This window comes from Melissospora conviva (assembly GCF_049523535.1).
GTDB classification, from domain to species: domain Bacteria; phylum Actinomycetota; class Actinomycetes; order Mycobacteriales; family Micromonosporaceae; genus Melissospora; species Melissospora conviva.
In genome coordinates this window covers 56,618-112,405 of the sequence record NZ_JBLLDT010000002.1, presented here as the reverse complement: position 1 = coordinate 112,405, position 55,788 = coordinate 56,618, and the positions used below count along the sequence as shown (strand labels likewise).

The window sequence follows — 55,788 nt, the reverse complement described above, 5'->3', positions numbered from 1 at the left end:
GACGGTGACGCGGTGATCATCGCCCGGGCGGTGGCAGGGCTGGCGACGTACGGCCTGGAGCCGCGGCATCTGCGCGGTTTCCGTTCGGCCGCGGACCGCGAGGTCGGCCTCTTCGCCCAGCTCGTGGCCCCGCTGGCGCGGCAGAAGGACCCGGCCGCGCGGGCCCGTGCCGACGAGTTGGCACGGGAGCTGGCCTCGCTCTCCCAGCAGCTGCACGCGGCGCTGGTCCGGGTGGGGCTGCGGTCGGCTCTCGGCGGATGATCCACCCCGGCGTTCGCCGTCAGGCAGGCGCCGGGGTGCGTGCCGTAGGCTTGCGTGGGTATCCCCCTTTCCGGCGCGTACGGACGCGGTGAATCACACGGGACGGGCCTGTCCCGTTCCGTGTACGGTCGTGCCGGAAGGGTGCAGCACAATGACGACGACACGGAGGCGGCGGTGCGCGAGCTGAGCGTGGTCGGGGTTCGGGTGGAGCTGCCCAACAACCAGCCGATCGTCCTGCTCAGGGAGGTCGACGGGGACCGCTACCTGCCGGTGTGGATCGGCGCGGTGGAGGCCACCGCGATCGCCTACGAGCAGCAGGGCGTCAAACCGGCCCGGCCGCTGACCCACGATCTGCTGCGCGACATCCTGACGGCGCTCGACGCCCCGCTGCGCGCGGTGGAGATCGTCGAGCTCAAGGAGAACGTCTTCTACGCCGACCTTCTCATCGGTGACGACGTGCGCGTCTCCGCCCGGCCGAGCGATTCGATCGCCCTGGCGCTGCGGGTCGGTGCGCCGATCCGCTGTGCCGAGGAGGTTCTCGCCGAGGCGGGCATCGTCATTCCCGACGAGCAGGAGGACGAGGTCGAGAAGTTCCGCGAGTTTCTCGATCAGGTCAGCCCCGAGGATTTCGCCGGCTGACGGTTTACCGCTGCACCGGCGACAGTGGAGCATTTTCGTGATCGGCGTGTCGTGGCCGTTCCTTCCTGGTAACCGACTCGTTGCCCTATAGGCTTTTGCGCAGTCGGGGCGCGCCACGTAAACGGTGGGTCACCGCACTTGCGGGGAGGTCATCCGGATGCATGAGCCACGAGACCCTGATCCGGCCCTGGTGGCAGGCCAGGCCGACGACGTGTTCGCCGACGACGGCGATTCGGTCGGGTACCGAGGTGTGACGGCGTGTAGCGCGGTCGGGATCAGTTACCGGCAGCTCGACTACTGGGCGCGTACTGGCCTGGTGGTGCCGAGCATCCGGGACGCTTCCGGCTCCGGCACGCAACGGCTCTATTCCTTCCGTGACCTGGTGGTGCTCAAGGTCGTCAAGCGCTTGCTCGACGCGGGCGTGTCGCTGCAGAACATCCGTCGCGCGATCGAGGTGCTGCGTTCCCGCGGGGTGGGGGATCTGGCCGGCATCACGCTGATCTCCGACGGCACCACCGTCTACGAGTGCCGTTCGCCGGAGGAGGTCGTGGACCTGCTCCAGGGCGGGCAGGGCGTCTTCGGCATCGCGATCGGCGGGGCCTTCAAGGAGATCCAGGGATCTTTGTCGCTGCTGCCGGCCGAGCCGGCGGGTCCCGCCCCGGCCCCGGCCGTGCCGATGCCGTTGCCGGAGCAGGAGAGCGCCGGCGACGAACTGGCCGCCCGACGGGCGCGCCGCCGCGCCGGCTGAGCCGAACGAGGCCGGCATCGACCTCGTGTCGTCTCCGGGTCGCTGCCCTACCGCCCCCGTTTCCGGACGCCCGCGTTACCGCGCACGGGCGCTGTCATCGATGCCCGGACGGCGAATCCGAAACCGGTTCCGGAACATGGCAGGATGACGATTGCGCTGATCATGGGGCACGCTATCGTCCCCAGATGCGACCGGCGGGCCTGCCATCCGCGCAGGAGTGACGCCGGATGCCCATTCCCTCCGGAAGGAACGACTGTGACGGCTACCCAGGAGAACACCGCGGCCTCCCACTACGACCGCATCGGCGGCGCCCCGGCCGTCCGCGCCGCGGTCGAGCAGTTCTACGACCGGGTGCTCGCCGACCCGGAACTGGCCGGCTACTTCGCCTCCGTGGACATGGCGGGGCAGCGTCGCCACCTCGCACTGATGCTCGCCACCGTGCTGGGAGGACCGAACGAGTACGCCGGCCGCGGCCTGGCCGAGGCGCACCAGCCGCTGCGGATCCCGGCAGCGCACTTTGCCCTGGTCGGCGAGCACCTGGTCGCCGTGCTCATCGGGCTGGGCGTGCCGGCCGACATCATCGCCGACGTGCAGACCGTGCTGGGCCAGGTGCAGGACCAGGTGGTCTTCAACGGGAACACCGCGGGCGCCTGAGCGTGAACGTCGCCCGCCTCAAGCAGAGCTGGAACCTGGTCGCCTCGCACGGCGACCAGGTGCCGCTCTACTTCTATTCCTTGCTCTTCCTGGCCAATCCCGATATCCGGCAGATGTTCCCCACGAACATGGCCGGGCAGCGGGACCGGCTCTTCACCGCACTCGGACACATCGTCACCAATGTGGACCAGGTGGATCGTCTGGTGGGCTTCCTGCAGGATCTCGGGGCCGACCACCGCAAGTTCGCCGTGGCGCCCGAGCACTACCCCGCAGTAGGGGAGGCGCTGCTGGGCACCCTGGCGCACTTCAGCGGTGACGAGTGGAGCGAGGAGCTGGCGGAGGACTGGGCCGCGGCGTACGGCCTGGTGGCACAGGTGATGACCGAGGCCGCCGAGGCCGCCGAGAACATCTCCCCGCCCTGGTGGGTGGGGGAGATCGTCGGACACGAACGGCGTACCTTCGACGTCGCCGTGGTCACCCTGCGCCCCCAGTACCTGCTGCCCTTCACCCCGGGCCAGTCGATCGGGGTGTCCCATCCGGCCGTGCGCTCCTGGCGTTACTACTCGCCGGCGAACGCGCCGCGTCCCGACGGCACGATCGAGCTGCACGTGCGCGCCGCCCCCGGCGGCACCGTCAGCTCCCGCCTGGTCTACGGCAACCGCGTCGGCGACCAGCTCCACCTCGCCTCGCCGATCGGTGAACGGCTGACCCTGGCCCGGGCCGGCGACGCGGATCTGCTGCTGCTCGCCGCGGGCACCGGCTGGGCGCCGGTACGTTCGCTCGTCGAGCAGGTCGCCGCCGAGGGTGGGCGGCGCCGGGTCGCGCTCTACGTCGGCGCGCGCTCCCAGTCGGAGTTCTACGACGGCGAGACGATCGCGAAGTACGCGGCCGCCTACCCCTGGCTGACGGTGACCCACGTGATCGGGCTCGATCCCCGCCGTCCGCACGAGCCGGTACATCCGTACGAGCCGGCGCTGGCCGACGGCGACTGGCGCGACCGGCACGTCTACATCTGCGGCTCCGACGAGATGGTGCTCGCCTCCCGCGCCGCCCTGGTGCGGGCCGGGCACCACCCCGCGCAGCTGCACCACGAGGGTCTCGGCAAGCACTGGTACGGCCCGACGTGGCGCACGGCGGGTCACGACGCGTCCCACCTGACACCCGAAACAGCCGGAGGTGCCCTGTGAGCGCTACCCAGATCGGCAGCTACGACGGTGTTCCGGTCGAGCCCGAACCGCAGGTGCGGCTGACCGCCGACCGGGTGCGCCGCTGGGAGTTCGAGAGCGCCTCGTTCGCCCGGCGCGGCTATGACCACCAGGACGTCGACCGGTTCCGGATGCAGGTCGCCGACGAGCTGGACGTGCTCGCCGCGCAGGTGGGCTACCTGCGGGGAGAGAACGAGCGCCTCACCGACCAGCTCGAGCTGCACCGGCACGGCGTGCTGCCGAGCACGGGACGGTCCAAACTGCCGGCCGCGAAGGAGGTGAACCTGCTCTCCGCCGCGCAGCGTGAGGCGGAGCAGATCATCGCCCAGGCCCACGAGTACGCCCGGCGGGTCGCCGATTACGCCCGGGTGCAGTACGAGAGCTACATGCAGGCGGCGGTCGAGGAGGCCCGGCAGGAGGCCGAACGCGCGGTGCAGGACTACCGGCGCACCGCGGGGGACACCTTCGACGACGGGGTCGCCGCCCGAGAGGCGCTGCGTATCTACGGCGAGATGATGATCTCGCACATGCAGGCGGCCGCGCGGCATCTGGACGACGGCAGCGAGCACCTGGCGCGCACCATGGACCGGCTGGCCCGGGAACTGCCCGGTGGCACACAGCAGTCCGGTGGCCCACAGCGGTCCGGCGGCCAGACCGCCCTGCCCGGCCAGTACCAACGCTGAGGGGCCGCCCGCCCGGCCCGGTACGGGCGTACCGGGCCGGGCGCCCTTCAAATGGGGGCGAGAACCTGAGCCGTCGGCGGGTAGGGTCGCGTCGATGCCCATCGCCGGGTACGAGCCGGCGGACATGGCGCCGGTGACACCGGATCCGCCCGAGCGGCAGTGGCGATGACAAGGAGCAGCAGGTGGGCGCAGTGCGGACCGAGCCGGTGATCGCGCTGGTCACCTCCGATTTCGGGCTGACCGTCGACACCGAACTCTCGGCGCTGGCCGAGCGGATCGGTGAGCGGGCCCGGGTGAGCACGGTGCGCTGGGATGATCCGGCCGTGGACTGGGCCGCCTTCGACCTGGCGCTGATTCGCTCCACCTGGGACTACCCGGGGCGCGTCGCCGAGTTCCTGGACTGGGTCGACCGGGCCGCCGGGGCGACCCGGCTGGTCAACCCGGGGCCGCTGGTGCGCTGGAACGCCGTCAAGACGTACCTGGCGGATCTGGGCGAGCGGGGTGTGCCGGTGGTCCCGACCGCCTTCGTCGCGCCCGGGCAGCAGCCGGCGCTGCCGGCGGGGGAGTTCGTCGTCAAGCCGGTCGTCGGCGCCGGCGCCCTGCACGCGGCCCGGTACGGCCCGCAGGAGCACGAGCGGGCGGCCGCGCAGATCGGCTGCCTGCACGCCGACGGCGCCACGGTGATGATCCAGCCGTACCAGGCGGCGGTCGACACCGCGGGGGAGGCAGCCCTGGTCTTCGTCGGGGGCCGGTTCCGGCATGCCGTACGCAAGGGCGCGGTGCTCGCGCCCGGCGTCGCCTACGACAGCGACCGGGACGCGCACCCGGACCTGCGCCGCTACACGCCGACCGAGCGGGAGCTGGCGGTGGCGGGTACGGCGCTGGCCGCCCTCGATGGTGCGCCGCCGCTCTACGCCCGGGTGGACCTGGTGCCCGGCCCGGACGGCGCGCCGCTGCTGATGGAGCTCGAGCTGATCGAGCCGGACCTGTTCCTCTGGGCGGATCCGGCGACCCTGGACGCGCTCGTCACCGCGGTGATCGACGCGGCGCTGACCACGCCGTAGGGCAGGCCGCGCAGCCGGGTCGGTGAGTCCTCGCTGACCGCCACACCCGTGAGGCAGCATGGAAGCGTGATGCAGCGAATCGAGGCGCTGGCCGAGCGGGTAGCCGGCGGCGGCGTGGTGGTGCTCAGCGGTGCGGGCCTGTCGACCGAGTCCGGTATCCCGGACTACCGGGGACCCAGCGGCGCGGCCCGGCGCCGGCACACCCCGATGACCTATCAGGCCTTCGTCGCCGATGCGCAGGCGCGGCAGCGCTACTGGGCGCGCAGCCACCTCGGCTGGCGGGCGATCACCGGTGCCGCCCCGAACGACGGGCACCGGGCGGTGGCGCGGCTGCACCGCGACGGGCTGGTGACCGCGGTGGTGACGCAGAACGTCGACGGACTCCACACCGCGGCCGGCTGCCCCGACGTGATCGAACTGCACGGCAACCTGGCGCGGGTGCGCTGCCTCGGCTGCGGGCAGCGCAGCGACCGGGCCGAGCTGGACCGCCGGCTGCGGGCGGCGAATCCGCACCTGGCCGACCACGGCGCGCAACTCAACCCCGACGGCGACGTCGACCTGCCCGCCGAGGCGGTGGCGGCCTTCCGTACGGTCGACTGCGTGGACTGCGGCGGCATCCTCAAACCCGACGTGGTCTTCTTCGGTGAGAACGTCCCCGCCGACCGGGTGGCCCGCTGCTTCGACCTGGTGGAGCGGGCCCGGTTGCTGCTGGTGCTCGGCTCCTCCCTGACCGTCTTCTCCGGTCGCCGGTTCGTCACCCGGGCCGCCGCCCTCGGCATCGAGGTGGCCATCGTCAACCAGGGGCCGACCCGCGGCGACGGCTGCGCCACGCTCAGCCTCGACGCCCCGCTCGGGGTGGTCCTGCCCGAGCTCTGCCGGCACGTCGAGGGCACCCCGTCCCCGCCGACGGGGACCGGCCCCACCCCGCCGCCGTCGACCGTCCCGGTGAGCGCCTGAACTCTCCGCCGGCAGCCACGCGGCCGGCCCGTGCCGCGGCGTCGATCATGACGGTCCGGTCCGGGGGCGCGATGCGGTGACGGTCGCCGCTGGTAGCGTGGAACGTGCCGGCAACACCCGCGTGGGAGAGACCGTCACGTTCCGACGGCGCCGAAGGGGCAACCCCTCCCCGGAACCTCTCAGGCAAAAGGACCACGCAGGGCAGGCACTGTGAAGCGGGCCGGAATCTGTTCCGGGCGCGACAGAGGGGGAGGCCGACCCGTCGACCTCACCGCCTGGGAGCGCCGCCCATGACCGTCGAGCAGTTCGTCAACCGTCACCTCGGCCCTGATGCGGCAGCGCAGGCCCGGATGCTGGAGGCCGTCGGCTACGGCTCCGTCGAGGAGCTGATGGACGCCGCTATCCCTGAGGTGATCCGCTGGCACGGCACGCTCGACCTGCCGGAGCCTGCCACCGAGCAGGAGGCGCTGGCGCAGCTGCGGGCCCTCGCCGACCGCAACACCGTCGCCGTCTCCATGATCGGACTCGGGTACCACGGCACCCACACGCCGCCGGTGATCCGGCGCAACGTGCTGGAGAACCCGGCCTGGTACACCGCCTACACCCCGTACCAGCCGGAGATCAGCCAGGGCCGGCTGGAGGCGCTGCTGAACTTCCAGACCATGGTCGCCGACCTGACCGCGCTGCCGCTGGCGAACGCTTCCATGCTCGACGAGGCGACCGCCGCCGCCGAGGCGATGACCCTGGCCCGGCGGGCGAGCCGCAACGGCAGCGCCGTCTACGTCGTCGACGCCGACGCTCTGCCGCAGACCGTCGCCGTGCTCCGCGCCCGCGCCGAACCGCTCGGCATCGAGGTGCGGGTGCTGGACCTGGCCACCACCGACCTGCCCGCCGAGCTCTTCGGCCTGCACCTGCAGTACCCCGGGGCGTCGGGGGCCGTCCGTGACCACCGGGACCTGGTCGAGGCGGCGCACGAGCGCGGCGCGCTGGTGACCGTCGCCGCGGACCTGCTCGCCCTGACCCTGCTGCGCCCGCCGGGGGAGATCGGCGCCGACATCGCTGCCGGGACCACCCAGCGCTTCGGCGTGCCGATGGGCTACGGCGGCCCGCACGCCGGCTACCTCGCCGTCCGGGCGGGACTGGAGCGGATGCTGCCCGGCCGGCTGGTCGGGGTCTCCCGCGACGCGGCCGGCGAACGGGCGTACCGGCTGGCGTTGCAGACCCGCGAGCAGCACATCCGCCGGGAGAAGGCCACCAGCAACATCTGCACCGCGCAGGTGCTGCTGGCGGTGATGGCCGGCATGTACGCCGTCTACCACGGCCCGGACGGGCTGCGGCGCATCGCCGAACGGGTGCACGCGATGGCGGACCGGCTCGCCGGCGGGCTGCGGGCCGGCGGGGTGGAGACCGGCGCCGAGCCGTTCTTCGACACGGTCACGGCCGTGGTCCCGCAGCGCGCCGCCGCGGTGGTGGCCGCGGCCGCCGAGCGCGGTGTCAACCTGCGCCTGGTCGACGCCGACCGGGTCGGGATCGCCTGCGACGAGACGACAACCGAGGAGCACCTGCGGGCCGTCTGGGCCGCCTTCGGCGTCGACGCCCCCACCGGTGAGCCGCAGTCGCCGGCGCCCGCCGGGCCGGCGCGTTCCACCGCGTACCTGACGCACCCGGTCTTCCACGCCCACCGGTCGGAGACGGCGATGCTGCGTTACCTGCGCCGGCTGGCCGACTTCGACTATGCGCTGGACCGCGGCATGATCCCGCTCGGCTCCTGCACCATGAAGCTCAACGCCACCGCCGAGATGGAGCCGATCAGCTGGCCCGGCTTCGCCGACCTGCACCCCTTCGCTCCGGCCGCGCAGACCACCGGCTACCGGGAGCTGATCTCCTCACTGGAGGAGTGGCTGGCCGAGGTGACCGGCTATGACGCGGTCAGCGTGCAACCCAACGCCGGTTCGCAGGGGGAGCTGGCGGGGCTGCTGGCGATCCGGGCGTACCACCGGGACCGGGGCGAGACGCACCGCACGGTCTGCCTGATTCCGTCGTCGGCGCACGGCACGAACGCGGCGAGCGCGGTGATGGCGGGGATGCGGGTGGTCGTTGTCGCCTGCGACGCCGACGGCAACGTCGACCTGGTCGACCTGGACGCCAAGATTGCAAAGCACCGGGACGAGCTGGCGGCCATCATGGTCACCTACCCCTCGACCCACGGCGTGTACGAGAGCGGCATCGCCACCTGCTGCGCCAAGGTGCACGACGCGGGCGGGCAGGTCTACGTCGACGGCGCCAACCTCAACGCGCTGCTCGGCTTCGCCAAGCCCGGCCAGTTCGGCGCGGACGTGTCGCACCTGAACCTGCACAAGACCTTCTGCATCCCGCACGGCGGCGGCGGACCCGGCGTGGGACCGGTCGCGGTACGCGCGCACCTGGCGCCGTACCTGCCCGGGGATCCGCTGGATGCCGACGGGACGCCGGCGGTCTCGGCGGCGCGGTACGGCTCGGCCGGCATTCTGCCGATCGCGTGGGCGTACCTGCGGATGATGGGCGCCGAAGGGCTGACCCGGGCCACCGGCACGGCGGTCCTGGCGGCGAACTACGTGGCGGCCCGGCTGCGGGCGCACTACCCGGTGCTCTACTCCGGCAGCAAAGGGCTGGTGGCGCACGAGTGCATCCTGGACCTGCGGGCGCTGACGAAGGCGACCGGCGTCACCGTGGACGACGTCGCCAAGCGGCTGATCGACCACGGCTTCCACGCCCCGACGATGTCGTTCCCGGTGGCGGGGACGCTGATGGTGGAGCCGACCGAGAGCGAGGACCTGGCGGAGCTGGACCGCTTCTGCGACGCGATGATCGCCATCCGGCGGGAGATCGACGAGGTCGGCACGGGGACCTGGCCGGCCGGTGACAACCCGCTGCGCAACGCGCCGCACACCGCGGCGATGGTGAGCGCCGACGAGTGGCCGCACCCGTACCCGCGGTCGGTCGGGGCGTACCCGGCGGGGGTGGAGCGGGCCGGGAAGTACTGGCCGCCGGTGCGCCGGGTCGACGGGGCGTACGGGGACCGGAATCTGGTCTGTGCGTGTCCGTCCCCGGAGGCGTTCGAGGAGTGAGGACCGTGGCTGCCGGGACGGGGATGTGCGCCGTCCCGGCGCCGGCGTTGGCCGCGGCCGGTCGGGGGAGCAGGTGACCGGTGGCGGGTGATCAGCGACTACGTGTGGTTGTCGGCTCAGGCGGCGACGGTGCGCCGGGCCGGTCCACGCCGCGGGGCGACGGTGCTTCCGTCGGGGAGCAGCTCACCGGTGTCCTCGAAGAGGATCACACCGTTGCAGAGTAGGCTCCATCCCTGCTCCGGGAAGCGGGCGACGATCCGCGCCGCCTCCCGGTCGGTGGCTTCTGCGGAGGGGCAGGGCGGTTGGTGCTGGCACATCGGGGTCTCCGGACTGTGGGTTCGCTTGTGGCACGTTTCACAGATCTAAGGGACGCACAGTACCAAGTCCGTGCGTCTGCTATCGAAGGACCTCCGGTGCGCGTACCCGAAGCTGCGTCGCGTAGATGAGCATCGACGCGCTCGCCGGCCCTGGTTCGCTGCCGTCTGCGCTGCTCGGAGCCGCTGAGGCGCTGCCGCCTGCCGCGCCGCGCGACTGCGGTGCCGGCCATCACGCCGTCGGGCGTTTCGAGTGGCGCGTCGGCGAGCCCGGCGATCCGGCGGTCCTGGCCGAGGAGTTCCTCGCAGCGCACGGACTGCCGGTGACCGAGCTGAACCAGGCGGCGGACGGGACCTGGCCGGCGGGGATCTGCGGGGCAGCCCTCCACTTCTCCGCCGCGGCCGGTGCGGTGGCCGTGGGTGGACCTGTCGGGAAGCCGAGCCCCGCGCCCGTGCTGCCGGACGTGGCGGTGGTCCTCTACGCCCACACCCCGGCCCGGCCTGCCCCGCAGCCGGCCGCGGCCGCCCAGCCCTGGCAACTGGACGGGTGGGCGGCGAGCTGGACGCCGCAGGCGCACGCCGACGCCGTCTCGGCGGTCCGGCAGACGATCGCCGCCGGCGACGTCTACCAGGTCAACCTCGTCGGCCATGCCGCTGCCCGGTACCGCGGTGACCCACTGCCGGCGCTGCGCCGGCTGGCCGCGCTGCCGGGCGCGCGATACGGGGGAGTGCTCACCGGCCGGGGCTGGGCGATCGGCTGCGCTTCCCCGGAGACACTGGTGCAGGTCAGCGGCGGGCAGGTGGTGACCCGGCCGATCAAGGGCACCCGTCCGGCGACCGCGGCCGGGCGGGCCGAGCTGCTCGCCTCGGTGAAGGAACGGGCCGAACACGTCATGATCGTCGACCTGGAGCGCAACGACCTGGCCCGGGTGGCGCGAACCGGCTCCGTACGGGTCGACGAGCTCTACGCGGTGCGGCGCTGGTGCGACCTGTGGCAGGCGGAGTCGACAGTCTCGGCCCGCCTCGACGACGGGATCGGCCTGGCCGCGCTGCTGCGCGCGGTTTGTCCCGGGGGTTCGGTGACCGGGGCGCCGAAGCTCGCCGCGCTCGGGGAGGTCGCCCGGCTGGAGCCGGTCGGGCGCGGCGCCGCGATGGGGGCGCTCGGCTGGCTCGGTCCGGCCGGGCTCGACCTGGGGCTGACCATCCGGACGGTGGCCGCCGACGGTGACCGGCTGCACATGTGGGCCGGCGGCGGGATCACCTGGGGCAGTGAACCCTGGGCGGAGGTCGCCGAGGCGGCCGCGAAAGCGGCACCGCTACGGGCGGCCGTGGCCGCGTCGGGCGGCACAGCGGATAGCCTTGGATCATGACCATGCGACCGATCCGGATCATCGGTGACCCTGTCCTGCGTACCGAATGCGACCCGGTGACCAGCTTCGACGCCGAACTGCGTGCGCTGGTGGCCGACCTGATGGACACCATGCTCGGCGCGCCGGGCCGGGCCGGGGTCGCCGCCCCGCAGATCGGGGTCGGTCTGCGTGTCTTCGTCTACGACGCCGACGGCCACCGAGGACACCTGGTCAACCCGGAGATCGTGGAGCTCTCCGAAGAGTTGCAGGACGACGACGAGGGCTGCCTGTCGATTCCCGGGTTCTACTTCCCGACCCCGCGCGCCATGCACGTCACCGTCGCAGGCTTCGACCAGCACGGCGAGCCACTGACCGTCACCGGCAGCGGTTTCCTGGCCCGCGCGCTGCAGCACGAGACCGACCACCTGGCCGGCCGGCTGTACGTGGACACACTCCGGGGAGCGGCTCGCCGTCAGGCGCTGCGCGAGATCCGCACCGGTCGCTTCGACCGTCCTTCGGCCTGACCCGGACGGCCGCCCCGCAACTGCGGACCGCCGCCGACACCGGTGGCCCCTCGCCGCTGCGCCGAAGGCGAATCAGTGAACCTGACCAGCGGCCGCCGCGTCGGCGACTCCATGGGGAGTCGGCTCCGCAGCAGCCGGGGTGCGGTAGGCACGAAGAGGTGCGTTGGCCGCCGCCACGGCGGCGATCGCCAGGAGCGCGGAGAGCCCGCCGAAGACCAGCGAGAAGGAGGCGGAGGTGGCCGACGCCAACAGGCCACCACGAAAGTTGCCGAGTTCTGGCCCCGCGACCCCGATGACGTGCTCCACCGAGGAGACCCGCCCCCGGTACGCGTCCGGTGTCTCCAGCTGGACCAGGGCGCTGCGGGTGACGACGGAGACGGTGTCGGCGGCGCCCGCCACGGCCAGGCAGCCGAGCGCCGGCCACAACGGTCCGGCCAGACCGAAACCGGCCAGCGCCAAGCCCCAGACAGCGGCTGCGGCGAGCTGCACCAGGCCGGCACGGCGCCAGCGCGTCACCGTGCCGGAGAGCAGACCGGCCGTGATGCCCCCGAGCGCGACGGCCGAGAGGAACAGGCCGAGGGTCTGCGGGTTTCCGCCGAAACGGATCTCGTTGACCAGCGGGAAGAGCGCGACGGGCATGGCGAGCAGCGTCGCGGACAGGTCGGTCGCCATCGAGCCCCACAGCGTCGGGCGGCGCAGGACGATAGTCCAACCGCCACGCTCCGGCCGGCGTCGGCCGGCTGCCGGATCGGCGCCGTCGGGCGGCATGGCAGGCAGCCGGATCACCGTGAGCATTGCGACTGCCAGGGCCACGGCCTGGGCCGCGTATGCGGCAGGGAACCCCCATCCGGCGATGATCACCCCGGCCAGCGCGGGACCGGTCAGCATCGCTGCCTGGAAGGAGACGTTGGTCAGGGCAAGACCGGCCGCGACCTGGTCACCCGGCAGCAGCCGGACCGGGAAGGCCCGCCGGGCAGGGGCGCCGAGAGCGCTGCTGCTCGCCCCGATAGCCACCAGCGCGAGCAGCAGCGGCACGCTTGAGTTGCCCGCCAGGGCCTGGGCGCACAGTCCTGCGGCGGCCAGCACCTGGCCGGCGGTGGCGGCCCGCAGCACCGAACGGCGGTCAAAGCCGTCGGCCAACGTGCCGCCGAGCAGTCCGAACAGCACCATCGGCCCGCCGACGGCGAGCCCGATGGCGCCGGTGCTCACCGGGCTGCCGGTGAGCTCCCAGACCTGGGCCAGCACCGCCACGTTGGCTATCTGCGCACCGAGCTGCGCGGCGGAGGAACCGATCCACAGGTCGCGAAACGACTGACTGCCCCGCAGCGGGCGGGTGTCGAGGAACCGGACCCGCCTTCTCACGGCGGTGGCTCGACAAGGTGGTGGAGGATCCGCTGCCGCATCGGCCGGCGCGCAAGCGCCCGCCGCACCTGCTCCACAACGGCTGTCATCGCGTAAGGGATCTCCCGGTCCAGCTCGGCGACCGTCTCGTGGGTGGCACGCCACTCGGCCTCCAGGAACGGCACCAGTAATCTGCCCCGTTCGGTCAGGTCGATTCGCCGGGTGCGGGCGTCAGGCCCCGGCTCGGAGGTGACCAGATCCTCTTTGCGCATGGCGGCGATGGTCTGGCTGACCGCGGAGTGGGAGCGACCCAGGGACGTCGCAAGCTCGCGAATGGTCATTGGTCCGGTGTGGGCGAGCCGGATCAGGGGATAGGCGAACCGGGGCCGGACCCCGGTGATGCCACGCTCGACGTAGACCTGCTCGATCTCGGCTTCCATGGCCGCCAGCAGCTCGTGCAGACCGTGCCAGGGATCGCGTAGCGCGGTTGGGTCCGAAGATGTCACAGCGCTAATATAACAGCGCTGCGACATCGCCCCTGATGTAGCTCGCCAGCCCCCACGACCCCGCTTCCCCCCCATAACCTAGCGTCCTAGGATGGCCTAGAGGGCATAGCCCTCATCACAAAGAAGACGCCGGGCAAGCCCGGCGACAGCACCAACACAAGCCGGCGCGGTTTCGCGGTCGCACAGCTGGAAAGGGAGGGGAGAAGGACAACCGACAGAAAGGCCCAGGCCAAGAGATGACCGACCGCGAGCAGGCACCTCAGTCCGTCAAGGACGCACAGCTGGCGAGCTACCAGGTGGACAACCGGGGGCAGGGGATGACCACCGACCAGGGGATCCCCGTCCAGGACACCGACAACTCACTGAAGGCCGGTGATCGGGGCCCGACCCTGCTCGAGGACTTCCACTTCCGCGAGAAGATCATGCGGTTCGACCACGAGCGGATCCCGGAGCGCGTGGTGCACGCCCGCGGCTCGGGCGCACACGGCTACTTCCAGCTGTACGAGTCGCTCGCCGAGTACACCAGCGCCGATTTCCTCTGCGACCCGTCGCTGCGTACGCCGGTCTTCGTTCGTTTCTCGACTGTGCAGGGCTCGCGCGGCTCGGCCGACACCGTCCGGGATGTGCGCGGCTTCGCGACGAAGTTCTACACCCGGCAGGGCAACTTCGACCTGGTCGGCAACAACATGCCGGTCTTCTTCATCCAGGACGCCATCAAGTTCCCCGACGTCATCCATGCCGTCAAGCCCGAGCCGCACAACGAGATCCCGCAGGCCGCCTCGGCGCACGACACCTTCTGGGACTTCGTCTCGCTGCAGCCGGAGACGATGCATCACGTCATGTGGCTGATGTCGGACCGGGCGCTGCCGCGCAGCTACGCGATGATGCAGGGCTTCGGCGTGCACACCTTCCGGCTGATCAACGCCGAGGGGCGCTCGACCTTCGTGAAGTTCCACTGGATCCCGAAGCTCGGCACCCACTCGCTGGTCTGGGACGAGGCGCAGAAGATCGCCGGCAAGGACCCGGACTTCAACCGCCGGGATCTGTGGGAGGCGATCGAGTCGGGCAACCACCCGGAGTACGAGCTCGGTCTGCAACTCTTCACCGAGGAGGAGGCCGCCCGGCTCGACTTCGACGTCCTCGACCCCACCAAGCTCATCCCTGAGGAGATCATTCCGGTACGCCGGGTCGGCAAGCTCGTCCTCGACCGCAACCCCGACAACTTCTTCGCCGAGACCGAGCAGATCGCCTTCTGTGTGCAGAACGTGGTGCCCGGCATCGGCTTCACCGACGACCCGCTGCTGCAGGGCCGCCTCTTCTCCTACCTGGACACCCAGCTGACCCGGCTGGGCGGGCCGAACTTCGCGCAGATCCCGATCAACCGGCCGGTGGCGCCGGTGCACAACCACCAGCAGGACGGTTTCCACTTCGACGCCGTACCGGCGCGCGAGGCGAACTACCACCCCAACTCGATCAGCGGCAACACGCCGACGCCGCAGGGCGACCGCGGGTACGTGCACTACCCGTCGCAGGTGGCGGGCCCGAAGCTGCGGTTGCGGCCGGAGAGCTTCGCCGACCACTACAGCCAGGCGGCGATGTTCTGGAACAGCATGTCGCCGTGGGAGAAGAAGCACATCGTCGCGGCGTACCGCTTCGAGCTGGGCCGGGTGGTCCGCAAGGAGATCCGCCAGCGGATGGTGGAGCACCTCAACCGCATCGACAACGACCTGGCGGTGGCGGTCGCCCAGGGCCTCGGTGTCGCCGCCCCGGAGAAGGTCACGGACAACTTCGGTGGCAGGTCGCCGGCGTTGAGCCAGGCGATCGAACCGAAGGACAAGCCTCTCGGCCGGAAGGTCGCCATCCTGGTGGCCGACGGCGTGGACGCGGCGAGCGTCACCCCTCTGGTGGAGACGCTGAAGGCCCAGGGGGCGGTGCCGGAGCTGCTGGCACCGGTGGACGGTGCGGTGACGGCCGCCGACGGGACGCCGCTGCCGGTGGACCGGGCGATCGTCACTGTCGCGTCGGTGCTCTACGACGCGGTGGTGGTGCCCGACGGCACTGCGGCTGCGGAGCTGATCTGCGGTGACGGGTACGCGGTGCACTTCGTGGCCGAGGCGTACAAGCATGCCAAGCCGGTGGCGTTCATCGGGGCGGGTGCGATGGTGCGTACCGCGGCGAACCTGCCGGCCGGGGATGCGGCGGCGGAGGCCGGGGTGCTCACTTCCGGCGCGGGCGCGCCGGATGAGGATTTCCTGGGGCAGCTGGTGACGGCGGTGGCGGCGCACCGGTTCTTCGAGCGTCCGGTGGATGCCGTGTCGGCCTGATCGGGTGTGACCCGGCGGCGGGGGGGGGGGGCGGGGGGGGGGGGGGGGGGGGGGGGGGGGGGGGGGGGGGGGGGGGGGGGGCGGGTTTTTCGCGCGGCGGGGTGTGTGCGTTGTGGGCTTTGTGGGTGGGTCCGGGGGGGGGCCCGGGTCTCCCTTTGTCGCGGGGGGCCGCCGCCTTTTCGGGACAGGCGCACCCGTCATACGCCGGCGACCTGCCCTGCGGGCTCCGGTGAGCCGGGCGGTCAGGTGAACTGGTCGTAGCCGAGTTTGACGATCAGGGCGAGCACGACGACGAGCAGGACGGCGCGGACGAATCCGGCACCTCGTCGGATCGCCATGCGGGAGCCGATCAGGGCGCCGATGACGTTGCAGGCGGCCATGGCGAGGCCGAGCTGCCACATGACGTGCCCGGTGGAGGCGAAGACGATGAGCGCGCCGAGGTTGGTGCCGGCGTTGACGAGCTTGGCCATGGCGGAGGCGTGCAGGAAGTTGGCGCCGATGACGGTGGTGAAGGCGAGGATGAGGAAGGTGCCGGTGCCGGGGCCGATCATTCCGTCGTAGAGGGCGATGCCGCCGCCGGCGATGGCGATGGCCGCGGCGGCGCGGGCGGGGGTGCGCCGGCCGGGCGCGGCGTGCAGGCCGAGGCTGGGTCGCAGGGTGACGAAGAGAGCGACGGCGACGAGGACGGCGAGCACCGCGGGCCGGTACGCCTCGGCGGGGATGGTCCCGGCGAGCGCGGCGCCGACGCCGGCGACGAGGACGGCTATGGCGGCGGCGGGGCCGGCGACGCGCCAGTCGATGCGGGTGCGGCGGGCGTAGGTGAGTGCGGCGGTGCTGGTGCCGAAGATGGCGGCGAGTTTGTTGGTGCCCAGGGCGGTGGCCACGGGTGCGCCGGGTACGGCGATGAGCAGGGCGGGGAGCAGGAGCAGGCCGCCGCCGCCGACGACGGCGTCGACCCAGCCGGCGAGGGTGGCGGCGGTGAGCAGCAGGCCGAGGGAGGCGGGATCCACGCGGTGATTCTTCCGGGCGGCCGGTGGTGTCGGTGAGCTGGTGTGGGGAGCTTCACCTGGGTGTTCGTCGGGCCGGGGTGTTGGTCAGCGGCCGCGGAGGCGGCGGATCCAGAGTCCGATGGCTGAGGCGACGAGGAATACCAGCAGGGAACAGAAGAGCGCCTTGAAGATCACGGGGCAACTGTGGCATGGCGGCACGTAGGGTGCAGGGGTGCGCTTGGCCACGTTCAATCTGCTGCACGGCCGTTCTCCGGACGACGGCCTGGTGGATCCCGAGCGGCTGACGGCGGCGGTGGGGGCGATCGACGCCGACATCCTCGCGTTGCAGGAGGTGGATCGGGATCAGTCCCGCAGTGGCGGGCTGGATCAGACGGCGATCGCCGCGCGGGCGTTGGGGGCTGCCGAGCACCGGTTCGCCGCGGCGCTGGTGGGTACGCCGGGTGGGGTGTTCCGGCGGTTGCGGGCTGATGACGACGGTTTTGGGCAGCCCTGTTACGGCGTGGGGCTGGTGAGCCGGTATCCGGTGGTGTCGTGGCAGGTGTTCCGGTTGCGTTCGTCGCCGGTGCGGTCGCCGATGGTGGTGCCGGGGATGGGGCGGCGACTGGTGTTGCTGGATGACGAGCCGCGGGTGGTGTTGGCGGCGGTGGTGCAGACGCCGCTGGGCCGGTTGACGGTGGCGGCGACGCATTTGTCGTTCGTGCCGGGGTGGAACGTGTTGCAGTTGCGGCAGGTGCTGCGGGCGTTGCGGTCGTTGCCGGGGCCTCGGCTGCTGATGGGGGATCTGAATCTGCCGGCGGGGGCGGTGCGGCTGGTGACGCGCTGGCGGCCGTTGGGGGGCGCGCGGACGTTTCCGTCGGTGGTGCCGCGGGTGCAGTTGGATCACATGCTGGCTGATCCGGACGCGCTGGCGATGTTGCCGCCGGTGCGGGACGTGCACACTCCGCTGTCGGTGGTCTCGGATCATCGGCCGTTGGTCATCGATCTGGGTTGAGGTCGTCGGTGCGGGACGGGCCCGTCAGCGGGTGGCGCCGACCCGGGTGGGTGGCGATGGCGGCGGGGGCGTGGTGGCACGCCGGCGGCTGCGGTGGCGGTGCACGGCCAGGGCGACGGCTGTGGTGAGGAGCAGGCCGGCCCAGAGCCAGAGCGAGGTGACCATTGCGGTGGGGAGTTCCTGGGCGAGGGTGAACACGCCCATGACCACGACGAACCAGCCGAAGGTCTTGCGCAGGGTCGTCTCGGGGATGCGGCCGGCGAGGCGTCCGCCGATGAGGCTGCCGAGGACCGCGGCGGCGGTGACTGCCGCGGCGAGCGCCCAGTTGATCTGTACGGTGCTGAGGTAGCCGGCGAGTCCGGCGAAGGACTTCATGGCGATCACGACGAGTGAGGTGCCGACGGCGATGGGCATGGGGAGTCCGCCGAGCAGGGCCAGGGCGGGGACGACGAGGAATCCGCCGCCGGCGCCGACGAGTCCGGTGACGGCGCCGACGACGACTCCGTCGAGCAGGATCCGTCGGATTGGCAGGTCGGTGGGGGTGGCGTTGCCGGTGGTGTTGCGCCGGCCGCGGATCATCGCGCCGGCGGTGGCGAGCATCATCAGGGCGAAGGCGACGAGCAGCAGTTTCTCGGGCAGTTTCGCTCCGGCGAGGCCGCCGAGGTAGGCGCCGACCATGCCGGCGGCGCCGAAGATCAGGCCGGTGCGCCACCGTACGCGGCCGGCGCGCAGGTGGGGGATGACGGCGACGGCGCTGGTGACGCCGACGACGAGCAGCGAGGTGGCGATGGCTTCCTTGCCGGGCAGCCCGGCGACGTAGACCAGCAGCGGCACGGCGAGGATGGAACCGCCGCCGCCGAGCAGGCCGAGGGTGACGCCGATGCCGACGGCCAGGATGACCGTGAGGGCGGTGCCCGCGCTCATCGGGTGGCCGGTGCGGTCGGGGCGCCCTCGCGTAGCTGGGCGACGATGGTGCCGAGGTCGCAGGTGGCGGTGGCGCGGTTGTAGGGGAGTTTGGCGAGCATCATGCCCATGGCGCAGGTGTTGGTGACGGCGGCGAAGGTGAGTCCGGCGCCGATGAGGGCGGCGACCCATTTCGCGCCGGGGATCACGGTCGAGGCGAGGACCGCGAGCAGGACGATGGCGCCGGCGACGAGGCGGACCTGACGTTCGAGGTTCCAGCGGGCTTTGGCCTCGTTGACGGGTGCGCCGCTGTTGCGCCAGGCGAGCATGCCGCCGGCGAGGACCTTGAGGTGGGGCAGGCCGGCTTGGGCGAGGCTCTGGCCGGCCTGGGTGGCGCGGGCGCCGGAGTGGCACACGAGGACGATGTCGTCGTCGAGGTGTGCGCGGAGTTCTGCGCGGTGCTCTTTGAGCAGGTCCAGGGGCACGTTGTACGCGCCGGGGATGTGTGCGCTTTCGAACTCGCCGGGGGTGCGGACGTCGAGTACCCGTACGCCGTTGCCGGTGTCGAGCAGTTCCCGCAGGGCGGTGGGGTCGATCGTGGCGTTGCTGCTGGTCATGGTCCTTGTTTCTGGTCGGTGGTGGGGGTTGCCGGGAGCGCGGCGGCACGGGCGTGTGTGCCGTGCCGCCGCGGCTGTGGTGTCAGGCGCCGGTGGTCATGGGCAGGCCGGCGGCCTCGGCGTGGCCGAACATGTCGTCGATGTGGACGACGTCGCGGCCGGCGTTGGCGAGCAGGCTGACGGCGGCGGCGGCGCGGTAGCCGGAGCCGCAGTGCACCCAGATCACGCCGGCGGGGATTTCGGCGAGGCGGCGCGGCAGTTCGGGCAGCGGGATGTGGATGGCGCCGTCGATGTGGCCGGCTTTCCACTCGCCGGTGAGCCGTACGTCGAGGATGACGTCGACTCCGTCGCGGGCCTGGGCGGCGGCGAGGTCGGTGAAGTCGGCGACTGTCAGCTCCCGCAGTTGCCGCTCGTCGGTGGCCCATTCGTCGGGGCTGCCGGTGGCTGCGGCGGCGGGCCGGTCGATGCCGATGCGGACGAGTTCGCGCTGGGCGTCGGCGATCTGCTCGGCGGTGTCGGCGAGCAGGGTGATGGGGGTGCCCCAGTCGATGAGCCAGCCGAGCCAGGTGGACATGGGTCCGTCGAGGCCGAGGCTGACGGTGCCGGCGACGTGGCTGGTGGCGTACGCCTTGCGGTGGCGCAGGTCGACGACCCATTCGCCGGCGGCGATGCGCTGGCGCAGTTCGGCGGCGTCGGCGCGGGTGACGGGGCTCAGGTCGACGGGGGCGGGGCCGGCGCTGTTGGCCACGCCCATGTGGGCGTAGTAGGCGGGGTAGGCGTCGAGGCCGGCGAGGGTCTGGGTGACGAAGTCGTCGGCGGCGAGCCGCAGCGCGGGGTTCTGCTGCTTTTCGCGGCCGATGGTGGAGGCGGGGGCGTCGGCCTGGGTGGCGGAGCAGAAGCTGCCGAAGCCGTGGGTGGGCCAGACTTCGGCGCCGTCGGGGAGCAGGTCGGCGAGGCGGCGTACGGAGTGGTGCTGGTGGTGGGCGAGGGTGTGGGCGTGTTCGTGGCCGAGCAGGTCGGGGCGGCCGGTGGTGCCGAAGAGCATGGAGCCGCCGGTGAAGACGCCGATGGGGTTCCAGCCGTCGTCGCCTGCGGTGTCGAGGATGAAGGAGAGGTGGTGGAAGGTGTGGCCGGGGGTGGCCACGACGCGTACCCGCATGGCGGGGGAGACGTCGATGGTGTCGCCGTCGCGCACGCCGCGGCGGGTGAAGTCGACGGTGTCGGCGGCGTTGACGAGGTATTCGGCGCCGACGACGCGGGCCAGGTGCAGGCCGCCGGAGACGTAGTCGTTGTGGATGTGGGTTTCGGCGACGTGGGTGATGCGGGCGCCGAGGCGGCCGGCTTCGGCCAGGACGCGGTCGATGTCGCGTTGCGGGTCGATGACGACGGCGACGGTGCCGTCGGTGGCGAGGTAGCTGCGGTCGCCCAGCGACGAGGTGGAGATGACGGAAACCTCTACGGTCATGGGTTCGCTCCTTCGAAAATACCCCGGGGGGTATGCAGGGGGCGCACTGATGGCCAGCGCGAGGGCGCGACCGCCGCCGGTGGCGGCATCGCACGAAGCGCGGACGCCCCGGCAACCAGGGGCGGACCCGCATCCGTTGCCAACCATACCCCCGGGGGTATATCTCGGCAAGTGCCGGTCGGCTCAGCGCCGACCGCGCGACGGTTCGGCGCGCCGTTGACCGCACACCCAAGTGGCCGGGATGAGCTGGTTATGGTGGCAGGACGCCGATGCCGTCCACCACCGGAGGCCGCCATGACATCGACCGTTCCCGCCGCGCCGAGCGTCGTCGCCGCGCCCGCCGTCACCGGTTCGGCGCTGCTGACCTACATCGACGAGGCGAGCGGCGAACGGGTCGACCTGACCGCCGCCGACCTCGGCGACTGGGCCGCCCGCAGCGCGGCGCTGCTGCGCGACGGGTGCGGCCTGCGCCCCGGTGACACGGTCGCGGTGCTGCTGCCGCCGCACTGGCAGAGCGCCGCCGTGCTGCTGGGCGCCTGGGCGGCCGGCCTGACCGTCGCCTTCCGGCCGTGGGCCACCGCGGGACTCGCCGGCGACGACGACGGCCCGTACGACGCGGTCTTCGTCTCCCGGCAGCGGCTGCGCAGCCCCCTGGAGGTGGTGCCGCAGGCCCGGCACCGGTTCGTCGTCGACACCGCACCGCCCGGGGCCGCGCCGGAGCTGACGCCCCCCGGCTACCGGGACTTCCTCGCCGAGGCCGGCACCCACGGCTGCGAACCCCCGGCGTACGAGACGGTCCGCGCCGGGGACGCGGCAAGCCCGGACGGCACCACCTACCAGCAGTGGCGGGTGATCGCCGAGGGCATCGCCGCCGAACTGGGACTGGCCGCGGGTGACCGGCTCGCCGTCGACGTCGCCACCGAGGAGCAGCCGGTGAAGTGGCTGCTGACTCCGCTGTCGGTGGGAGCGTCGGTGCTGCTCTGCGCCAACTGCGACGCCGACGCCTTCGCGGCCCGCGTCGCCACCGAAGACGTCACCCACGTACTGGGATAGCAACCGTCCTCGGCGGCGGTGACAGCCGGCCCGGCTCCTGAGCAGCGGCGACATCGGTACGTCCGCGACTGGTGCGTGGGGGCCCCACTCGGGTTCTCGTTCTCAGATCTCCTGGCGCGGGCCGCACTCGGCGCGTTCTGCCTGGTCAGGCCCTTCGCCGGCGGGCCGGGTCCGCGTGAGCGGGAGACAGCCCCCGGCGAGGTCGGGTTGCCGGCGGGTGCGAGCATGATCGCATGGAGATTTTCGAGGACTCCCGCACCGTGTCGCGGGACGATCTGGCCGCCTGGCTTCGCCAGCTCGCCAACCAGCTGGAATCCGATGGACGGATCTTCTTCGGCGCCGCGGGCACCGTGCGGGTCGCCGACGAGGTCGAGTGCGAGTTCGAGATCGAGGACGAGGACGGCGAGATCTCCGTCGAGATCGAGTTCACCTGGCCCAGCCCGCGGCCGGCCTCCGCCGACACCTCCGAGAACGAGGACGAGGACGAAGAAGAGGACGCGGGCAAGGAGGCAGAGGACGAGGAAGGCGAGGAGGACGAGCCGGCCGTGGACAAGCCGGCCGCCGCTGCTCCCGCCGTCGCTGCCGGCGCTGTGGAGGTCACCGCCCCGGTCGACGCCGAAACTCTCGGCTCTTCGTCTGTGGCGGATGCCGACAACGCCGCGGCGGGGAAGCCCGCGACCCCGGCTCAGGCCACCACGCCGGCTGCCGACGAGCCCACCGCCTCCGACGCCGAGGAAGAGACGGCGGCCTCCGACGCCGAGGAACCCGCAGGCGAGTCGGCTGACGCCGACGAGCCCGCCGCCGCCCCCGACAAGGCTGACGCTGCCGACGCCGCTGACACCGACGGCGGCGCCGCGGACGAGAGCGCGGAGAAGAAGGCCTGACCTTCGGTCGTGCGAGGTTCTCCGGAGCGCCCGCGGCCTTGCGCGCCCTCCGGAGAACCCGACGTCGGCCCGCCGCCGCAAACCGATCGCCCGCGGCTGCGGGAGGAGATCACAATCGCGCCATGACCGTCTTCCTGGAAACCGAGCGGCTGGTGCTGCGTACGTTCGCCGGCGGCGACGCCGACGATCTGTACGCCCTGGACAGCGACCCGGCGGTCATGCGCTTCCTCACCGGCGGCGCGCCAACCACCCGCGAGGCGATCGTGTCGCAGACCCTGCCCCGGCTGCTCCGCGAGTACCCGTGGCGGGGTGAGCGCGGCTACTGGGCCGCCGAGGAGAAGTCCGGCGGAACCTTCCTGGGCTGGTTCGAACTGCGTCCCGTCGACCCCGGCAGCCCGGCCGTGGTGGAACTCGGCTACCGGCTGCGCCGCGCCGCCTGGGGCCGGGGATACGCCACCGAAGGCTGCCGTGCCCTCATCGACAAAGGCTTCACCGACCTCGGTGTCGAACGGGTGGTCGCCGAGACGATGGCGGTCAACACCGCATCCCGGCGGGTCATGGAGAAGGCCGGGCTGACGTTCGTACGCCGCTTCACCCTCGACTGGCCAGAGCCGATCGAGGGCAGCGAGCACGGCGAGGTCGCGTACGAGCTGACCCGCGCCGACTGGCAGCGGCAAAACGGGGTGCGCGGGCAGATGCGGGAAGGTTGAATGCCGGGATGACACACCGACTTCAGCAGCCCCGTAAGGCCCGCCCGGGGGACCGGATCGCCGTCCTGTCGCCCTCCTTCGCTGCGCCGGGTCCCTTCCCGGAGCTCCACGAGCAGGCCATGCGGCGCCTCGCCGAGGTCACCGGCCTCGTGCCGGTCGAGTACCCCACCACCCGCCAGGTCGGCGCCACGGCGCAGGCGCGCGCCGCCGACCTCAACGCCGCCTTCGCCGACCCGCAGATCCGGGCGATCCTCGCCACCATCGGCGGCGACGACCAGATCACCGTCATCCCGCACCTGGACGCCGACCTGGCCCGCGCCGACCCGAAACCGTTCCTCGGCACCAGCGACAACACCAATCTGCACCAGTGGCTCTGGGGACTGGGCATCGCCAGCTTCTACGGAGGCTCCTCCCAGGTGCACCTTGGCCCCGGTCCGGCCGTCGACGACATCCACGCCCGGTCGCTGCGGGCGGCGCTGCTCACCGGGGAGACCTTCGAGATCACCGACCCGGGCGAGTCCGAGGACAACGGCATCGAATGGACCGACCCGCGGGCGCTGACATCGTACGGGGACCGCGAACCGACCGAACCCTGGAGCTGGCACGGACCGGCCCGTGCGGTCACCGGCCCCACCTGGGGCGGCTGCCTCGAGGTCCTGGAGTGGATCCTGACCGCGGGGCGTTTCCCGTTCGACGCCGACGTCCTGACCGGCGGGGTGCTGATCATCGAGACCTCCGAGGAGCTGCTCCCGGCGCAGAACGTCGGCCGGATCGTGCGGTCGCTGGGGGAGCGGGGGCTGCTCGGCGCGGTCGACGCCGTGCTGCTCGCCCGTCCGCCGGTCTCGGACTTCACCCGCCGCCCCGACGCCGCGCAACGGGCACGGCTGCGCGCCGAACAGCGCGACGCGGTCGTCGCACAGGTGAACCGCTACAACCCGGAGGCGGTGGTCTGTGTCGGCGTCCCCTTCGGACACACCCGGCCGCAGTGGATCCTGCCGCACGGCGGCCCCGTCACCGTCGACGGCGCCCAGCGGCGGATCTTCGCCGACTACCGGTAGGGGTGACGGCGGCGGGCATCCGGCAGATCGGCGGGTCCGTCGCCCGCCGCCGTACCGGAGTCAGTCCCGGAATTCGCGCCACTGGTAGCGGAGGCCGGGTTCTCCGTCGAGGTCGGCCGGATCCGCCGGTCCGACCGGGACGAATCCGGCCTTGACCAGCACCCTGCGGGATGCGGCGTTGTCCTGGGTGACGGATGCGTTGATCGTGTGCAGCCCGTGGCGTGTGGTGGCCAGCCGGCACAACTGCTGGACCGTCGCCGTCGCCACACCCCGGCCCGCGACCTGCTGCGCCACCCGGTAACCGAGTGTGGCAACGCCTTCGTCCATGTCGACGAGGTTGAACCTACCCAGCACCGCACCGTCGTCGGCGACCAGGACGTGGAAGGCACACCGACCGCTCTCCTGCTCGGCCAGCAACGCGTGGTGCCGTTGTGCGAAGTGCTTGAAGTAGTCGTCACCGCGGTCGGGAACCGATGCGGCGAACCACGTACGGTTGGCCACCTCGAAGGCGAGCACCGCGGGGGCGTGACCGGCGCCAAGCAGTTGCAGCTCGGGTGATCCGGTGCCGGACATATGGCCTCCTACCAGGGGGTGTGCGGGGTGGCGGCCTCCAGGTCGGCGATGCTGCCCGACATGATGGTCCGTAGATGTCCGGTGATGTGCTCGGCCGGCCAGTCCCACCATGCCACCGCACGCAGTCGCGCGATGTCCTGGTCGCTGTAACGGGTGCGGATGAGACGGGCCGGGTTTCCGCCGACGATCCCGTAGTCGGGTACGTCCGCGGTGACCACCGATGCGGCGCCGACGATCGCGCCGTCTCCGATCCGTACGCCGGGGAGCACCGTCACGCCGTGACCGATCCAGACATCGTTGCCGACCACGGTGTCGCCTCGGTTGGGCAGGCCGGTGAGCAGGTCGAAGTGCGCCGACCACGAACCGCCCAGGATGGGGAAGGGAAAGGTCGAGGGGCCGTCCATGCGGTGGTTGGCGCCGTTCATGATGAACCGTACGCCCGTGCCGACAGCGCAGAACTTGCCGATGATCAGTTTCTCCGGCCCGTAGTGGTAGAGCACGTTGCGTCTCTCGAACGCTGTCGGCTCATCCGGGTCGTCGTAGTAGGAGTACTCCCCGACCTCGATGAGCGGTGAGGTGACCAGCGGCTTGAGCAGCACCACCCTCGGCTGATCGGGCATCGGGCGGAGGATCGTCGGGTCGGGCGGCACCGGCATGGAAAGTCACTCCTCATCGGCTGGAACATCTCCGGTCCATAATCGCGGCAACTGGCCGTCCACGGACCCCGGTGCCGGGTTCTGCCGGCTCCGGGTTGTGCCGTGCGGGGCCGTTCAGCGCAACGCTCCCGGCGCTAGCCTGGCGATCATGGCGGACTGGGAACTCCGGCAGGCTTCAATGGCGGACGTCGAGGTGGTGGCCGAGTTGCACTCCGTCGTGCTGCGGGCGGATCTGGAACGGCTCGGGCGGTACGACGCGCACCGGGTACGGCAGCGACTGCGGGACGGGTTCGCACCGGCGCACACCTGGATGATCGAGGTGGGTGGAGCGTTCGCCGGTTGCGTGTCGCTGCGGCCGGCCACCGGCGCCCACTGGCTGGAGCATTTCTATCTGGCCCCGCACCTGCAGGGCAGGGGCATCGGCGCCGCCGTGCTGGCTGGGCTGCTGGAGCAGTGCGACCGCGATGGCACCCTGGTTCGGCTGAACGTGCTCCAAGGCAGTCCGGCCAGACGGCTTTACCAACGGCACGGATTCAGACTCGAAACCGAGGACCCGGTGGACGTGTACATGGTGCGTGCGCCGGCCGGATGCCTGATCCACACCGCCCGTGAGCAGTGAATACGTCCTGAGCGGCGCTGAGCCCGGCCGGTTGCTGCGGGCAGGCTCGCCCCACCAGGAACCGGATTTCGTGGCGCTGGCTGGCGCTCGCGGCGTAATGCCTGCTCAGGGGCGGTAGGGAAGGGCTGGTTGTCAGAACGGCTGCTACACGATCCCTGTCACGAGCGAGCGCAGGCTCGTCCAGACCGAACCGACGACTTCAACGAGACGGAGCGCGTGTATCTCGAGGTCGCGGTGCCGTAGCGGCCGTAAACTCTCCGGTCATGGGACTGGTCACCTTCAGCGTCAACGTCACCCTGGACGGTTGCGTCGACCACCAGGAGGGGGTCGCCGACGACGAGACGCACGCCTTCTTCACCCGTCTCATGGACGAGGGCGGCGCAATGCTGTGGGGTCGCGTCACCTACGAGATGATGGAGAGTTACTGGCCGGCCGTCGCCCGCGGTGACGTGGAGGCGCCGCCGGTCATCCATGAGTGGGCGGTCAAGCTGGATGCCAAGCCCAAGTACGTGGTGTCGTCGACGCGCACGGACTTCCCGTGGAACAACAGCCACCACATTGCCGGCGATCTGCGCGAGGGCGTACAGAAGCTCAAGGACGCCACCCCGGCCGGGGTTCTCCTCGGAAGCGGCAAGCTCGCGACCGAACTCGACCGGCTGGACCTGATCGACGAGTACAAGTTGCTTGTTCATCCAAGGATCGCCGGCCACGGCCCGACGCTGTACCAGGGTGGGCTGCCCGCCACTCGCCGGCTCGAGCTGCTCTCGGCCGAGCCGCTGAGCAACGGCGTGATGTCCCTGCACTACCGCCGCGCCCGCTGAATCACAGGAGTCCATCGCCGGCAGCTCACTGGCTGCGCGGTGTCCTGCTCGCGTTCACCGCAGGCCATCGGCCGCATGCGCTGAGCAGAGGCCAGCCGCGTGAGACCCAGGCCATCCAGTCTCCCGAACGAGGCGACCACGTCACGGCAGGGGACTCTATGGATTATCGAATTATCGTTAATAACAATTCAGTAATTAGCCCGGGCAAACACTACCATATCGGACGCACACCATAATGACAGTTATGGTGTGCTCGGCTCCCGCGGGAATCCCGGCAGCATCTGGGTAGAACGCCCGCCACGGCGAGGCCGGAGCGAGGGGCCGCACCCGGTGCCCTCGATGACGGGAACTGACTGACGCCCTACGGCGGTGGCCGTCGCGAATCGGACGGCCACCGCCGCGGGCCGGGGGCGCACTTCATGCCGCCGGTTACTGCTGGCGCTCCCGGAACTGGTAGGTGGCCCGCTGGTGCCGGGTGATGCCCTTGCGGACCGCCTTCTGCTCGGCCCGCAAGCGGCCCTCGGCGCGCGCGGCGGCGTACGCGTTCTCCCGCAACAACCGCTTGTAGCTGTCCAGTCGGCGCTGGGTGATCTCACCTGACTCGATGGCCGCCACGACCGCGCACCCTGGTTCGGTGGCGTGGGCGCAGTCGCCGAACCGGCAGTTCCCGGCCAGCTGCTCGATTTCGGCGAAGGTCTGCTCCAGCCCGTCCTGGGCATCCTGCAGGCCCACCGCACGCAGACCCGGGGTGTCCAGCAGCACCCCGCCGCCGGGCAACGGAAGCAGCTCCCGCCAGGCGGTGGTGTGCCGGCCCTTGCCGTCCTGCTCGCGCACCGATCCGGTGGCGAGCCGCTCCTCGCCGAGCAGGTGGTTGCCGAGGCTGGACTTGCCGGCTCCGGAGGGTCCAAGCAGGACGATTGTGCCGTCCAGGACTGCGGCCAGGGCATCCAGCCCTTCTCCGGTCACGACACTGGTGACCAGGACTTTCACGCCGGGGGCCGTCTCGGCGACCTCGGCTGCGGCCTGCGGTGCGTCGGCGCAGGCGTCTGCCTTGGTCAGGACCACGACCGGCCGGGCGCCGCTCTCCCAGGCGAGGGCGAGCATGCGCTCGACCCGGGCGTGCTTGAGCGGGGCGGCCAGCGACACCGTCACCACTACGGTGTCGACGTTGGCGGCCAGGATCTGACCGTGGGACGTACGCGAGGCACTGGAGCGGACCAGGGCGGTACGGCGCTCCAGCACCGCGTGCAGCAGCGGCGGGTGTCCGTCGGCGGCAGGGCGAACCGCCAGCCAGTCGCCGGTACACGGTTCATTGTTGGCGGTGGCGCCCGCTGTCTCCACGCGGATGATGCCGGAGTCGGTGGCGGCCTCGCAGGAGCCGCGTTCGGCGCGTACGAGGCGGGCCGGAATCAACCCGGCAGCGGCATGAGGCGTGAAGGCGTGCTGCCACGCCTCGTCCCAGCCGTAGTCCGCCAGGGAGTACGGCCGAGCCTGATGGAACGAAGATTCGGACAATGTGGAAACCCTTGAACAGGGACCCCGAGCAGGTACGTCTCCGAGCGAGCCGCCAAGGCTCGAAACGGGTGGGACGTCAGGTCAGAGCGGGGTCCGGGATGGTGAGGACGATCCGGCGGGCACTGCGCACGGCAGTGGCATCAACAACGGCCATCACACTCACCTCCCATTTCTGTTCCGGCAGTCGACACGAGCGTCTCTGCGGCGGTCACGCTAACACGCCGACCGTGTGACGTCGCCGCTTTTTCCTGGCCAGGAACCGGGGCAGGCACCGAGGTTCACGGCGGGCGGGACCGGCGGTCAGCAGCCAGAGGCTCGTTCGTCAAACGGATCGATTCGGGTCGCTGGAGCTGGTACCGTCACCGCTGCCGTACGTGGTCACTGATGAAGGAGGTGAGTCCGATCAACGCTGTGACAGGTCGGGCCTCCCTCGTTGACGTGACCCGGGGAGTGCCCGCAGGACGCACTCCGAAAGGCATCTGTTTCTCATGCGCGAAGAACTCTTCACCGTCGACGGCGTACCCGTCGTTTGCTGGATTCCGGACGACGAGGCCGACGGTCCCCGTCCGCTGATCTTCATCGGTCACGGTGGTGGTCAGCACAAGACCGCCCCGGCCGTTCTGCACCGCGCTCACCGTTTTGTCGCCTGCGGCTTCGCCGTCGTCGCGGCGGATGTTCCCAACCACGGTGAACGCCCGACCGACGAGCGCTACCAGCGACTCGCCACCGAGATCGGTCTCCGCGCCGACCGCGGGGAGGAGCTGGCGCCGCTGCTCGCCGGCTTTCAGGCCCTGGTCGCCGAGCAGACGGTGCCGGAATGGCAGGCCATCCTCGACCACCTCGATCCCGGGCCGGTCGGGTACTGGGGGGTGTCACTGGGCTGCGGGCTCGGCGTGCCGTTCGTGGCAGCCGAGCCCCGGGTACGGGCGGCCGTGCTGGGCCTGGGCGGCGCGACCGACCCGGGCTGCGCGCAGGCCGCCGCGCGGATCACGGTGCCGGTGGAGTTCCTGGTGCAGTGGCACGACGAGCGGGTGCCGCGCGAGCAGAGCCTGGCACTCTTCGACGCGTTCGGCTCGGCCGAGAAGTCTCTGCACGCCAACCCTGGACGGCACAGCGACCGGCTGCCGGAACATGAGCTCGACAGCGCGGTCCATTTCTTCACGCGTCACCTGCTCCTGCGGTAGTCGTCGGAGCCGGCCGCACCAGCGGAGAGCTCCCGAGTGACCGGCGTTCGGCGGGCTGCGTGAGGCAGCCCGCCGAACACTGCAGGCCGGGGCGGATCAGCCGACGGGAGCGCCGAACCAGACAGGCAGCCGGTCGAGGAGTTCCTGCTGGTCGTCGCCGACCCAGGCCACGTGCCCGTCGGGACGCAGCAGCGCCGCGGGCACGTCCAGCTCGGCGCCGGCGTCGACGACGTGGTCGACCCGGTCGGCCCAGCCGGTGGCCGAGAGCTCTCCGGTGCGGTCGAGAAGCACACCACGGCCGGTGTGCATCAGCTCGTAGAGGCGGCGGCCATCGGCGAGGCGTACGTCGCGCATCCGGCGGCCGAGCAGGTCGGGGCCGGGGCCGAAGTCGTAGCGGATGCCGATGGCGGTGGTCTTCTCGACGAGGTGGCGGTTGACGACGTCGAAGTCCATCAGCTCCGCCAGCAGCCGGCGGACCGCCTGCGGGCCGGGTTCGGTGGAGAGCAGTTCCATCTGCGCCAGGGCGTTGTTGCAGACGTCGTCGGCGACCGGGCGGCGCTCGGCTTCGTAGGAGTCGAGCAGCCCTGCCGGGGCCCAGCCGGCGACGGCGGCGGCGAGCTTCCAGCCGAGGTTGACCGCGTCCTGCAGGCCGAGGTTGAGGCCCTGGCCGCCGGTCGGCGGGTGGATGTGGGCGGCGTCGCCGGCGAGCAGCACCCGGCCGGCCCGGTAGTGCTCGGCGAGCCGGGTGGCATCACCGAAGCGGGAGAGCCAGCGGGGCGAGTGCACGCCGAAGTCGGTGCCGGCAACGGCCTTGAGCTGCCGTTGGAACTCTTCCAGGGCCGGTGGGGCCAACCGGTCCTCGGCCACCCCTTCGGCGGGTACGACCACCTTGTACACCCCGTCGCCGACCGGTCCGACGCCGAAGCGCTTCTCGGTCTGGCGGACCTCGGTGACGATCTGCGCCACCGTCTCCGGGGGCACACCGATCTCCATCTCGCCGAGCAGGATCTCCACGCGGCTGGGTTCGCCGGGGAAACCGATGCCGACGAGCTTGCGTACGGTGCTGCGGCCGCCGTCGCAGCCGACGAGGTAGCGGGCCCGCAGCCGGGTGCCGTCGGCCAGCTCGGCGGTTACCCCTTCGTCATCGCAGCTCAGGCCGGTGAGCTCGCAGCCGCGGCGCAGCTCGGCGCCGAGCTCGACGGCCCGCTCGGCCAGCAGCCGGTCGGTGACGGGCTGCGGGATCCCGAGGATGTAGGGGTGAGAGCTGTCCAGGTCGGGCGGCGCGGGCCGGTCCATGGCGGCGAAGCCACTGATGGGGTACCGGGTGCCCAGGGCCAGGAAGCGGTCCAGCACGCCGCGCTGGTCCAGGATCTCGATGCTGCGTACGTGCAGGCCGAGCGCGCGGACGACCTTCGTCGGTTCCGGGTCCTTGTCCAGCACGAGCGTGCGTACGCCGTGCAGCCGCAGCTCGGCGGCGAGCATCAGGCCCGTCGGTCCGGCTCCGACAACGATCACGTCGATCATCAATGCCCCCTGTCTCGCGCCGGCGCCGCGGATGCGACCCCTGCTTATGCCGCCAAAGGGTGGCTACACCGCGAATCGGTGGTTTCAGCATGGGTCCGGCTTCGGGGGAGATTCTGCGACAGGACCAGGGTCTTGCGGCAAGACCCGGGGTGCGATATACGTTGATAGTGGCAGGGAGAGCGTTCTCCCTGCCTTTCTTCTGCCTGCCCTGCCTTTCTTTCTGCCGGGTGTTCCTGTCGCACCGCCCGCCTACGATGCGGGCCGTGAGCATCAACGGGAACTGGGCGCGGATTCCGGGCGCGGATCTGGCGCGGGCACAGAACGACCTCGACTGGGCGTACGAGCAGGCGCAGGCCGCGGTGCAGAACGAGGACGGTCGCTGGTTCAGCACCGACAAGACCTGGCACGCCCTCGATTTCCTCCTCAACCGGCACGGCCTCGACGTGCCGATCGCCTTCGGTGAAGGCCTGCTGGTCGACGCCGTGAATGACGGTTCCAGGTCCCTGGAGGACGCCGACTGGGGTGCCGGCCCGGCCGGTTACCTCGTGCCGGAGAACGTCGCCAAAGTCGCCGCCGCGCTTGCGGATGTCACCGAGGCCGACCTGATCCGGGATGTCGATCCGGCCGAGATGGATGAGATCTACCCTTCGGTCTGGGACGACGACCCCGGTGAGCTCGAGTGGGCGGTTCACCTTCTGCCCGGCGTGAAGCAGTTCTTCGCCGACGCCGCCCGCGCGGGGGACGCGGTCATCTGCTGGCTCGACTGATGTGCGGCGGGTCCTTTCGCAGCGGTGAGCTGCGGCTGAGGTACGCGAAAGGCGGCCCGGCCTTCGCGCGGTGGACGCAGGGGCATGCCTCGCTGTTCGGGACAGGACGTAGCCGCAACGACGAAGTGAGTGTCGGAGGGCAGGGCTAGCGTCGGCGGCGGTGGATGAATCTATGGGAGGTGCTGCCGTGACCGAGACCAAAGCCGGTCTTGACGCCGAGCGTGCGACGCTGCTGGAGACGCTGGCCCTGCACCGGGGTTTTCTGCGCCAGACCGCGCAGGGACTCACCGACGAGCAGGGGCTGCAGCGCAGCACCGTCAGCGTGCTCTGCATCAGCGGTCTGATCAAGCATGTCAGTGAAACCGAACGCCGCTGGGTGAACTTCCTCGTGGAGGGGCCGTCTGCGTTGCCGAGCTGGACCGATCCGGCCCAGGCCGACGAGCACGCCGCCGAGTTCGTGCCGGCCGATGGCGAAGGGCTGGCCGCGTTGCTCGTGAAGTACGAGCAGGTGGCTCACCGCACGGAGGAGGTGGTGCGGTCGCTGGCCGACCTCGACACGGCGCAGCAGTTGCCGGAGGCGCCCTGGTGGCCGGAGCCGATCAGCTGGTCGGGGCGGCGGGTGCTGCTGCACATCCTCGCCGAGACGGCCCAGCACGCCGGGCACGCCGACATCATCCGGGAGTCGATCGACGGCGCGAAGACGATGGGCTGACCTGCGGCCCGTCGCGACGCGGTGTGTCGCCGGCGGCCCCGGCACGGGGGCAGGGCCACCGGCGACACACCTGTCGTCCAGCTCGGCGACTTGGACGACGACGCCTCAGTCCAGCGCGGCGACCTGGACGACGACCTTGCCGTGGTTGCGGCCGCTCATCAGCCGGGCGAACGCCTCGGGGGCGCTCGCCAGCCCCTGGTAGCGGTCCTCGTGCAGGTGCAGCCGCCCTTCGCGCAGCAGGTCCGCGACCCGCTCCACCTGCTCGGCGGCGAGGTCGAAGTGGTCGTAGACGACCATGCCGTGCACGACGGCGCGGGCGGCCATCACCGCGCCGGCACGCAGCATGGTGCGGGGGCCGCCGTTGGTCTGATCCATCAGGCCGCAGAGCGACACCCGGGCGCCGACGGCAAGGGACTCCATCACCACCTCGAGGGTCTGCGCGTCGCCCATGTGCAGGTAGCCGTTGATCCGGTCCGGGCAGGCGGCGGCGAGCTGCTCGATCCAGTCCGGGGCGGTGCGCACCACGGCGGCGTCGTAGCCGAGGGTCTGCACGGCGGTCTTGGCCTTCGCGTCGTCACCGACGAGCGCGACGGTGCGGGCACCGGCCAGCTTCGCCAGCGGGCCGGCGACCGAGCCGACGCCGCCGGTGGCCGACCCGATCACGACGGTGTCACCGGCGACCGGGCGCAGGTGACGCTGCACGGCGGCGTACGCGGTCAGACCGGGCATGCCGAGCGCGCCGAGCGCCGCCGAGCGGGGCACCCCGTCGGGGACGGCGATCGGTCGCAGTTGCGTGGTGGGCAGCAGGGCGTACTCGCGCCAGCCGGTCTCGCCGAGCACCCACGAGCCGGCCGGCAGCGACGGGTCGGCGGAGGCGACGACCCGGCCGACCGCGCGGCCGGGGATCACACCGCCGATCGGCACCACCGGATCGTCGAGGTGGCGCCCCACCAGGGTGGTACGCAGGTACGGGTCCAGCGACAGATCGCTGACCTGGACCAGTGCCTCGCCAGGACCCGGGTCGCCGACCTCCTCGGTGGCGACGGTGAAGATCTCGGGACCGGGCACGCCCTGCGGAACGGCCGCGAGGACCACGCAGGTGGATTTCCGAACACTCATGCCCTCAACCTAGATAAGGAAACGCGATTACACTAGACGGAACAGCGCCGTGACCTGTGGAGAGGGCGACCGTGACGACCACCCCGATTGACCTGCGCGCCGAAGACCAGGGCCAGTGGCTGGACCTGACCCTGCCCGGCTCGGAGCCCCCGGTGCGGATGCGCCGGCTGCACGCCGACCCCGAGACCAAGGCCAGCGTCTCGCTGGTGCGCTTCCCCGCCGGCTGGCGCCGGCCCGGCACCGGCTGGTATCCGGTGGCCGAGGAGTTCGTGGTGCTCGACGGCGGCATGGAGGTCGTTGGCACGCACGGCGCCGGCGACTACGTGTACCTGCCGCCGCGGGCGATCCGTGCCGGCACCGCCAGCCCGCAGGGGGCGCTCGTGCTGGCGTACTTCGCCGGGGCGCCGAAGTGGACCGAGGGCGAGCCCGACGAGGCCGCGCCGCAGGAGCCGGTGCACGGCGTCCCGGCCGGGGTGATGCGCAAGGACGCGCCGGAGGTGGCGGGCAGCTTCCAGGCGCTCGACACTGTCCCCGCCGAACCCGTGGCCGTCGACACCGACATTCTCTGGCTGGAGAGCCTGACCTGGGAGTTGCTCCCGGCGGGTGCGACCCCGACCGGTTCGGGACGTGCGCTGGTGCGTACCTGGGCCTGAGAGCGGCCCCGATCCGACAACACCGAGCGCCTCCCACCGACTGCTGGTGGGAGGCGCTCGGTGTCTGCTGTCAGATCACGGTGTCGTCAGGCCATGGTGCCGGGCTTGACCACACCGAGGAAGGTGGCGACCAGGACCATCGCCCAGATCAGGAAGACGTACGGCACGGCGCGGCTCATCGCGCCGCCGATGCCCTTCTCCACCTCGGGGGAGGAGCCCTCGGACATCAGCTTGCCGAAGGCCGGGCCGAACGGCCGCAGCGACACCCGGATCATGATGCCGCCGAAGATGCAGATCGCGTAGGCGGCGACCTTGCCGGCCAGCCACTTCGGGTTGGTGGTGACACCGAACGGCTCGTCGACGATCAGGGTGTAGACCGAGGCGCCGAGCAGGCCGACGACCAGGCCGATGCGGACGATCCAGTCGGCCTTGTGGACCAGGTCGGCGTAGCGGTCGGCGCGCTTGAAGAAGTCGACCAGCATGATCGCCAGCCAGATCAGGGCCGCCACCCAGACCAGCGCCAGCGGCCAGCCGTAGAAGATGTCGCGGCCCAGGTCGGTGGCGGCCATCAGGGTCACGCCGGAGGGGAGCATGAGGATCAGGCAGACCCGCGGCGCCAGGTCGACCATGTGCATGATCTTCATGGCGATGGCCCGGCCGGTCGGGGAGACCTCCGGGTTGGTGACGTAGCGGCTGGCGTAGAAGACCCCGAGGTCCCCGCCGAGCCAGTAGGTCAGCAGCAGAATGTGCAGCAGGATCGCGAAGCTGTGCAGATCGAAGCCGTAGACCGGCTCGATGGTGGTTGCCAACGGCATTGTTCTCCGATCGGGGTGGTTCGCGGGGGCTGCTCAGGCCCGGATGTCGCGCTTGACGACCTTTCCTGCCGCGTTGCGCGGAAGCTCGGCGATGGGGTGCCACTGCCGGGGGATCTTGTAGCCTGCCAGAGATTGGCGGCAGTGCGCCTCGAGCGCCTCGACGTCGAGGTCGGCGTCGCCGGCCGGGACGACGTACGCGGTCACTTCTTCGCCCCACTGGGCGGAGGGAAGGCCGACCACGGCGGCCTCGGCGACGCTGGGGTGCGTGGCGAGCACGTCCTCGATCTCGCGCGGGTAGACGTTGATGCCCCCGGAGACGATCATGTCGCTCTTGCGGCCGACGATGTAGAAGTAGCCTTCGTCGTCGATGTGGACCATGTCGCCGCAGCTGAGGAAGCCGTCGTCGGTGGTGCAGGCCGCGGTCGCCTCGGGGTTCTTCAGGTAGCCGCGCATCAGGTACGGCGAGCGGCTGAACAGCTCACCGGTGCCGCCGGGGCCCACGGGGTTGCCGTCGGCGTCGACGACGCGTACCTCGGTCATGAACCAGGGCTGGCCGACGGAGCCGGGCTTGCGGGCCATGTCCGCCGGGCGCAGGTTGGTGATGATCCCGCTCTCGGTGGAGCCGTAGAGCTCGTGCACGCCGACGGCGGGGAAGGCCGCCATCACCCACTGCTTGAGTTCCCACGGCAGGGCAGCGGCGTTGAAGTAGAGAGTGTCCAGGGTGGACAGGTCACGGGCGGCGATGGCGTCGGCGCCGAGGCCGCGCAGCATCTGCGCGTGGGTGGGGACCAGGAAGACCGACTGGGCGCGCTCGCGCTCGATAAGTTCGAGCAGCGCCTGCGGGTTCCACTTGGGCAGCATCACCACGGTGCCGCCGGTGAAGACCGGCGCGTAGCCGAAGGCGAAACCGGCGCCGTGGTACATCGGCGCCACGGCGATCGAGGTCCGGCCGATGCCCAGGCCCCACTCCATCGCCGCCATGTAGAAGGTCAGCACCCGGGACCGGTGGCTGATCATGACGCCCTTCGGTGCGCCGGTGGTGCCCGAGGTGTAGGCGATACAGAAGGGCGCCTCTTCGTCGACGGGTACCTGCGGGTCCACGGGGGTCGCGGCGGCGAGCGCCTCGTCGTAGGACTCGAAGCCATCGGCGTCGCCGACGGCGAGGGCGATCAGGGCGCCGGCGGCGACGGCGGGAGCCACCACGGCCGCGAGCGCGGCGTCGGCGATCACCGCGGCGGATTCGGAGTGTTCGAGGATGAACGTGGCCTCGGCCGCGGTGTAGCGCGGGTTCAGCGGCACCATCGTCATCCCGGCCATCGCGATACCGCAGGCGATTTCGGGGTGTTCGAGCCGGTTGCCGAGGCAGACCGCGACCCGTGAGCCGGCGGTCAGGCCGCGGCCGGTGAGGCTCTGCGCCAGCCGGGCGGCCCGCTCGTGCAGCTGCCGGTAGGTGAGCCGCCGGTCGCCGTCGATCACGGCTACGGCGTCGGGTGTCGCACGGGCGAACTCGCGGACACCGTTGGCGATGTTGAGCGGAGCGCCGCTCGGTGCGGTCGTCACAGAGGATCACCCTCAGCACTGTCGAGAGGTTGGGTGAAACAGCGTTCCACAGATAGGAACTTCCTGTCTAGAGGGGCGCTCGACTCAAGATCACGCTTCGGTGACGGCCTCGAAGAAGACCACAAAACGGGTCTTCCACATTCGGTGGTTCTCGTCTAGCGTTCCCACCTGTTAAACAGCGTTCCAACCCACGGAACAGGAGGCTGCCTCGGTGGTGCGCTACCTCGTGCGGCGCTTGTTGGGTCTGACGGGCGTGCTCGTCCTGGTCCTGACCCTCGTCTTCTTCATGCTGCACGCCAGCCCGGGTGGTCCCGAGAATGCATACCTCGGCAACAACCCGACGCCCGAGAAGCGCGCGGCGGTGATGGCGCAGCTCGGCCTCGACCAGCCGCTGCTGACCCAGTACTGGCACTTCGTCGGCAGCATGTTCACCTTCGACTTCGGCAACTCGCTGACCACCAACCGGCCCGTCAGCGAGATGCTCATGCAGCGCATCCCGATCACGCTGGAGCTCGGCCTGACGTCGTTCGCGCTCTGGACCGTCGTCGGACTGCTCGCCGGCGCCGTCGCCGCCGCCCGCCAGGGCGGCTTCGTCGACGGCCTGGTCCGCGTCGGCAGCGTCGTCGCCCTCTCGGTGCCCAGCTTCTGGCTCGGCCTCGTCCTGGTGCTCACCTTCGGGCTCTACCTCACCGGGATCCTGCCCAGCTCCGGCTGGGTCTCCTTCTCCGAGGACCCGCTGGGCAACCTGAAATCGATGGTGCTGCCCGGCTTCGCGCTGGGGCTCGCCTCCGCCGCGGTGATCGCCCGGACGCTGCGCTCGTCGCTCATCGGTGAACTGCGCGCCGACCACGTCGCCTTCGGCCGGGCCATGGGGCTGCCCGAACGCACCATCCTCAGCCGGCTGGCCCTGCGCAACGCGGTCATCCCGACCCTGACCGTGGTCGGGATGACGCTCGGCTCCTTCATCGGCGGCGCCGTGCTGATCGAGAACGTCTTCAACGTGCCGGGCCTCGGACAGCTCATCGTCACCTCCTTCATGGCGCAGGACTACCCGGTGGCGATCGCCAGCACCTACTGGACGGCCGGACTCTTCCTGATCGTCACCCTGATCGTGGACCTGCTCTACTTCGCGATCAACCCGCGCATCCGTGCCCAGTTCTCGGCCGCCACGGGAGGATCCCGATGAGCAACGCCACCGCCACCGTGGCCACCCGCAGGCGTACCCGGCGCGCACCGCGACTGAGCCCGCTCGGCTGGACCGGCCTGGTCTTCGTGATGGCGTTCGCGCTGCTGGCCGTCGTCGGTCCGCTGATCGCCGTCGACCCGCTGGCGCGTACCGGGGGACCGTTGGAGGCACCCTCGGGCGCGCACTGGTTCGGCACCGACAACCTCGGCCGGGACCTGTTCGCCCGCACCGCCGACGGCGCCCGGCTCTCCCTGCTGGTGGCGATCGGCAGCGTGCTGGCCGGGCTGCTGGTCGCAGTGCCGCTCGGACTGCTCGCCGGCTACCACGGCGGCCGGTGGATCGACGACGCGATCATGCGCACGCTGGAGGCGCTCCAGGCGCTGCCGGTGTTCATCCTGGCGCTGTTCATCCTCGGCATGCTCGGCAACGGCGAGTCGCAGTGGGGCCCGGTCACCGTCGGCCCCGCCGCCAAGGTCGTGCTGCTGCTCGCACTCTCCTTCCTGCCCTACTTCGCCCGGGTCGCCCGGGCCGCCACCCTGGTGGAGGTGCAGGAGGAGTACGTCAACTGCCTGCGGGTCGTCGGCGTGCCCCGCTGGCGCATCGTCACCGTCGAACTGCTGCCCAACGTGCTGCCACCGGTGCTGGTGCAGGCCTTCCTCTGGGTCGGCATCGCCATCTTCTCCGAGAGTGCCCTGTCCTTCCTCGGTCTGGGCATCCAGCCGCCCGACCCGAGCCTGGGCAACATCCTCTCGGGCGCGACGAGCTACCTGATGCTCGGCGCCTGGTGGTTCTCCATCATCCCCGGCCTGGTGATCCTGCTGGTCACCATCGGCATCAACCTGCTCGGCGACGAAGTCGACCGGCTGCTCGGCAACGGCCGCTGAGCCGGCGACACACCAACCGATCCCCTTTCGCACCGCCGGTAACAAGGAGTCCCCTGATGTCCCTCACTTCGTCCTCGTTCTCTCGTCGGCGTTTCCTGGCAGCCATCGGTCTCGTCGGCGCGGGCACCGCGCTGGCCGCCTGCGGCGGCAGCGACAGCTCCGGCGGCGCCGCCGGCAACCTGACCCCGCAGCAGGGCGGCAACCTGCTCATCGGGATGCCCGCCGTGTCGGACTACCTCAACCCGCTGGTGGCCACCACCAGCGCGGTCGCCTGGGCCAGCGCTCCCGTGGTCGAGTCGCTCTACGACTACGACGAGTCGATGAAGTCGGTGCCGCTGCTGGCCGCCGGCGAGCCCGAGATCTCCGCCGACGGTCTCACCTGGACGATCACCCTCAAGGAGGGCGTGAAGTTCTCCAACGGTGACGCCCTGACCGCCGAGCACGTCGCCGCGGTGCTCAAGCACGTGAGCAACACGAAGGCCTACAGCGACTGGACCACCTACTTCGCCTACAGCGTCGCCGACGCCAAGGCCACCGACGCCCTGACCGTGGTCATCACCCTGGCGGCGCCGTACGGCATCCTGCGTTCCCTGCTGAACAACCTGCCGATCGTCCACAAGGACTTCATCGACAAGACCGACACGACGATGGGCACCGGCCCGTTCGTCGTGGGCTCCGTCGCCCAGGGGCAGAAGGTCGAGCTCACCCGCAACGCCGGCTACCACGGCGAGGCGCCGGCCCTGGAGAAGGTGACCTTCACGGCGATCCCGGACGCGGCGACGCGCACGGTGAGCCTGCGCAGCGGCGAGATCCACGTGATGACGGACGTGCCGCCGGACAACGTGGCGCTGCTCAAGAAGGAATCCGCCATCAACGTGCACGTGGTGGCGGCGCCGATCTCCATCCTGAGCTACTTCAACGCCAAGAAGGGGCCCTTCGACAACGTCAAGGTCCGGCAGGCGCTGGCCCACTCGATGGACCGGGCCGGAGTCAACGAGGTCGTCTACGCCGGCACCGCCGGCATCGGCCAGGGCCCGGCCGGACCGGCGCTGGAGGGGCACAACCCCGACGCCGCGCTCTACAGCGGTACGCCCGACGTCGACAAGGCCAAGGCGCTGCTGGCCGAGGCCGGCGCCGGGGCGGTGGAGTTCACCCTGATGGTGAGCTCCTCGTCCAAGGAACTCACCAACGCCGCCCAGGTGCTGGTCGAGGGCTGGAAGCAGGCCGGCATCACCTGCAAGCTCGACATCATCGACGGCGGCACCTGGATCTCCCGCTGGATGGCCGGCGACTACCAGATGGCGATGAGCAGCTACTCCACCGGCGTCAGCGCCGGCAAGACCGCCTTCCCGCTGTTCAGCACGTACGTCTCGACGAACGCGATGAACTACGGCTACGCCAACGCCGAGGTCGACAAGCTGCTCGGCCAGGCCTGGGCGACCAGCTCGGACGAGGAGCGCACCGCCGCCTGCAAGCAGGCCGACGCCCTGCTCGCCGCCGACGCCATCGCGGTGCCGCCGGTCTACCCGAGCCTGATCATCGCCCAGCGTACGGACGTCACGGCTCTCGACGCCGGTCAGCTCTCGCTCAGCCGGCTGCCCGCAGCCGGCGCGCAGCTGATGGCATGAAAGGAACACACAGGTGATGGTTCGTAGTGACGGACCTGCGCCGGTGGCCGCCGCGGCGGCCACCGGCGCCCCTGGCGCGGCCGAGGAGCTGCTGCGGGTGGAGGGGCTGCACGTCACCTACCCGACGGCGGCCGGTCCGTTGCCGGCGGTGCGGGACGTGTCGTTCACGGTGGCCCGCGGTGAGGTGCTCGGTCTGGTCGGTGAGTCCGGCTCCGGCAAGAGCACCGTGCTGACCGCGCTGATGCGGATGCTGCCCCGCGGCGCCGAGACCCGGGCCGACGTGCTGCGCTTCGCCGGGCAGGACCTGTCGCGGATGAACGAGCGGGCGGTGCGGCAGCTGCGCGGCCGGCGCATCGGCCTGGTCCCGCAGCGGCCGATGACGTCGCTGTCGCCGGTCACCCCGGTGCGGGCGCAGCTGCGGCGGCTGACCGGTCTCGACGACAACCGCATCGACGAGCTGCTGACAAGTGTCGGCCTCGCCGGTGTCACCTCCCGGCTCAACGACTACCCGTTCCAGTTCTCCGGTGGCCAGCTGCAGCGGATGCTCATCGCCGTGGCGGTCCTCGCCCGCGAACCGGAGCTGGTGCTGGCAGACGAACCCACCACCACCCTGGACGCCACCGTGCAGGCGCAGATCCTGCGGCTGCTGGTGGACCTCAAGGACCGGCTGGGCAACTCGGTCGTCTTCGTCAGCCACGACCTGGCCGTGGTGGCGCAGATCTGTGACCGGGTCGGCGTGATGTACGGCGGCCAGCTCGTCGAGCTGGCCCCGACCGCGGAACTCTTCGCCCGGCCCCGGCACCCGTACACGCAGGCGCTGCTCAACGCCATGCCGGCCCGGCATGCGCGCGGTGAGCGGCTGCGCGCCATTCCCGGCACCGTCAGCGGCTCGCACCGGCTGCCCGGCTGCGGGTTCGCGCCCCGCTGCGAGCGTGCCGACGAGCTCTGTCACCGCGTCGTGCCCGAGCCTCGGGTGCTGTCGTTGTCGGTGGCGCGCTGCCACCACATGGAGGAGGCGGAATGAGCGCCACGACAACTCCCGTCGCCGCGGCGACGGTGGAGCTGCAGGAGCTGGTCAAGCACTTCCCGGTCAAGGGCCGGCGGCGCCGGGGCGGCCCGGCACCGGTCGTGCACGCCGTCGACGGGGTGAGTCTTCAGGTCGGCCCGGGGGAGTCGCTGGCGATCGTCGGCGAGTCGGGCTGCGGGAAGTCGACCGTGGCGAAGGTCCTCGTCGGGCTCCTCGAACCGACCTCCGGACTGGCCCGGGTCGCCGGGCACGACGTACGGCCGGTGACGGTGCGCGACCCCGCGGCCCGGCGCCGGGTCCAGCTGGTCTCGCAGAGCCCGTGGTCGGCGCTGAACCGGGCCAAGACCATCCGGCACATCGTCACGCAGCCGCTGCAGGTGCACGGCCTGGCGCCAGACCGGGCGGCGCGCGAAGCCCGGGCGGTGGAGCTGCTGCGGCTGGTCGGACTCCCCGCCGAGTACCTGGACCGGCGGCCCCGTGACATCAGCGGGGGTGAGCTGCAGCGGGTCACCATCGCGCGGGCGCTCGCCGGCGAGCCGCAGGTGCTGGTCCTCGACGAACCGACCGCCAGTCTCGACGTCAGTGTCAAGGCGATCCTGGTGAACCTCCTGGCCGACCTGCGCGCCGAACTCGGCCTCTCCTACGTGCTCATCACCCACGAGCTGGACATCGCCCGGCACCTGGCCGACCGGGTCGCGGTGATGTACCTCGGGAAGTTCGTCGAGGTGGGCGCCGCCGCGGACGTCTTCTCCCACCCGGCGCACCCGTACACCCGGTCCCTGCTGGCGGCGGCGCCGTCGGAGCTGCGCATCGGCGAACTGCCCCAGGCACCGCTGGTGGGCGAGGTGCCCTCGGCGGTCGACGTGCCCAGCGGGTGCCGGTTCCACACCCGGTGCCCGTTCGCCACCGCACAGTGCCGCGAACAGGTCCCCGAACCGCAGCCGGCACCGGGTGGGACCACGGTGTCCTGCCTGCGCCTCGACGCGCTCGCCGCGACGAACTGGACCATCGAGGAGAAGACAGATGACTGACACCCTCGCCGCGCAGGCCGGCGTGCTGCGGCTGCACGCCGGCGACTGGGCGCGGCGCGGCGTCGGCGAGCGGATCGCCGTGCTGGCCCGCTGGTCGGCCGAGATCGCCGCCCGCCGTCCGGCGCTCGTCGCAGGGCTGGCCCGCGACACCGGTCGCCTGGCGCTGTCGGAGATGGAGGTCGGCGCGGTCCTGTCCTCGATCGAGCGGCACTCCGGCTGGGCGCGGGAACTGCTGGCGCAGGGCCAGGAGCGGTCCAGCGCCGACGGCGCCGTGGCGATCCAGGACGCTCCTGTCCCGTACGGGCTGGTGGGTGTGGTCTCGCCGTGGAACTTTCCGTTGCAGCTGGCGTTGATCGACGCGGTGCCGGCGTTGCTGGCCGGCTGTGCGGTGCTGGTCAAACCCAGTGAACTGACCCCGTCCTTCGTGCCGGCCCTGCGGGAGAGCATCGCCGCGGTGCCGGAGCTGGCGGCGGTGCTGTCGATCGTCGAGGGCGGCCCAGCGGCCGGCGCGGAGCTGGTCCGCCAGGTCGACGCTGTCTGCTTCACCGGCAGTGTGCGCACCGGCAGGCTGGTCGCCGCGGCAGCCGCCGAGCAGTTCATTCCGGCCTTCCTGGAGCTCGGTGGCAAGGATCCGGCGATCGTGACCGCGACCGCCGACCTGGATATCGCCAGCTCGGCGATCCTCTGGGGCTCGACCGCCAACACCGGCCAGTCCTGCATGTCCCTGGAGCGCGTCTATGTCGAGGCGCCGGTGGCCGAGGAGTTCGTCGAGCGGCTGGTCGCCAAGGCCAACCGGGTACGCCTGGCGGTGCCGGAGCCGGCCGACGGGGAGCTCGGCCCGTTCATCGACGACCGGCAGGCCGATGTGGTCGCCGCTCAGCTCGCCGACGCGGTGGCACAGGGCGCGACCATTCGCTGCGGTGGCCAGATCGAGGTCCACGGTGGGCGGCGCTACCTGCGTCCGACGGTGGTGACCGGCGTAAATCACGAAATGACGCTGATGTCGGTAGAGACTTTCGGCCCTGTCATTCCGATCATGGTGGCGGATAGCGTCGAAGACGCGGTACGGCTGGCCAACGACAGCGAGTACGGGCTCTCCGGCGCGGTCTTCGCCGACCCGGAGCAGGCGGCGCTGATCGCGCCCCGGCTGCTGGCCGGGGGGATCAGCGTCAACGACGTCTGCCTCACCGGTCTGGTGCCGGAGGGCGAGAAGCAGGCGTTCAAGTCCTCCGGTCTGGGGCCCAGCCGGATGGGACCGGCGTCGCTGCGGCGGTTCCTGCGTCAGCGGGTGCTGCTGACCCGCAGATCGCCGCGTATTCAACCCTGGTGGTACGACGTCTGACCCGTCGTGGTGTCACCAGGTGCGCACACAGCAACATCGAGAAAGGAAACAACGTCATGAGCGCTTGGGAAGCCGAGTTCCCGATCCTTGCCCGGCACATGGGCGAGTGGCGGGGCGAGTACGTCCACCTGGACCCGGACGGCCGCGAGATCGACCGGCACGCCTCGCACCTGCGGATGTGGGAACCGCAGGACGGATCCTGTGACGTCATCCAGATCAACACCTACACCTGGCCGGACGGCCGCGAGGAGGCCATCCAGTTCGACGGCGTCCTCAAGGGCCGGGACATCCACTTCGACAACGACCGCATCAGCGGTTACATGAACCAGTGGGACGACCAGACGATCCTGCTGACCTGGACCTATAAGGACCTGCTCAAGCCGGGCAACTACCTCTACGAGCTCATCCAGCTCAGCAAGGACGGGCAGGAGAAGGTCCGGACCTGGCACTGGATGGAGGACGACCGCCTGGTGAAGCGGACCGTCATCCGGGAGCGCAAGGTCGCCTGAGACCACCTCGGGCCGAACGCACGACCGCCCCGCACCGTCATCGGTGCGGGGCGGTCGCCCGTTTCGCCGCAGGCCGTCAGGACCAGCGCGACCGGCCGGCCACGTAGCGCGCGGCGTCGTCGAGGGATTCGGGCTGGTACTCGCTGAACAGGTTCGGCGCGAACCGGCTGGTGTAGCCGTCGAAGACGCCGCGGACCAGGTCCCAGTGGATGTCGGGCTGCAGGTGCCGGGCGCGGAACTCGGCGATCGGGATCGGCGCGGTCAGCATCGTCTCGAACTTGTCGGCCTTGGCGATGACCTTGCCGTCCGGTCCGTAGATCGCCGAACCGCCGGCGCCGGTGTCCTGGAAGTACGGTCCCTCCGGCAGCAGCAGGGCGTTGTTGGCCACCGCGCAGTAGACCCGGTTGTAGAGGGCGGTCGCGGCGATGTCGGTCTCGGTGAAGCCGCCGCTGGCGGTCCGCAGGATCACCTCGGCGCCCTTGATCGCCAGGCCGCGCATCAGCTCCGGTTCGAGCTGGGTCTGCGACATGGTCAGGTTGCCCAGCGGGGTGCGCGCGATGGGCAGGACGGCGTCGGCGCCGTACCGCTCGACGTACTCGTCGAGCACGTCGTAGATGGTGGTGGTGAAGAGTTCGAAGCCGGGGAAGAGTCCCTTGACGTTGCGGGCCTTCCAGTGGGTGGCCGCGATCTCGCCGTCGGAGTCGATCAGGGTGGTCAGGCTCAGGATGTGCCCGGGCCAGTCCGGGTCGCGCACATACGCGCCGAAGGCGATCCAGGTGCCGTACTCCTTGGCCTTGGCGGCGATCGCGGCGACCTCCGGGCCGGGGATCTCGATACAGCGGGCCTCGGCTTCGGCGCGGGTCCAGGTGTCCCAGCCGCTGATCGGGAACTCGTGGAACAGCAGCAGGTCGGGTCCGCCGCCGTAGTGGCAGGCGTTGTCGATCAGGTGGAGCATGTGCCGCAGGTTGGCGGCCTGTTCGGCGGCGTCGGCGGCGGCGTGGATGCGCGACTGCACCACCCCGAGGGTCCAGCGCTCCTTCGCCAGCGGCGCGGTCTCGTATCGTCCGGGTGCGGGCTGATCGCTCATATTGCTTCTTTCCTTGCGCGATGGGTCAGTTGATTGCGCCGGCGTCGGCCAGCCGTTGCAGGACCTCCGCCTGACGGCGGGTGAAGAAGGCCCGGTCGGGGGCGGTCTCCGCCAGCGAGTTGGGGCGTTCCAGGTCGTGGCGGGCGTACTCCTGTGCCCAGAGGGCGGCCTTGACCCGCGACGGGAGGTTGAGCATGCCGGGCCGGGCGCGTTCCCGGCGCAGGGCGCCCAGGTCCAGGTCGGTGTAGGCGGCGGTGCTCTCGCCCGGGCCGGCCTGCACCAGCACCCGGCCGGCGAAGTCGAGGATCTCGGAGCCGCCGTTGGCCGAGTCGCCGGGGATCGCCGTGCCGCGCAGCCCGCCGGTGTTGGCCGAGACCACGTAGGCGATGTTCTCGATGGCGCGGGCGCGGCGGGCGATCGCCTTGGGGGTCAGTTGCGGGCTGGTGACCTCGCTTGTGGAGTGCAGCAGCACCTCGGCGCCGCGCAGCCCGAGGGCGCGGACCAGCTCCGGGTAGAGGATCTCCTCGCTGGCGACCGCGGCGAGCGCGCCGATCTCGGTACGGGCCACCGGAAGCACCGCGTCGGGGCCGTAGGCGTCGAGGTAGCGGTCCCAGACGTCGTAGGGGCTGGGGGAGTAGAGCGAGTGCAGGCGGCGGTAGCGCAGTACCACCTCGCCGGTCGGCCCGAGGACCACGCTGGCCTGGAAGTAGAGCTGCGGGAAGTGCGGGTCGGACTCGTAGGCGTTGACGGCCAGGTACACCCGCAGTTCCTGGGCGAGTGCGGCGAGCGCGGCGTATTCGGGACCGTCGGGGGCCAGGGCGGCCTTGTCCCGCCAGGCGGGGACGGCCTCACCCATGGGGAAGCCGGTCAGGACGTACTCGGGGAGCACGATGAGCCGGCACTCCGCACCGACCCAGCCCTTGGCGCCGCGGGCGGCCTGCCCGATCCGCGCGATGCTCGCGGCGATCAGTTCGCGGGCCTCGGTGACGCCGAGCCGGTTGACCGCCTCGGTGCGCACCTGCAGGGCCAGTGCCCGGTACGACGGCGGCAGCGACATGGGTTCTCCTCATGCTGGCGGCGGGAGCGGATCGCAGAGTGCTGCGAAGCTGCCCTTGGCCGGGCTGGGGCAGCCGTGGCCGGGTCGGGCCCCGCGACGCGGCCGCACGGGATGCATTCCGTTGACCGGAACAGCGTTTCATAATTCTGGGTGTCACGTCCAGACCTGCGCGGCAGCCACCCAAAAGCGGCAGAAGCCACCGGGGGGCCATGCCGACATCTGCGGGGTCACCGGTCCACATTGCCGGGCGCGAACCAGTCGGCAACCCGCGTGTCCGCAGCTCAGGCGCGTCGCCTCTCAATCCTCGGTTACTTGCCGCCGAGCCACTATGAACCGAGCGTCGAATCGACTAACCTGCAATAGATCAAGGCATAGCCCGGTGTCACATCCCCCGGGGAACCTCAGATCCCTGGCATGTTGTGGTCTCGAGACCGGTGGCGCCGCCAGGTGGTGCTTACGCCTCGCGGCGGGTTCCGTCCGGCCGGTCCGTGGGCGAGACCGCGACCAGAAGTGACAAGGAGTCCAGTTATGCCAGGGCGGGTAGCGGAGCTTGACAAGGGCCGGCGCAACGGCAGGTCCGACAATGGCAGCGCCACCATCGCGACGGTGGAACGCGCCGCCGACGTGCTGCTGCACTTCGTGGCCTCCGCCAAGCCGACGCTCGGGGTCACCGAGATCGCCGAGGCGCTCGGGCTCTCCAAGGCCGCCGTGCACCGCGTGCTCGCGTCGCTGCGCAGCCGGGACCTGATCGAGCTCGACGAGGACACCCGGCGTTACTCCCTCGGCCTGGCGGCGATGAAACTCGGCCTGACCTACCTGGACCGGATCGACGTGCGCCGGATCGCGCACCCGTTCCTGATGGAGCTCTGCGAGCGCACGAATGAGACCGCGACCCTCTCCATCCGGGCCGGCTCGCGACGCATCTACGTCGACCAGATCACCCCGCCGCGCGAGGTCATCATGTCGATCTCACTCGGCACCCCGTACCCGCTGCACGCCGGCGCTTCGTCGCGCGCGTTCCTGGCCTATCTGACCGACCGGGAGCTGGCCGAGTACCTGCAGAAGGTGCCGCTGGAGTCGTTGACGCCGGGCACCATCACCGACGCTCAGGCGCTGCGCTCCGATCTCGCCCAGGTGCGTTCCCAGGGCTTCGCGCGCTCCACCGCGGAGCGCAAGAGCGGTGCGGCGTCGGTGGCCGCTCCGGTCTTCGGCCACGAAGGCACGCCGGTGGCGGTCATCAGTGTCTGCGGCCCGCTGGAGCGATTCTCGGCAGAGTTCGACACCTGCCGCGACACGCTGCTGGAGATCAGTCGGCGGCTCTCCGAGAAGTGCGGCTGGATCGGGTAATAACGGACTTCTTCCCTCACGTCGGCACGCCCTGCGGGATCCCCGCAGGGCGTGCGTCTCTTGTTCCAATACCTGAAACCGGATTCCGATTTCAAGCCCTGATTGGGCCTTGACCTTGGGTTACGCCGACTCCTACATTTCATCCGTAACGGGGTTCCGCTCATCGGAACAGGCGCGATTCGGCCTGCGGCCGTCCTTAGAATCGGAGTCGCTTTGAAAACCACTCTTCGACGCAGGCTGGCGCTGCGGTCCCGAGCGCACCTGCACAAGGCTGTCCTCGGAGCGGCCGCTGCCGGCCTGGTGGTCGCCACCGCCGCCTGCGGCGGGGGTACGGGTGCCGACGCGGACGCGAAGATCACCGACCTGGTCATCGATGTCTCGGCCGAGCCGGACTCGCTCGACCCCATGTACCGCAACACCCCCGAGGCGCAGCGCTTCTACCGCCTTGCCTACAGCTCCCTGCTGAAGTGGAACGAGGACAAGAGCGTCGCTCCCGACCTCGCCGCCGAGTTGCCGCAGATCAGCGAGGACCGCAAGACCTACACCATCAAGCTGCGGCCCGGCCTGAAGTTCCACGACGGCTCGGATCTCGACGCCGAGGATGTCGTCTTCACCTACACCCAGGCCGCCGAGAAGAGCAACGGCACCATCTACCTCTCCGCACTGGCGTACATGGATTCGATCGAGGCCAAGGACGCGGACACCGTCGTGCTCACCCTCAACGCGCCGTACGCGTACATGGAGAGCCGCCTGGCGATGATCCCGATCCTGTCGTCGGAAGCGGGCTACAAGCCCAACGAGACGTACTCGCAGACGGAGAACGGCTCCGGACCGTTCAAGCTGGAGAAGGTCAGCCGGGGCGACTCGATGCGCCTGGTCCGCTTCGACGGGTACCACGGCACCAAGCCGGCCTTCGACAGCGTGACCCTGAAGGTGATCCCGGAGGAGGCATCGCGCATCGCGCGGCTGACCAACGGCGAATCGCACCTGGCGCCGGACATCCCCGCCGAGTACGTCAAGCAGATCAAGGACCGCGGGCACAACGCCGAGACGGTGACGACCAACATCAGCCGCGTCTTCTTCTACCCCTCGCAGAAGAAGGGGCAGCCGACCGCCAACACCGACTTCCGGCTGGCGCTGAGCTGGGCCATCGACCGGGGCGCCATCGTCAACCAGGTCTACAAGGGTGCCGCCGCGGCGAACAGCACCTACCTGACGCCCGGCATGATGTACCACGACGAGACGCTCGGTAAGACCTTCGGCGACAAGCCGGACCTGGCCAAGGCCAAGGAGCACCTGGCGGCCTCCGGCGTCACGCTGAACCGCAAGCTGAGCATCATCGCCTTCAACAGCCCCGACCTGGTCAGCGCCGCGACCATCGTGCAATCGAACCTGAAGGAGCTGGGCATCGAGGCCACGGTCGAGGGGCAGGACACCGCCGCCTTCTACCCGAAGCTGGTCTCCGGCGACTACGACCTGATCATGTTCAGCAACGCGGTGACCGCCGCCGGCGGCTTCGCTCCCGACTACGTCAACGGCGGCCTCAACAGCGCCTCGGCGAACAACTTCAACAAGTTCTCCGACCCGGAGATGGACAAGCTGCTCAACACCGCGCTGATCGCCGAGACCGAGCAGGAGCGGGCCGCGGCCTGGCTCGCGGTGCAGGAGCGGGACGTGGTGACCCAGGGCAACATCCAGATCGTCGTCTCGCAGACCAGCGAGGCGTGGTCGAAGAACCTGAAGAACTACCAGCCCTCCTCGCTGTTCTGGTTCAACACCCTGCTCGACGCCAGCTGACCGCAGCAGGGTTCGTCTCCCGGTGGGGGTGGGGTGATTGCCCCGCCCCCACCGGCTCATCTGTCGACCGCACTGCCGCCGGAAGGAACGCCATGACCGCTGCCCGCATCTATGGTCCGCTGATCTCGACCGGAGACCTCGACGGGCAGACACGCCTGTTCACCGAGGTGTTCGGCATGCGGGAGGCCTGCCGCACCCACGTCGAGGGCGAGCAGGCCGCGGCCCTGTTCGGCCCCGAGGTGCGCGCCGCCGAGGTGATCGTGCTCAACACCCCCGGCACGAACAACGGCGCAATGCTCTGCTCCTTCGACCCGCCCTGCGAGGAGCTGGTCCGCGACCAGGACTCCCGGCTCGCCGCCGACGCGCTGAAGGTGATCGACTTCTACGCTCCCGACCACGCCGCGGCCGTACGGCACGCCCGCGAGCGGGGCTACGCGGTGGTCCAGGAAGAGGCGGCGTACGAATTGGAGGCGGGGGCGTTCCGCGAGGCGCACCTCTGGGCCGGGGACAACGTGGCGACGGCATTCCTGGGTGGACCGGCGGACTTCTTCACCGGCTACGCCCAGGTTCGCGACAGGGTGGTCAGCGAGGTCCTCAGCATCTCGTCGCCGGTCTCCGACGCCGCGCCGGTGCTGGACTTCTACGACGCCGTCTTCGACTGGCAGGTGATCTTCGAGTACGCCATCACCGACGCCTCGCTCGCCGCGATGCTCGGCAGCGGCGAGGACGTCCAGCTGCGCGGGCTCTGTGTCGGCAACTCCACCCGGGAGCCGTACTTCGGCCTGATGGATTACGGGATGAGCTCGGGCGCGGCGTCCCTGCGCGGCCGCTCCGGGCCGCCGCGCCGGGGTCTGGTCGGTGCCGTGCTGCTCGCCGACGACCTGACGGCCACCCTGTCGAAGGCACGCGAGACCGGCGGCGAGCAGGCCGTGGCGACGGCCCCAACCGACCTGGAAATGGCGCCGTTCGGGGTCACCCGGGCGGCGGTGGTACTGCCGCCGCACGGTGTCTGGCACCTGGTCGTGGAGGCCACCAATCCGGCCCCGGCTGACCGCTGAATCGGGCACAGATCCGAAACGTTCGGCTCCTTGACCCGCAATGACCAGGGCTTTAGTGTCTGGAACAACGTTCCTATAGGCGGAACGGATGTGGCCTGCTGAAGAGGTCCAGCGTCAGGGCGGACGGTTGTGGACCCGCAGGCTCGACTGCGAAATCTAAGGCGGAACCATGTACTCGACTAATCGGTGCATCCCGAAGCGGGGAGTCGCACGATGCTGAGGCTCGCGGTCTCCCGCATCCTCTCCGCCGTGCCGGTACTGCTCGTGGCCTCGATCGTGGCGTTCACACTGCTGCGGCTGGCCCCCGGTGACCCGGCGCTGATGTCGGCCGGCCTGGAGGCGCCGCCGGAGGTGCTCGCCCAGATCCGCGCCGACATGCGGCTGGACGAACCGATCTGGCTGCAGTACCTCGCCTGGCTCGGGGATCTGGTGCGCGGCGACCTCGGCACGTCCTACACGGACAAGGCCGCCGTCACCGCGGTCATCGCGGAGCGGCTGCCGGCCACCATCCAGCTCGCCGTCGTCGCCCTGCTGTTCATCATCGTCATCGGGGTGCCGCTGGGCGTGCTCTCCGCGCTGCGGGCCAACCGCCTCACCGACCAGCTCATCCGGGTCGGCTCGCTGGCGGGCATCTCGGTGCCGAACCTGGTGGTGGCGCTCTTCCTGGTGCTGATCTTCGGCTGGTGGTTCCCGGGCATCCTGCCCTACCAGGGATTCGTCCCGCTGACCGAGGATGTCGTCGCGAGCCTGCAGCGCACCTGGCTGCCGGCGATCGCGCTGGCCGCTCCGCAGATCGGGCTGGTCGCCCGGCTCACCCGCTCCAGCATGCTGGAGGTGCTCGGCCACGACTACGTCGCCGCCGCCCGGGCGATGGGCGTACGTGAACGGGTGATCATCTGGAAGGACACCCTGCGCAACGCACTGCTGCCGGTGGTCACCGTCCTCGGTGTGCAGACCGGGTTCCTGCTCGGCGGCTCGGTCGTGGTCGAGACCGTCTTCGGCATCCCCGGCCTGGGCCGGCTGCTGGTCGAGTCGTTCAACATCCGCGACTACCCGGTCACCATCGGCGTGATGATGTTCGTCGCCGCCGCGTTCGTGGCCATCAACATCGTCGTCGACCTCCTCTACGGCGTGATCAACCCGCGCATCCGCTTCGGGTACGGAGCTGGGAAGGAGTGACGATGGCTGCCGAATCCATTGCCGAGACGCCGCAACCGGGCGGGACCGGCCGCAAGCACGCCTCGGTGCACCACACCGGCGAGCCCAGCCTGCTGCGCCGCCTGGCCTCCCGGCCGGGCTCGCTGTTCAGCCTCATCGGTGTCGGGTTCTTCCTGCTGCTGGCCCTGGTCGGCCCGTTCCTGGCGCCCCACGATCCGGCGGGCCTGGTCGGCGACTCGCTGGCCGCACCCAGCGGCGAGCACTGGATGGGAACCGACAGCCTCGGCCGCGACGTGTTCAGCCGCTTCCTGCACGGCTCGCAGATCTCCATCATCATCGGCTTCGGTGCGGTGGCGTGCGCACTGGCGCTCGGCACCCTGCTCGGCATGCTCGCCGGCATGTGGGCCGGCTCGCGCGTCGACTCCCTGATCATGCGGCTGCTCGACGTGGTGCTCTCCTTCCCGCTGCTCGTCCTGGTCCCGGTGGTCACCGGCATCCTCAGCGAACGCGACCTCGGGATCGGCCCGCTGGAGATCAGCAACGAGGTGCTGGTGGCGATCGCGATCGGTGTGGTGCTGGTGCCGGTCTTCGCCCGCATCGCCCGCGCCAGCGTGCTCGCCGAGATGCGCGAGGACTACATCCTCGCGGTCAAGTCCTTCGGCGGCCGTACCCGCGACATTCTGCTGCGCAACCTGCTGCCCAACATCGCGGCCCCGCTGGTGGTGCAGGCGGCCTTCGCGCTGGCGATGGCGGTCACCGTCGAGGCGGCGGTTTCCTTCCTCGGCTTCGGCGTACGGCCACCGGGGGCGAGCTGGGGCACCCTGCTCAACGAGGCCAGCAAGCAGCTCACCCTCGGCGGCTGGTGGCTGGTCGTCTTCCCCTCCATCGCGATCGCGCTCTTCGTGCTGGTCTTCAACCTCCTCGGTGACCAGCTCCGCGACGAGCTCGACCCGCGCGCCAAGACCACCAAGCGCCGTACGCGGTCCGACTCGGAGGAGCAGTGACGATGAGTGAGCCGGTTTCGCCCGCCACCGAGGTCCTCTCGGTCAAGGGCCTGCGCACCAGCTACGAGTTCCGCGGCGCCAAGGTGCCGGCCGTCAAGGAGTTCTCCCTGTCGGTGCGTCCCGGCGAGATCGTCGGCCTGGTCGGCGAGAGCGGATCGGGCAAGAGCACCGCGCTGAAGTCGATCCTGGGCATGCTCAAGCCGCCGGCCGAGGTCCAGGCCGACGAGATCGTCCTCGACGGCCGCGACCTGCGCAGCCTCAGCTCGGAGGAGAGCCGGCGCATGCGCGGCGGCGAGATGGCGATGATCTTCCAGGATCCGATCAACTCGTTCAATCCGTCCTGGACGATCGGCAGCCAGTTCCGCCGGGTGCTGCGCCTGCACCGCCCCGACCTCAAGCGCAGCGAGTACGACGCCGAGATCATCCGCCTGCTCAAGGGTGTGGGCATCGACGGCCGGGGCAAGCTGAACTCCTACCCGTTCCAGTTCAGCCAGGGCCAGCTGCAGCGCATCATGATCGCCGTGGCCTGCTCCAGCACCAACCTGAAGGTGCTCCTCGCCGACGAGCCGACCACCAGCCTGGATGTCACCATCGAGGCGCAGGTGCTCGAACTGCTGCGCGGGCTCTGCGCGCAGCGCAACCTGGCGATGGTGCTGGTCACCCACGATCTGTCGGTTGTCGCCGAGATGTGCGACAAGGTCATCGTGATGTACGCCGGCCGGGTCGTCGAGGTGGCGAACGTCTACGACCTCTTCGAACGGCCGCAGCACCCGTACACGCAGCAGCTGCTCAAGGCGATTCCCGGCTTCCCGCACGACGGGCAGCGGCTCTACGCCATGCGCGGCTCCGTTCCCGGCCTCGACGAGAAGATCACCGGCTGCACCTTCGCGGCGCGCTGCGATTCGCTGCTCGGCCCGCAGTGCCACGCGACGGCGCCGGCGCTGGTGGCGGACGACGCCGGCGGCCTCGCCGCCTGCCACCGCGTGGGCCGGACGCCGCTTCTTGCAAAGGAGAGTGCCTGATGCCCAGCGGCACCCAGAACGACAACGCCCCGGTGGTCGGCGTCCAGGATCTGAAGACCCACTTCCCGGTCGGCGGTGGTCTGCTGAGCCGTTTCACCGGCAAGCGGGAGGTCGTGCACGCCCTCGACGGGGTCAGCCTGGAGATCATGCCGGGGCAGACCCTGGCGGTCATCGGCGAGAGCGGTTCGGGCAAGTCCACCCTGGGCCGGACCATCCTGCGCCTGCAGGAGCCGACCTCGGGCACGATCAGCTTCCGGGGTCAGGACGTGACCCGGCTGGGGCGCGAACCGCTGCGCCGGCAGCGGCGCAAGATGCAGATGGTCTTCCAGAACCCGTACTCGTCGGTCAACCGGCGCAACCGGCTGACCGACATCATCGCCGAGCCGATGCTGGTGCACGGCATCGGCGACGCCGCCTCCCGCCGTGCCCGGGCCCTGGACCTGCTGGAGCTGGTCGGGCTCAACGCCGACTTCGCCCACCGCTATCCGCACGAGGTCAGCGGCGGGCAGCTGCAGCGGGTCGGGATCGCCCGGGCGCTCGCCACCGAACCGGACTTCCTGGTCGCCGACGAGCCGACCGCCAGTCTCGACGTCAGTGTCCGGGCGCAGGTGATGAACCTGCTCAAGGACCTGAAGTCCGAGCTGGGGCTGACCCTGATGTTCATCAGCCACGACCTGGCGGTGGTCTCCTACGTGGCCGACCGGATCGCGGTGATGTACCTGGGGCGGATCGTGGAGATCGGCACCCGGCAGCAGCTGGAGAGTGCGCCGCAGCACCCGTACACGCAGGCGCTGTTCAAGGCCGCGCCGAAGCCGGATCCGCGCCGGCGCGGCAAGGAGCCGGCGCCGGTCGGCGAGGTGCCCAGCGCCATCAACCGTCCCTCGGGCTGCCACTACCACCCGCGCTGCCCGCTGGCGATGGAGGTCTGCAGACAGGAGTACCCGGTGCTGGAGGTCAAGGTCGGTGGCCAGCAGGCCGCCTGTCACGCGGTGCCGGCCGCCGAGGTGCCCGCGGGCGCGGTGACGTTGCCGGTCGTGCCGGCCTGAGGGCCGGCACAGAGCCAGGAGGGGGCGGCCTGCCGGGGCCGCCCCCTCCTTCGTGTCCGCCGCGGGTGACCCCGGCGATCAGAGCGTCTGGTAGAACTCCAGCACCTCGTCGTCGGGACCGTAGTAGGAGCGGGCCCGGACTGCGCCGCTGCCGGGCAGGTCCACCTCGACGGCCTCGCCGACCGGCTCGGCGCCGATGGCGCGCAGCAGTTTCCCGGTCTCGGCCAGGTCGGTCGTCTCAAGCGACGCCGAGAGGAGTCCGAGATTCGGCGGTACGGCGCGGTCGCGCTGGGAGGAACCGGGGAAACCGACGTACTGGGCGATCTCGATGCGCCCGATCGAGGGGGAGTCCGGCATCACCATGTTGATGTTGTGCAGCGGCGTACCGGCGGGGATCTTGAAGAACCCCTCCATCCGCTCGATCATCTTGTCGTACCAGGGGCGGAAGCCCAGCGCCGCGTAGAAGCGCGCGCTCTGCCGGGCGTCGCCGGAGTGCAGGCAGATCGTCTGCAGGGCGGTGCAGCCCCCGTCGTAGTCGTCCATCAGGGAGCCCGGGGCCGTCTCCAGTTCGAAGACGTCGAGGATGACGCCGTCGGGATCGTAGGAGAGCGAATCCCACGCCGACACCTGCGGGGTGACGGTCCAGCGGGTCGGTGAGGACTTGCTGCGGCCGCCGGCCGCCCGCAGTCGCTGCACCGCCGCCCCGATCTCGGGGACCCG

General features: G+C 70.9%; 54 protein-coding genes and 1 riboswitch (2 of these 55 only partly in view). Of the genes, 37 read left to right on the top strand and 17 right to left on the bottom strand.

Annotated features, from left to right (window positions below; translation table 11 throughout):
- From ftsR to gcvP, 9 genes are all read left to right on the top strand, one after another.
- Positions 1–261, top strand: the 3' portion of a protein-coding gene (gene ftsR, locus ACK8GG_RS05675; protein ID WP_440353053.1) for a transcriptional regulator FtsR. 432 nt of this gene lie to the left of the window's left edge; only the last 261 of its 693 coding nucleotides appear in the window; its start codon lies beyond the left edge, outside the window; its stop codon occupies positions 259–261.
- A gap of 174 nt (positions 262–435) precedes the next feature.
- On the top strand, positions 436–900 hold the full coding sequence (locus ACK8GG_RS05670) for a bifunctional nuclease family protein (protein WP_440351020.1): 465 nt from the start codon (positions 436–438) through the stop codon (positions 898–900).
- A gap of 157 nt (positions 901–1,057) precedes the next feature.
- Positions 1,058–1,648: a MerR family transcriptional regulator gene (locus tag ACK8GG_RS05665; RefSeq protein WP_440353054.1), complete on the top strand. Its 591-nt coding sequence runs from the start codon at positions 1,058–1,060 to the stop codon at positions 1,646–1,648.
- Positions 1,649–1,903: 255 nt separating this feature from the next.
- Entirely contained in the window at positions 1,904–2,302 is a 399-nt protein-coding gene (locus tag ACK8GG_RS05660; protein ID WP_440351018.1) for a group I truncated hemoglobin, read from the top strand.
- A gap of 2 nt (positions 2,303–2,304) precedes the next feature.
- A complete protein-coding gene (locus ACK8GG_RS05655; RefSeq protein WP_440353055.1) occupies positions 2,305–3,489 on the top strand; it encodes a globin domain-containing protein in 1,185 nt (394 codons plus the stop codon).
- Complete coding sequence (locus ACK8GG_RS05650) at positions 3,486–4,190, top strand: DivIVA domain-containing protein (protein ID WP_440353056.1); 705 nt, start codon at positions 3,486–3,488, stop codon at positions 4,188–4,190. The genes ACK8GG_RS05655 and ACK8GG_RS05650 overlap by 4 nt, the downstream gene beginning before the upstream one ends.
- A 182-nt stretch (positions 4,191–4,372) precedes the next feature.
- Positions 4,373–5,254 (top strand): ATP-grasp domain-containing protein, encoded by an 882-nt coding sequence (locus ACK8GG_RS05645; protein ID WP_440355747.1) that lies wholly within the window; start codon positions 4,373–4,375, stop codon positions 5,252–5,254.
- Positions 5,255–5,323: 69 nt separating this feature from the next.
- Positions 5,324–6,211, top strand: coding sequence for an NAD-dependent protein deacetylase (locus tag ACK8GG_RS05640; protein ID WP_440353357.1), 888 nt, complete (start codon positions 5,324–5,326; stop codon positions 6,209–6,211).
- Between the two features lie 112 nt (positions 6,212–6,323).
- A riboswitch (glycine riboswitch) is annotated at positions 6,324–6,416 on the top strand.
- A gap of 85 nt (positions 6,417–6,501) precedes the next feature.
- A complete protein-coding gene (gene gcvP, locus ACK8GG_RS05635) occupies positions 6,502–9,318 on the top strand; it encodes an aminomethyl-transferring glycine dehydrogenase (protein WP_440355746.1) in 2,817 nt (938 codons plus the stop codon).
- Between the two features lie 116 nt (positions 9,319–9,434).
- Here the strand turns inward: gcvP and ACK8GG_RS05630 are convergent, their stop codons facing one another.
- On the bottom strand, positions 9,435–9,635 hold the full coding sequence (locus tag ACK8GG_RS05630; RefSeq protein WP_440351013.1) for a DUF5999 family protein: 201 nt from the start codon (positions 9,633–9,635) through the stop codon (positions 9,435–9,437).
- A 125-nt stretch (positions 9,636–9,760) separates the two neighbouring features.
- Here ACK8GG_RS05630 and ACK8GG_RS05625 point away from each other — a divergent pair, with 125 nt between their 5' ends.
- Positions 9,761–11,002 carry a chorismate-binding protein gene (locus ACK8GG_RS05625; protein ID WP_440355745.1) on the top strand — a complete coding sequence of 414 codons (1,242 nt, stop codon included), beginning with the start codon at positions 9,761–9,763 and terminating at the stop codon, positions 11,000–11,002.
- On the top strand, positions 10,999–11,505 hold the full coding sequence (def, locus tag ACK8GG_RS05620) for a peptide deformylase (protein WP_440355744.1): 507 nt from the start codon (positions 10,999–11,001) through the stop codon (positions 11,503–11,505). The genes ACK8GG_RS05625 and def overlap by 4 nt, the downstream gene beginning before the upstream one ends.
- 72 nt (positions 11,506–11,577) lie before the next feature.
- Here def and ACK8GG_RS05615 read toward each other — a convergent pair whose 3' ends face one another.
- Positions 11,578–12,867 (bottom strand): MFS transporter, encoded by a 1,290-nt coding sequence (locus tag ACK8GG_RS05615; protein WP_440351010.1) that lies wholly within the window; start codon positions 12,865–12,867, stop codon positions 11,578–11,580.
- On the bottom strand, positions 12,864–13,352 hold the full coding sequence (locus ACK8GG_RS05610; protein ID WP_440355743.1) for a MarR family winged helix-turn-helix transcriptional regulator: 489 nt from the start codon (positions 13,350–13,352) through the stop codon (positions 12,864–12,866). Before ACK8GG_RS05610 ends, ACK8GG_RS05615 begins: the two co-directional genes overlap by 4 nt.
- Positions 13,353–13,588: 236 nt before the next feature.
- Here ACK8GG_RS05610 and ACK8GG_RS05605 point away from each other — a divergent pair, with 236 nt between their 5' ends.
- Positions 13,589–15,676, top strand: a complete 2,088-nt coding sequence (locus tag ACK8GG_RS05605) for a catalase (protein WP_440355742.1) — start codon at positions 13,589–13,591, stop codon at positions 15,674–15,676.
- 242 nt (positions 15,677–15,918) lie between these two features.
- Here ACK8GG_RS05605 and ACK8GG_RS05600 read toward each other — a convergent pair whose 3' ends face one another.
- Positions 15,919–16,686 carry a sulfite exporter TauE/SafE family protein gene (locus ACK8GG_RS05600; protein WP_440351007.1) on the bottom strand — a complete coding sequence of 256 codons (768 nt, stop codon included), beginning with the start codon at positions 16,684–16,686 and terminating at the stop codon, positions 15,919–15,921.
- A 211-nt stretch (positions 16,687–16,897) separates the two neighbouring features.
- On the opposite strand from ACK8GG_RS05600, the gene ACK8GG_RS05595 reads away from it, so the two are divergent.
- Positions 16,898–17,677: an endonuclease/exonuclease/phosphatase family protein gene (locus tag ACK8GG_RS05595; protein WP_440353063.1), complete on the top strand. Its 780-nt coding sequence runs from the start codon at positions 16,898–16,900 to the stop codon at positions 17,675–17,677.
- A gap of 24 nt (positions 17,678–17,701) precedes the next feature.
- Here ACK8GG_RS05595 and ACK8GG_RS05590 read toward each other — a convergent pair whose 3' ends face one another.
- From ACK8GG_RS05590 to ACK8GG_RS05580, 3 genes are all read right to left on the bottom strand, one after another.
- Positions 17,702–18,601, bottom strand: a complete 900-nt coding sequence (locus ACK8GG_RS05590) for a sulfite exporter TauE/SafE family protein (protein WP_440355741.1) — start codon at positions 18,599–18,601, stop codon at positions 17,702–17,704.
- Positions 18,598–19,197: a rhodanese-like domain-containing protein gene (locus ACK8GG_RS05585; protein WP_440353065.1), complete on the bottom strand. Its 600-nt coding sequence runs from the start codon at positions 19,195–19,197 to the stop codon at positions 18,598–18,600. The genes ACK8GG_RS05590 and ACK8GG_RS05585 overlap by 4 nt, the downstream gene beginning before the upstream one ends.
- An 82-nt stretch (positions 19,198–19,279) precedes the next feature.
- Positions 19,280–20,662, bottom strand: a complete 1,383-nt coding sequence (locus tag ACK8GG_RS05580; RefSeq protein ID WP_440355740.1) for an MBL fold metallo-hydrolase — start codon at positions 20,660–20,662, stop codon at positions 19,280–19,282.
- Between the two features lie 294 nt (positions 20,663–20,956).
- Here ACK8GG_RS05580 and ACK8GG_RS05575 point away from each other — a divergent pair, with 294 nt between their 5' ends.
- From ACK8GG_RS05575 to ACK8GG_RS05560, 4 genes are all read left to right on the top strand, one after another.
- Complete coding sequence (locus tag ACK8GG_RS05575) at positions 20,957–21,715, top strand: TIGR03089 family protein (RefSeq protein ID WP_440355739.1); 759 nt, start codon at positions 20,957–20,959, stop codon at positions 21,713–21,715.
- A gap of 233 nt (positions 21,716–21,948) precedes the next feature.
- Positions 21,949–22,599: an amphi-Trp domain-containing protein gene (locus ACK8GG_RS05570; protein WP_440355738.1), complete on the top strand. Its 651-nt coding sequence runs from the start codon at positions 21,949–21,951 to the stop codon at positions 22,597–22,599.
- Positions 22,600–22,721: 122 nt separating this feature from the next.
- Positions 22,722–23,309 (top strand): GNAT family N-acetyltransferase, encoded by a 588-nt coding sequence (locus ACK8GG_RS05565; protein ID WP_440355737.1) that lies wholly within the window; start codon positions 22,722–22,724, stop codon positions 23,307–23,309.
- Positions 23,310–23,317: 8 nt separating this feature from the next.
- Complete coding sequence (locus tag ACK8GG_RS05560) at positions 23,318–24,367, top strand: S66 family peptidase (RefSeq protein ID WP_440350999.1); 1,050 nt, start codon at positions 23,318–23,320, stop codon at positions 24,365–24,367.
- A 60-nt stretch (positions 24,368–24,427) separates the two neighbouring features.
- Here ACK8GG_RS05560 and ACK8GG_RS05555 read toward each other — a convergent pair whose 3' ends face one another.
- Together ACK8GG_RS05555 and ACK8GG_RS05550 are read right to left on the bottom strand one after the other, a co-directional pair.
- A complete protein-coding gene (locus tag ACK8GG_RS05555; RefSeq protein ID WP_440353069.1) occupies positions 24,428–24,940 on the bottom strand; it encodes a GNAT family N-acetyltransferase in 513 nt (170 codons plus the stop codon).
- Positions 24,941–24,948: 8 nt separating this feature from the next.
- Positions 24,949–25,596 carry a CatB-related O-acetyltransferase gene (locus tag ACK8GG_RS05550; RefSeq protein WP_440353070.1) on the bottom strand — a complete coding sequence of 216 codons (648 nt, stop codon included), beginning with the start codon at positions 25,594–25,596 and terminating at the stop codon, positions 24,949–24,951.
- Positions 25,597–25,744: 148 nt separating this feature from the next.
- Here ACK8GG_RS05550 and ACK8GG_RS05545 point away from each other — a divergent pair, with 148 nt between their 5' ends.
- A complete protein-coding gene (locus tag ACK8GG_RS05545; protein WP_440353071.1) occupies positions 25,745–26,215 on the top strand; it encodes a GNAT family N-acetyltransferase in 471 nt (156 codons plus the stop codon).
- Positions 26,216–26,478: 263 nt separating this feature from the next.
- Complete coding sequence (locus ACK8GG_RS05540; protein ID WP_440353072.1) at positions 26,479–27,036, top strand: dihydrofolate reductase family protein; 558 nt, start codon at positions 26,479–26,481, stop codon at positions 27,034–27,036.
- A gap of 429 nt (positions 27,037–27,465) precedes the next feature.
- Here the strand turns inward: ACK8GG_RS05540 and rsgA are convergent, their stop codons facing one another.
- Positions 27,466–28,551, bottom strand: coding sequence for a ribosome small subunit-dependent GTPase A (rsgA, locus tag ACK8GG_RS05535; RefSeq protein WP_440355736.1), 1,086 nt, complete (start codon positions 28,549–28,551; stop codon positions 27,466–27,468).
- Positions 28,552–29,039: 488 nt separating this feature from the next.
- On the opposite strand from rsgA, the gene ACK8GG_RS05530 reads away from it, so the two are divergent.
- The gene (locus tag ACK8GG_RS05530; protein WP_440355735.1) at positions 29,040–29,735 is read left to right on the top strand and encodes a dienelactone hydrolase family protein; all 696 of its coding nucleotides are present in this window, start codon (positions 29,040–29,042) and stop codon (positions 29,733–29,735) included.
- A 96-nt stretch (positions 29,736–29,831) separates the two neighbouring features.
- Here ACK8GG_RS05530 and rox read toward each other — a convergent pair whose 3' ends face one another.
- Positions 29,832–31,259: a rifampin monooxygenase gene (gene rox / locus ACK8GG_RS05525; protein ID WP_440355734.1), complete on the bottom strand. Its 1,428-nt coding sequence runs from the start codon at positions 31,257–31,259 to the stop codon at positions 29,832–29,834.
- A 263-nt stretch (positions 31,260–31,522) separates the two neighbouring features.
- On the opposite strand from rox, the gene ACK8GG_RS05520 reads away from it, so the two are divergent.
- Both ACK8GG_RS05520 and ACK8GG_RS05515 read left to right on the top strand, forming a co-directional pair.
- A complete protein-coding gene (locus ACK8GG_RS05520) occupies positions 31,523–32,026 on the top strand; it encodes a YfbM family protein (protein WP_440355733.1) in 504 nt (167 codons plus the stop codon).
- 187 nt (positions 32,027–32,213) lie between these two features.
- On the top strand, positions 32,214–32,738 hold the full coding sequence (locus ACK8GG_RS05515) for a DinB family protein (RefSeq protein ID WP_440353077.1): 525 nt from the start codon (positions 32,214–32,216) through the stop codon (positions 32,736–32,738).
- A gap of 105 nt (positions 32,739–32,843) precedes the next feature.
- Here ACK8GG_RS05515 and ACK8GG_RS05510 read toward each other — a convergent pair whose 3' ends face one another.
- Positions 32,844–33,857 carry an MDR family NADP-dependent oxidoreductase gene (locus ACK8GG_RS05510; protein WP_440355732.1) on the bottom strand — a complete coding sequence of 338 codons (1,014 nt, stop codon included), beginning with the start codon at positions 33,855–33,857 and terminating at the stop codon, positions 32,844–32,846.
- A 71-nt stretch (positions 33,858–33,928) separates the two neighbouring features.
- Between ACK8GG_RS05510 and ACK8GG_RS05505 the strand changes: the two genes are divergently transcribed.
- Positions 33,929–34,510, top strand: coding sequence for a cupin domain-containing protein (locus ACK8GG_RS05505; protein WP_440355731.1), 582 nt, complete (start codon positions 33,929–33,931; stop codon positions 34,508–34,510).
- A gap of 86 nt (positions 34,511–34,596) precedes the next feature.
- Here ACK8GG_RS05505 and ACK8GG_RS05500 read toward each other — a convergent pair whose 3' ends face one another.
- Both ACK8GG_RS05500 and ACK8GG_RS05495 read right to left on the bottom strand, forming a co-directional pair.
- A complete protein-coding gene (locus ACK8GG_RS05500; protein ID WP_440350983.1) occupies positions 34,597–35,325 on the bottom strand; it encodes a hypothetical protein in 729 nt (242 codons plus the stop codon).
- A 33-nt stretch (positions 35,326–35,358) separates the two neighbouring features.
- Entirely contained in the window at positions 35,359–36,885 is a 1,527-nt protein-coding gene (locus ACK8GG_RS05495) for a class I adenylate-forming enzyme family protein (protein WP_440355730.1), read from the bottom strand.
- A gap of 211 nt (positions 36,886–37,096) precedes the next feature.
- On the opposite strand from ACK8GG_RS05495, the gene ACK8GG_RS05490 reads away from it, so the two are divergent.
- From ACK8GG_RS05490 to ACK8GG_RS05460, 7 genes are read left to right on the top strand one after another with little or no spacing between them, the layout of a single operon-like run.
- A complete protein-coding gene (locus ACK8GG_RS05490; protein ID WP_440350981.1) occupies positions 37,097–38,071 on the top strand; it encodes an ABC transporter permease in 975 nt (324 codons plus the stop codon).
- Positions 38,068–38,955, top strand: a complete 888-nt coding sequence (locus tag ACK8GG_RS05485) for an ABC transporter permease (RefSeq protein ID WP_440355729.1) — start codon at positions 38,068–38,070, stop codon at positions 38,953–38,955. The genes ACK8GG_RS05490 and ACK8GG_RS05485 overlap by 4 nt, the downstream gene beginning before the upstream one ends.
- A 56-nt stretch (positions 38,956–39,011) precedes the next feature.
- Entirely contained in the window at positions 39,012–40,583 is a 1,572-nt protein-coding gene (locus ACK8GG_RS05480) for an ABC transporter substrate-binding protein (protein ID WP_440350979.1), read from the top strand.
- Positions 40,584–40,599: 16 nt separating this feature from the next.
- Complete coding sequence (locus tag ACK8GG_RS05475) at positions 40,600–41,607, top strand: ABC transporter ATP-binding protein (RefSeq protein ID WP_440351111.1); 1,008 nt, start codon at positions 40,600–40,602, stop codon at positions 41,605–41,607.
- Positions 41,604–42,641 (top strand): oligopeptide/dipeptide ABC transporter ATP-binding protein, encoded by a 1,038-nt coding sequence (locus tag ACK8GG_RS05470; RefSeq protein WP_440350978.1) that lies wholly within the window; start codon positions 41,604–41,606, stop codon positions 42,639–42,641. Before ACK8GG_RS05475 ends, ACK8GG_RS05470 begins: the two co-directional genes overlap by 4 nt.
- Positions 42,634–43,983, top strand: a complete 1,350-nt coding sequence (locus tag ACK8GG_RS05465; RefSeq protein WP_440355728.1) for an aldehyde dehydrogenase family protein — start codon at positions 42,634–42,636, stop codon at positions 43,981–43,983. The genes ACK8GG_RS05470 and ACK8GG_RS05465 overlap by 8 nt, the downstream gene beginning before the upstream one ends.
- 56 nt (positions 43,984–44,039) lie before the next feature.
- Positions 44,040–44,492: a DUF3598 family protein gene (locus tag ACK8GG_RS05460; protein ID WP_440350976.1), complete on the top strand. Its 453-nt coding sequence runs from the start codon at positions 44,040–44,042 to the stop codon at positions 44,490–44,492.
- Positions 44,493–44,568: 76 nt separating this feature from the next.
- Here ACK8GG_RS05460 and ACK8GG_RS05455 read toward each other — a convergent pair whose 3' ends face one another.
- A complete protein-coding gene (locus ACK8GG_RS05455) occupies positions 44,569–45,579 on the bottom strand; it encodes a nitrilase-related carbon-nitrogen hydrolase (protein WP_440353085.1) in 1,011 nt (336 codons plus the stop codon).
- Between the two features lie 25 nt (positions 45,580–45,604).
- Positions 45,605–46,636, bottom strand: coding sequence for a nitrilase-related carbon-nitrogen hydrolase (locus tag ACK8GG_RS05450; RefSeq protein WP_440355727.1), 1,032 nt, complete (start codon positions 46,634–46,636; stop codon positions 45,605–45,607).
- A gap of 528 nt (positions 46,637–47,164) precedes the next feature.
- On the opposite strand from ACK8GG_RS05450, the gene ACK8GG_RS05445 reads away from it, so the two are divergent.
- The 7 genes from ACK8GG_RS05445 (at position 47,165) to ACK8GG_RS05415 (ending at position 55,068) form a co-directional block, all read left to right on the top strand.
- A complete protein-coding gene (locus tag ACK8GG_RS05445) occupies positions 47,165–47,983 on the top strand; it encodes an IclR family transcriptional regulator (protein WP_440350973.1) in 819 nt (272 codons plus the stop codon).
- 213 nt (positions 47,984–48,196) lie between these two features.
- Positions 48,197–49,780 carry an ABC transporter substrate-binding protein gene (locus ACK8GG_RS05440; protein ID WP_440353086.1) on the top strand — a complete coding sequence of 528 codons (1,584 nt, stop codon included), beginning with the start codon at positions 48,197–48,199 and terminating at the stop codon, positions 49,778–49,780.
- A gap of 92 nt (positions 49,781–49,872) precedes the next feature.
- Positions 49,873–50,838 (top strand): VOC family protein, encoded by a 966-nt coding sequence (locus ACK8GG_RS05435; protein ID WP_440353087.1) that lies wholly within the window; start codon positions 49,873–49,875, stop codon positions 50,836–50,838.
- A 213-nt stretch (positions 50,839–51,051) separates the two neighbouring features.
- Positions 51,052–52,017 carry an ABC transporter permease gene (locus tag ACK8GG_RS05430; protein WP_440355726.1) on the top strand — a complete coding sequence of 322 codons (966 nt, stop codon included), beginning with the start codon at positions 51,052–51,054 and terminating at the stop codon, positions 52,015–52,017.
- A gap of 2 nt (positions 52,018–52,019) precedes the next feature.
- The gene (locus tag ACK8GG_RS05425) at positions 52,020–53,000 is read left to right on the top strand and encodes an ABC transporter permease (RefSeq protein ID WP_440350969.1); all 981 of its coding nucleotides are present in this window, start codon (positions 52,020–52,022) and stop codon (positions 52,998–53,000) included.
- 2 nt (positions 53,001–53,002) lie between these two features.
- Positions 53,003–54,022: an ABC transporter ATP-binding protein gene (locus tag ACK8GG_RS05420; protein ID WP_440355725.1), complete on the top strand. Its 1,020-nt coding sequence runs from the start codon at positions 53,003–53,005 to the stop codon at positions 54,020–54,022.
- Entirely contained in the window at positions 54,022–55,068 is a 1,047-nt protein-coding gene (locus ACK8GG_RS05415) for an ABC transporter ATP-binding protein (protein WP_440355724.1), read from the top strand. Before ACK8GG_RS05420 ends, ACK8GG_RS05415 begins: the two co-directional genes overlap by 1 nt.
- A gap of 78 nt (positions 55,069–55,146) precedes the next feature.
- On the opposite strand, the gene ACK8GG_RS05410 is transcribed toward ACK8GG_RS05415, so the two are convergent.
- Positions 55,147–55,788 carry the 3' portion of a VOC family protein gene (locus ACK8GG_RS05410; RefSeq protein WP_440355723.1) on the bottom strand. It continues 291 nt past the right edge of the window, so only the last 642 of its 933 coding nucleotides appear in the window; the start codon falls outside the window, past its right edge; the stop codon is at positions 55,147–55,149.

Bases quoted from the DNA above. Each gene is read 5' to 3' on its own strand.
- ACK8GG_RS05665 (WP_440353054.1), top strand. From the start codon at position 1,058: ATGCATGAGCCACGAGACCCTGATCCGGCCCTGGTGGCAGGCCAGGCC.
- ACK8GG_RS05640 (WP_440353357.1), top strand. From the start codon at position 5,324: ATGCAGCGAATCGAGGCGCTGGCCGAGCGGGTAGCCGGCGGCGGCGTG.
- gcvP (WP_440355746.1), top strand. From the start codon at position 6,502: ATGACCGTCGAGCAGTTCGTCAACCGTCACCTCGGCCCTGATGCGGCA.
- ACK8GG_RS05630 (WP_440351013.1), bottom strand. From the start codon at position 9,635: ATGTGCCAGCACCAACCGCCCTGCCCCTCCGCAGAAGCCACCGACCGG.
- ACK8GG_RS05625 (WP_440355745.1), top strand. From the start codon at position 9,761: ATGAGCATCGACGCGCTCGCCGGCCCTGGTTCGCTGCCGTCTGCGCTG.
- def (WP_440355744.1), top strand. From the start codon at position 10,999: ATGACCATGCGACCGATCCGGATCATCGGTGACCCTGTCCTGCGTACC.
- ACK8GG_RS05605 (WP_440355742.1), top strand. From the start codon at position 13,589: ATGACCGACCGCGAGCAGGCACCTCAGTCCGTCAAGGACGCACAGCTG.
- ACK8GG_RS05590 (WP_440355741.1), bottom strand. From the start codon at position 18,601: ATGAGCGCGGGCACCGCCCTCACGGTCATCCTGGCCGTCGGCATCGGC.
- ACK8GG_RS05585 (WP_440353065.1), bottom strand. From the start codon at position 19,197: ATGACCAGCAGCAACGCCACGATCGACCCCACCGCCCTGCGGGAACTG.
- ACK8GG_RS05580 (WP_440355740.1), bottom strand. From the start codon at position 20,662: ATGACCGTAGAGGTTTCCGTCATCTCCACCTCGTCGCTGGGCGACCGC.
- ACK8GG_RS05575 (WP_440355739.1), top strand. From the start codon at position 20,957: ATGACATCGACCGTTCCCGCCGCGCCGAGCGTCGTCGCCGCGCCCGCC.
- ACK8GG_RS05570 (WP_440355738.1), top strand. From the start codon at position 21,949: ATGGAGATTTTCGAGGACTCCCGCACCGTGTCGCGGGACGATCTGGCC.
- ACK8GG_RS05565 (WP_440355737.1), top strand. From the start codon at position 22,722: ATGACCGTCTTCCTGGAAACCGAGCGGCTGGTGCTGCGTACGTTCGCC.
- ACK8GG_RS05560 (WP_440350999.1), top strand. From the start codon at position 23,318: ATGACACACCGACTTCAGCAGCCCCGTAAGGCCCGCCCGGGGGACCGG.
- ACK8GG_RS05555 (WP_440353069.1), bottom strand. From the start codon at position 24,940: ATGTCCGGCACCGGATCACCCGAGCTGCAACTGCTTGGCGCCGGTCAC.
- ACK8GG_RS05550 (WP_440353070.1), bottom strand. From the start codon at position 25,596: ATGCCGGTGCCGCCCGACCCGACGATCCTCCGCCCGATGCCCGATCAG.
- ACK8GG_RS05545 (WP_440353071.1), top strand. From the start codon at position 25,745: ATGGCGGACTGGGAACTCCGGCAGGCTTCAATGGCGGACGTCGAGGTG.
- ACK8GG_RS05540 (WP_440353072.1), top strand. From the start codon at position 26,479: ATGGGACTGGTCACCTTCAGCGTCAACGTCACCCTGGACGGTTGCGTC.
- ACK8GG_RS05530 (WP_440355735.1), top strand. From the start codon at position 29,040: ATGCGCGAAGAACTCTTCACCGTCGACGGCGTACCCGTCGTTTGCTGG.
- rox (WP_440355734.1), bottom strand. From the start codon at position 31,259: ATGATCGACGTGATCGTTGTCGGAGCCGGACCGACGGGCCTGATGCTC.
- ACK8GG_RS05510 (WP_440355732.1), bottom strand. From the start codon at position 33,857: ATGAGTGTTCGGAAATCCACCTGCGTGGTCCTCGCGGCCGTTCCGCAG.
- ACK8GG_RS05500 (WP_440350983.1), bottom strand. From the start codon at position 35,325: ATGCCGTTGGCAACCACCATCGAGCCGGTCTACGGCTTCGATCTGCAC.
- ACK8GG_RS05485 (WP_440355729.1), top strand. From the start codon at position 38,068: ATGAGCAACGCCACCGCCACCGTGGCCACCCGCAGGCGTACCCGGCGC.
- ACK8GG_RS05480 (WP_440350979.1), top strand. From the start codon at position 39,012: ATGTCCCTCACTTCGTCCTCGTTCTCTCGTCGGCGTTTCCTGGCAGCC.
- ACK8GG_RS05475 (WP_440351111.1), top strand. From the start codon at position 40,600: ATGGTTCGTAGTGACGGACCTGCGCCGGTGGCCGCCGCGGCGGCCACC.
- ACK8GG_RS05470 (WP_440350978.1), top strand. From the start codon at position 41,604: ATGAGCGCCACGACAACTCCCGTCGCCGCGGCGACGGTGGAGCTGCAG.
- ACK8GG_RS05465 (WP_440355728.1), top strand. From the start codon at position 42,634: ATGACTGACACCCTCGCCGCGCAGGCCGGCGTGCTGCGGCTGCACGCC.
- ACK8GG_RS05460 (WP_440350976.1), top strand. From the start codon at position 44,040: ATGAGCGCTTGGGAAGCCGAGTTCCCGATCCTTGCCCGGCACATGGGC.
- ACK8GG_RS05455 (WP_440353085.1), bottom strand. From the start codon at position 45,579: ATGAGCGATCAGCCCGCACCCGGACGATACGAGACCGCGCCGCTGGCG.
- ACK8GG_RS05450 (WP_440355727.1), bottom strand. From the start codon at position 46,636: ATGTCGCTGCCGCCGTCGTACCGGGCACTGGCCCTGCAGGTGCGCACC.
- ACK8GG_RS05445 (WP_440350973.1), top strand. From the start codon at position 47,165: ATGCCAGGGCGGGTAGCGGAGCTTGACAAGGGCCGGCGCAACGGCAGG.
- ACK8GG_RS05435 (WP_440353087.1), top strand. From the start codon at position 49,873: ATGACCGCTGCCCGCATCTATGGTCCGCTGATCTCGACCGGAGACCTC.
- ACK8GG_RS05430 (WP_440355726.1), top strand. From the start codon at position 51,052: ATGCTGAGGCTCGCGGTCTCCCGCATCCTCTCCGCCGTGCCGGTACTG.
- ACK8GG_RS05425 (WP_440350969.1), top strand. From the start codon at position 52,020: ATGGCTGCCGAATCCATTGCCGAGACGCCGCAACCGGGCGGGACCGGC.
- ACK8GG_RS05420 (WP_440355725.1), top strand. From the start codon at position 53,003: ATGAGTGAGCCGGTTTCGCCCGCCACCGAGGTCCTCTCGGTCAAGGGC.
- ACK8GG_RS05415 (WP_440355724.1), top strand. From the start codon at position 54,022: ATGCCCAGCGGCACCCAGAACGACAACGCCCCGGTGGTCGGCGTCCAG.